At 46.4% G+C, this 57,671-nt stretch carries 54 protein-coding genes, 1 tRNA gene and 1 pseudogene (1 of these 56 running past the window's edge); 27 read left to right on the top strand and 29 right to left on the bottom strand.

Annotated features, from left to right (window positions below):
• Positions 1-618: the 3' end of a methionine synthase gene (gene metH, locus VIC_RS24815; RefSeq protein WP_039952677.1), read on the top strand. Its footprint begins 3,060 nt before the window's first position; the window shows 618 of its 3,678 coding nt (coding positions 3,061-3,678); its start codon lies beyond the left edge, outside the window; the stop codon is at positions 616-618.
• Between the two features lie 63 nt (positions 619-681).
• On the opposite strand, the gene mgtE is transcribed toward metH, so the two are convergent.
• From mgtE to VIC_RS24755, 12 genes are all read right to left on the bottom strand, one after another.
• Entirely contained in the window at positions 682-2,037 is a 1,356-nt protein-coding gene (gene mgtE, locus VIC_RS24810; RefSeq protein WP_006963175.1) for a magnesium transporter, read from the bottom strand.
• A gap of 110 nt (positions 2,038-2,147) precedes the next feature.
• On the bottom strand, positions 2,148-2,426 hold the full coding sequence (locus VIC_RS24805; RefSeq protein ID WP_006963174.1) for an HPr family phosphocarrier protein: 279 nt from the start codon (positions 2,424-2,426) through the stop codon (positions 2,148-2,150).
• A 3-nt stretch (positions 2,427-2,429) separates the two neighbouring features.
• A complete protein-coding gene (gene rapZ, locus VIC_RS24800; RefSeq protein WP_006963173.1) occupies positions 2,430-3,293 on the bottom strand; it encodes an RNase adapter RapZ in 864 nt (287 codons plus the stop codon).
• On the bottom strand, positions 3,293-3,739 hold the full coding sequence (ptsN, locus tag VIC_RS24795) for a PTS IIA-like nitrogen regulatory protein PtsN (RefSeq protein ID WP_006963172.1): 447 nt from the start codon (positions 3,737-3,739) through the stop codon (positions 3,293-3,295). Before ptsN ends, rapZ begins: the two co-directional genes overlap by 1 nt.
• A gap of 5 nt (positions 3,740-3,744) precedes the next feature.
• Positions 3,745-4,032: a ribosome hibernation promoting factor gene (gene hpf / locus VIC_RS24790; protein ID WP_006963171.1), complete on the bottom strand. Its 288-nt coding sequence runs from the start codon at positions 4,030-4,032 to the stop codon at positions 3,745-3,747.
• Positions 4,033-4,056: 24 nt separating this feature from the next.
• The gene (locus VIC_RS24785; RefSeq protein ID WP_006963170.1) at positions 4,057-5,517 is read right to left on the bottom strand and encodes an RNA polymerase factor sigma-54; all 1,461 of its coding nucleotides are present in this window, start codon (positions 5,515-5,517) and stop codon (positions 4,057-4,059) included.
• Positions 5,518-5,568: 51 nt separating this feature from the next.
• The gene (lptB, locus tag VIC_RS24780; protein ID WP_006963168.1) at positions 5,569-6,294 is read right to left on the bottom strand and encodes an LPS export ABC transporter ATP-binding protein; all 726 of its coding nucleotides are present in this window, start codon (positions 6,292-6,294) and stop codon (positions 5,569-5,571) included.
• Between the two features lie 2 nt (positions 6,295-6,296).
• On the bottom strand, positions 6,297-6,794 hold the full coding sequence (gene lptA / locus VIC_RS24775) for a lipopolysaccharide transport periplasmic protein LptA (RefSeq protein WP_006963166.1): 498 nt from the start codon (positions 6,792-6,794) through the stop codon (positions 6,297-6,299).
• The gene (gene lptC / locus VIC_RS24770; RefSeq protein WP_006963165.1) at positions 6,775-7,338 is read right to left on the bottom strand and encodes an LPS export ABC transporter periplasmic protein LptC; all 564 of its coding nucleotides are present in this window, start codon (positions 7,336-7,338) and stop codon (positions 6,775-6,777) included. Before lptC ends, lptA begins: the two co-directional genes overlap by 20 nt.
• Positions 7,335-7,892 (bottom strand): 3-deoxy-manno-octulosonate-8-phosphatase KdsC, encoded by a 558-nt coding sequence (gene kdsC / locus VIC_RS24765; protein ID WP_006963163.1) that lies wholly within the window; start codon positions 7,890-7,892, stop codon positions 7,335-7,337. The genes lptC and kdsC overlap by 4 nt, the downstream gene beginning before the upstream one ends.
• Positions 7,892-8,857, bottom strand: coding sequence for a KpsF/GutQ family sugar-phosphate isomerase (locus VIC_RS24760; protein WP_006963161.1), 966 nt, complete (start codon positions 8,855-8,857; stop codon positions 7,892-7,894). Before VIC_RS24760 ends, kdsC begins: the two co-directional genes overlap by 1 nt.
• A gap of 27 nt (positions 8,858-8,884) precedes the next feature.
• Complete coding sequence (locus VIC_RS24755) at positions 8,885-9,856, bottom strand: calcium/sodium antiporter (RefSeq protein ID WP_006963158.1); 972 nt, start codon at positions 9,854-9,856, stop codon at positions 8,885-8,887.
• Positions 9,857-10,091: 235 nt separating this feature from the next.
• On the opposite strand from VIC_RS24755, the gene mlaF reads away from it, so the two are divergent.
• From mlaF to VIC_RS24715, 8 genes are all read left to right on the top strand, one after another.
• On the top strand, positions 10,092-10,886 hold the full coding sequence (gene mlaF / locus VIC_RS24750; RefSeq protein ID WP_006963156.1) for a phospholipid ABC transporter ATP-binding protein MlaF: 795 nt from the start codon (positions 10,092-10,094) through the stop codon (positions 10,884-10,886).
• Positions 10,886-11,677 (top strand): lipid asymmetry maintenance ABC transporter permease subunit MlaE, encoded by a 792-nt coding sequence (mlaE, locus tag VIC_RS24745; protein WP_006963153.1) that lies wholly within the window; start codon positions 10,886-10,888, stop codon positions 11,675-11,677. The genes mlaF and mlaE overlap by 1 nt, the downstream gene beginning before the upstream one ends.
• Before the next feature lie 2 nt (positions 11,678-11,679).
• Entirely contained in the window at positions 11,680-12,171 is a 492-nt protein-coding gene (mlaD, locus tag VIC_RS24740) for an outer membrane lipid asymmetry maintenance protein MlaD (RefSeq protein WP_006963152.1), read from the top strand.
• 2 nt (positions 12,172-12,173) lie between these two features.
• On the top strand, positions 12,174-12,815 hold the full coding sequence (locus VIC_RS24735) for an MlaC/ttg2D family ABC transporter substrate-binding protein (RefSeq protein ID WP_006963151.1): 642 nt from the start codon (positions 12,174-12,176) through the stop codon (positions 12,813-12,815).
• A complete protein-coding gene (locus VIC_RS24730; protein WP_006963150.1) occupies positions 12,812-13,120 on the top strand; it encodes an STAS domain-containing protein in 309 nt (102 codons plus the stop codon). The genes VIC_RS24735 and VIC_RS24730 overlap by 4 nt, the downstream gene beginning before the upstream one ends.
• 13 nt (positions 13,121-13,133) lie before the next feature.
• The gene (gene ibaG, locus VIC_RS24725; protein ID WP_006963149.1) at positions 13,134-13,388 is read left to right on the top strand and encodes a BolA family iron metabolism protein IbaG; all 255 of its coding nucleotides are present in this window, start codon (positions 13,134-13,136) and stop codon (positions 13,386-13,388) included.
• A gap of 9 nt (positions 13,389-13,397) precedes the next feature.
• Positions 13,398-14,663 (top strand): UDP-N-acetylglucosamine 1-carboxyvinyltransferase, encoded by a 1,266-nt coding sequence (gene murA / locus VIC_RS24720; protein WP_006963148.1) that lies wholly within the window; start codon positions 13,398-13,400, stop codon positions 14,661-14,663.
• Positions 14,664-14,775: 112 nt separating this feature from the next.
• A complete protein-coding gene (locus VIC_RS24715; RefSeq protein WP_006963147.1) occupies positions 14,776-15,516 on the top strand; it encodes a 1-acylglycerol-3-phosphate O-acyltransferase in 741 nt (246 codons plus the stop codon).
• A gap of 133 nt (positions 15,517-15,649) precedes the next feature.
• Here VIC_RS24715 and arcA read toward each other — a convergent pair whose 3' ends face one another.
• On the bottom strand, positions 15,650-16,879 hold the full coding sequence (gene arcA, locus VIC_RS24710) for an arginine deiminase (protein WP_038513651.1): 1,230 nt from the start codon (positions 16,877-16,879) through the stop codon (positions 15,650-15,652).
• 565 nt (positions 16,880-17,444) lie between these two features.
• Here arcA and rraB point away from each other — a divergent pair.
• A complete protein-coding gene (gene rraB / locus VIC_RS24705; RefSeq protein WP_006963145.1) occupies positions 17,445-17,858 on the top strand; it encodes a ribonuclease E inhibitor RraB in 414 nt (137 codons plus the stop codon).
• 133 nt (positions 17,859-17,991) lie between these two features.
• Positions 17,992-18,792 carry a glycosyl hydrolase 2 galactose-binding domain-containing protein gene (locus tag VIC_RS24700; protein WP_006963144.1) on the top strand — a complete coding sequence of 267 codons (801 nt, stop codon included), beginning with the start codon at positions 17,992-17,994 and terminating at the stop codon, positions 18,790-18,792.
• A 6-nt stretch (positions 18,793-18,798) separates the two neighbouring features.
• Here the strand turns inward: VIC_RS24700 and VIC_RS24695 are convergent, their stop codons facing one another.
• The 5 genes from VIC_RS24695 to argR form a co-directional block, all read right to left on the bottom strand.
• Complete coding sequence (locus tag VIC_RS24695) at positions 18,799-19,191, bottom strand: DUF2061 domain-containing protein (RefSeq protein WP_006963143.1); 393 nt, start codon at positions 19,189-19,191, stop codon at positions 18,799-18,801.
• Between the two features lie 144 nt (positions 19,192-19,335).
• Positions 19,336-19,773 (bottom strand): universal stress protein, encoded by a 438-nt coding sequence (locus tag VIC_RS24690; RefSeq protein ID WP_006963142.1) that lies wholly within the window; start codon positions 19,771-19,773, stop codon positions 19,336-19,338.
• Positions 19,774-19,907: 134 nt separating this feature from the next.
• On the bottom strand, positions 19,908-22,487 hold the full coding sequence (locus VIC_RS24685; protein ID WP_039952674.1) for a TRAP transporter permease: 2,580 nt from the start codon (positions 22,485-22,487) through the stop codon (positions 19,908-19,910).
• A 228-nt stretch (positions 22,488-22,715) separates the two neighbouring features.
• Complete coding sequence (locus VIC_RS24680) at positions 22,716-23,684, bottom strand: TAXI family TRAP transporter solute-binding subunit (protein ID WP_006963140.1); 969 nt, start codon at positions 23,682-23,684, stop codon at positions 22,716-22,718.
• A 335-nt stretch (positions 23,685-24,019) separates the two neighbouring features.
• Positions 24,020-24,490, bottom strand: a complete 471-nt coding sequence (argR, locus tag VIC_RS24675) for a transcriptional regulator ArgR (RefSeq protein WP_006963138.1) — start codon at positions 24,488-24,490, stop codon at positions 24,020-24,022.
• A 330-nt stretch (positions 24,491-24,820) separates the two neighbouring features.
• On the opposite strand from argR, the gene mdh reads away from it, so the two are divergent.
• Positions 24,821-25,753 (top strand): malate dehydrogenase, encoded by a 933-nt coding sequence (gene mdh / locus VIC_RS24670; RefSeq protein ID WP_006963137.1) that lies wholly within the window; start codon positions 24,821-24,823, stop codon positions 25,751-25,753.
• Positions 25,754-25,852: 99 nt separating this feature from the next.
• Positions 25,853-26,044 carry a hypothetical protein gene (locus tag VIC_RS24665; RefSeq protein ID WP_006963136.1) on the top strand — a complete coding sequence of 64 codons (192 nt, stop codon included), beginning with the start codon at positions 25,853-25,855 and terminating at the stop codon, positions 26,042-26,044.
• A 56-nt stretch (positions 26,045-26,100) separates the two neighbouring features.
• On the opposite strand, the gene VIC_RS24660 is transcribed toward VIC_RS24665, so the two are convergent.
• The 5 genes from VIC_RS24660 to VIC_RS24640 form a co-directional block, all read right to left on the bottom strand.
• Entirely contained in the window at positions 26,101-26,490 is a 390-nt protein-coding gene (locus tag VIC_RS24660) for a RidA family protein (protein WP_004747250.1), read from the bottom strand.
• 127 nt (positions 26,491-26,617) lie between these two features.
• Positions 26,618-27,079 (bottom strand): aspartate carbamoyltransferase regulatory subunit, encoded by a 462-nt coding sequence (gene pyrI / locus VIC_RS24655; RefSeq protein ID WP_006963135.1) that lies wholly within the window; start codon positions 27,077-27,079, stop codon positions 26,618-26,620.
• Positions 27,080-27,093: 14 nt separating this feature from the next.
• Positions 27,094-28,023 (bottom strand): aspartate carbamoyltransferase, encoded by a 930-nt coding sequence (gene pyrB / locus VIC_RS24650; protein ID WP_006963134.1) that lies wholly within the window; start codon positions 28,021-28,023, stop codon positions 27,094-27,096.
• Between the two features lie 247 nt (positions 28,024-28,270).
• Entirely contained in the window at positions 28,271-29,275 is a 1,005-nt protein-coding gene (locus VIC_RS24645; protein ID WP_006963133.1) for an ornithine carbamoyltransferase, read from the bottom strand.
• A 118-nt stretch (positions 29,276-29,393) separates the two neighbouring features.
• On the bottom strand, positions 29,394-30,770 hold the full coding sequence (locus VIC_RS24640) for a PhoH family protein (RefSeq protein ID WP_006963132.1): 1,377 nt from the start codon (positions 30,768-30,770) through the stop codon (positions 29,394-29,396).
• Positions 30,771-31,243: 473 nt separating this feature from the next.
• Here VIC_RS24640 and rapA point away from each other — a divergent pair, with 473 nt between their 5' ends.
• Positions 31,244-34,153, top strand: a complete 2,910-nt coding sequence (gene rapA / locus VIC_RS24635; protein ID WP_006963131.1) for an RNA polymerase-associated protein RapA — start codon at positions 31,244-31,246, stop codon at positions 34,151-34,153.
• Positions 34,154-34,215: 62 nt separating this feature from the next.
• On the opposite strand, the gene VIC_RS24630 is transcribed toward rapA, so the two are convergent.
• Positions 34,216-35,487 (bottom strand): NRAMP family divalent metal transporter, encoded by a 1,272-nt coding sequence (locus VIC_RS24630; RefSeq protein ID WP_006963130.1) that lies wholly within the window; start codon positions 35,485-35,487, stop codon positions 34,216-34,218.
• A gap of 187 nt (positions 35,488-35,674) precedes the next feature.
• Between VIC_RS24630 and VIC_RS24625 the strand changes: the two genes are divergently transcribed.
• Together VIC_RS24625 and VIC_RS24620 are read left to right on the top strand one after the other, a co-directional pair.
• On the top strand, positions 35,675-36,412 hold the full coding sequence (locus VIC_RS24625; protein ID WP_006963129.1) for a pseudouridine synthase: 738 nt from the start codon (positions 35,675-35,677) through the stop codon (positions 36,410-36,412).
• Between the two features lie 29 nt (positions 36,413-36,441).
• On the top strand, positions 36,442-37,404 hold the full coding sequence (locus VIC_RS24620) for a D-2-hydroxyacid dehydrogenase (RefSeq protein WP_006963128.1): 963 nt from the start codon (positions 36,442-36,444) through the stop codon (positions 37,402-37,404).
• Here the strand turns inward: VIC_RS24620 and VIC_RS24615 are convergent.
• The gene (locus VIC_RS24615; protein ID WP_006963127.1) at positions 37,401-38,138 is read right to left on the bottom strand and encodes a substrate-binding periplasmic protein; all 738 of its coding nucleotides are present in this window, start codon (positions 38,136-38,138) and stop codon (positions 37,401-37,403) included. The two genes, VIC_RS24620 and VIC_RS24615, sit on opposite strands and share 4 nt — an antisense overlap.
• A gap of 297 nt (positions 38,139-38,435) precedes the next feature.
• On the opposite strand from VIC_RS24615, the gene VIC_RS24610 reads away from it, so the two are divergent.
• Together VIC_RS24610 and VIC_RS24605 are read left to right on the top strand one after the other, a co-directional pair.
• A complete protein-coding gene (locus tag VIC_RS24610; protein ID WP_006963126.1) occupies positions 38,436-39,611 on the top strand; it encodes a YjgN family protein in 1,176 nt (391 codons plus the stop codon).
• Positions 39,611-40,603, top strand: a complete 993-nt coding sequence (locus tag VIC_RS24605) for a M48 family metallopeptidase (protein ID WP_006963125.1) — start codon at positions 39,611-39,613, stop codon at positions 40,601-40,603. The genes VIC_RS24610 and VIC_RS24605 overlap by 1 nt, the downstream gene beginning before the upstream one ends.
• A 61-nt stretch (positions 40,604-40,664) precedes the next feature.
• On the opposite strand, the gene VIC_RS24600 is transcribed toward VIC_RS24605, so the two are convergent.
• The 3 genes from VIC_RS24600 to pepA all read right to left on the bottom strand — a co-directional run bounded on the left by VIC_RS24600 (position 40,665) and on the right by pepA (position 45,645).
• Positions 40,665-43,538 carry a valine--tRNA ligase gene (locus VIC_RS24600; protein ID WP_006963124.1) on the bottom strand — a complete coding sequence of 958 codons (2,874 nt, stop codon included), beginning with the start codon at positions 43,536-43,538 and terminating at the stop codon, positions 40,665-40,667.
• Between the two features lie 96 nt (positions 43,539-43,634).
• A complete protein-coding gene (locus tag VIC_RS24595) occupies positions 43,635-44,084 on the bottom strand; it encodes a DNA polymerase III subunit chi (protein WP_006963123.1) in 450 nt (149 codons plus the stop codon).
• 52 nt (positions 44,085-44,136) lie between these two features.
• A complete protein-coding gene (gene pepA, locus VIC_RS24590; RefSeq protein WP_006963122.1) occupies positions 44,137-45,645 on the bottom strand; it encodes a leucyl aminopeptidase in 1,509 nt (502 codons plus the stop codon).
• A 191-nt stretch (positions 45,646-45,836) separates the two neighbouring features.
• Here pepA and lptF point away from each other — a divergent pair, with 191 nt between their 5' ends.
• Positions 45,837-46,940 (top strand): LPS export ABC transporter permease LptF, encoded by a 1,104-nt coding sequence (gene lptF, locus VIC_RS24585; RefSeq protein ID WP_006963121.1) that lies wholly within the window; start codon positions 45,837-45,839, stop codon positions 46,938-46,940.
• A 3-nt stretch (positions 46,941-46,943) separates the two neighbouring features.
• On the top strand, positions 46,944-48,014 hold the full coding sequence (lptG, locus tag VIC_RS24580) for an LPS export ABC transporter permease LptG (RefSeq protein ID WP_006963120.1): 1,071 nt from the start codon (positions 46,944-46,946) through the stop codon (positions 48,012-48,014).
• A gap of 52 nt (positions 48,015-48,066) precedes the next feature.
• Here lptG and mutS read toward each other — a convergent pair whose 3' ends face one another.
• The gene (mutS, locus tag VIC_RS24575; protein WP_006963119.1) at positions 48,067-50,631 is read right to left on the bottom strand and encodes a DNA mismatch repair protein MutS; all 2,565 of its coding nucleotides are present in this window, start codon (positions 50,629-50,631) and stop codon (positions 48,067-48,069) included.
• Positions 50,632-50,715: 84 nt separating this feature from the next.
• Here mutS and pncC point away from each other — a divergent pair, with 84 nt between their 5' ends.
• The 7 genes and pseudogenes from pncC to VIC_RS24540 all read left to right on the top strand — a co-directional run bounded on the left by pncC (position 50,716) and on the right by VIC_RS24540 (position 57,669).
• On the top strand, positions 50,716-51,219 hold the full coding sequence (gene pncC / locus VIC_RS24570; protein WP_006963118.1) for a nicotinamide-nucleotide amidase: 504 nt from the start codon (positions 50,716-50,718) through the stop codon (positions 51,217-51,219).
• Positions 51,220-51,399: 180 nt separating this feature from the next.
• On the top strand, positions 51,400-52,446 hold the full coding sequence (recA, locus tag VIC_RS24565; RefSeq protein ID WP_031343405.1) for a recombinase RecA: 1,047 nt from the start codon (positions 51,400-51,402) through the stop codon (positions 52,444-52,446).
• 84 nt (positions 52,447-52,530) lie between these two features.
• Positions 52,531-52,995, top strand: a complete 465-nt coding sequence (gene recX / locus VIC_RS24560; protein ID WP_006963116.1) for a recombination regulator RecX — start codon at positions 52,531-52,533, stop codon at positions 52,993-52,995.
• Positions 52,996-53,137: 142 nt separating this feature from the next.
• Positions 53,138-55,721 (top strand): annotated as a pseudogene (gene alaS / locus VIC_RS24555) (alanine--tRNA ligase).
• 194 nt (positions 55,722-55,915) lie between these two features.
• A complete protein-coding gene (locus VIC_RS24550; RefSeq protein WP_006963115.1) occupies positions 55,916-57,103 on the top strand; it encodes an aspartate kinase in 1,188 nt (395 codons plus the stop codon).
• A gap of 92 nt (positions 57,104-57,195) precedes the next feature.
• Positions 57,196-57,393: a carbon storage regulator CsrA gene (gene csrA, locus VIC_RS24545; RefSeq protein WP_006963114.1), complete on the top strand. Its 198-nt coding sequence runs from the start codon at positions 57,196-57,198 to the stop codon at positions 57,391-57,393.
• Positions 57,394-57,576: 183 nt separating this feature from the next.
• Positions 57,577-57,669 (top strand) — tRNA-Ser (locus VIC_RS24540).
• Positions 57,670-57,671 lie beyond the last annotated feature (2 nt).

The following is a 57,671-nucleotide window of genomic DNA, read 5'->3' as shown; positions in this document are numbered from 1 at the left end:
CGCACTGAAGTGGCTAAAGTATTGCACAATCTGCGTCAACAGACTGAGAAGCCTAAAGGCTATAACTACTGTCTTTCCGATTACATCGCACCAAAGTCGTCAGGTAAGAAAGACTGGATTGGCGCATTTGCGGTAACCGGTGGTATTGGAGAGCGTGAACTCGCTGATGAATACAAAGCAGCGGGAGATGATTACAACGCGATTATGATTCAAGCTGTGGCGGATCGATTGGCTGAGGCTTTTGCTGAATACCTGCATGAAAAAGTGCGTAAGGAAATTTGGGGCTATTCGGCGGATGAAGATCTCTCTAACGATGATCTGATACGTGAAAAATATCAAGGTATTCGCCCAGCTCCAGGTTATCCAGCCTGTCCAGAGCATACTGAGAAAGGCTCACTTTGGGAGTTGCTCAAAGTGGAAGAGACGATTGAGATGTCTTTGACCAGCAGCTATGCAATGTGGCCAGGAGCCTCTGTATCAGGATGGTATTTCTCTCACCCAGATTCGCGTTACTTTGCGATCGCGCAGATTCAGCAGGATCAGGTCGAAAGTTACGCTGATCGTAAAGGTTGGGATATGTTAGAAGCTGAAAAATGGTTAGGGCCAAACATTAACTAATTCTCTGCAAGCTGGATCAAAAAAGCACAGCAAAAGCTGTGCTTTTTTATTGATGATTACCTGTCAGATCATGATGGTAGCAAGACCAAGGAATACTGAGAGGCCAATTACATCGGTGACTGTGGTTAATGCCATCCCTCCGGCCAAAGCAGGGTCAATGTTCATTTTCTTCAATAAGATCGGGATGGTTACGCCCGCGATTCCAGCGACCAAAAGGTTGGTTAGCATGGCTGCGGAAATAATGCCACCGAGCATCCAGTTACCTTTCCAAGCTATGACGATACCCCCAATGATCAGTGCCCACATGATACCGTTCAATAGGCCGATTGCTGCTTCTTTCATTAGCAGCTCTCGTTTGTTGGCGTCACCGATATGACCTAAGGCTAGGCCCCGGATCACCAGAGCGACAGTTTGATTACCCGCAACTCCGCCCATTGAAGGAACGATAGTCATCAAGACAGCAATCGCCGCCATCTGATCTAAGGTCGCTTCAAACATGTTTGAGACTGATGCCGCAGCAAGTGCCGCCAGTACGTTCGCCCCCAACCATATGCTGCGTTTACGGGCAGATTTGACCACCGGAGCGAAGGTGTCTTCGTCATCGTCCATACCCGCCATACTCATCATGGAGTGTTCGGCGTCTTCACGAATTACATCAACCACGTCATCAATGGTAATACGACCGACTAGGTGCTGGTTTTCATCAATGACGGGAGCAGACACCCAATTACGGCGCTCAAATAGGCTGGCAATATCGGAGTCGCTCATGGTGACTTCGATGGCTTCGTCTGCATCTTCCATCACTTCAGCGACTTTGATGTCAGGTTGAGTGGTGATCAAAGTTGTGATCGGTAACTGGCCAATCAGCTGGCTGTTTTCATCTATCACATACAGTGCGTCGGTCGCTTCGGGAAGCTCCCCTTTCATACGCAAATAACGCAAGACGACATCGACATCGACATCACCACGAATGGTGATTACGTCGGTGTTCATCAATCCGCCAGCGGTATCCTCGGGGTAAGAAAGCGCGGTTTCCACTCGCAAGCGATCGGCGGTGTCCATTTGTGACAGAACTTCACGTGAGACATCGTCTGGTAGACTACGTAAGACGTAAGCAACGTCATCTGTGTCCATGCCTTCGGTGGCTTCGGCCAGCATCTCGGGTTCCATTTTAGAAACCAGAGCATCTTTGACGTCTTCGTTCAGTTCGTCGAGGATCTCACCGTAATCTTCCGGATCGGTGAGTTGCCAAAGAACCTCGCGACTCTTTCTTGGTGAGGCTTCTAACAGATGGGCAATATCTTCTGGCTCCATGTCCTGTAATTGGCGACGGACATGGACAAAGCGGCCATTTTCTAGAGCATCTGTTACTTCTTGGAGGGCTTGGTGAGCTTGGTCGAATTCAATTTGCTCTGCCATTTATTCCTCCTGACTCTAAATACTTACAATGCGTTGAATAGTAACTTAATTTTAGTGTTTATTTAATAAGTTAATATGAAGGTAATGATTTTTCTTATATGGGAGGGAAATTATTCCGCCTCTTCGAATTTATCTTCAATGAGGTGACAGACGGCTTCCAGAGCGGGGCTTGCATCACTACCCTCAGCACTGATAGTGACATGCTCTCCCTGAGCAGACTCGAGCATGAGTAGTCCCATAACGCTGTCAGCGGTTGCTTCTTTACCTTCATGGTTTTGGATAGTGAGAATCGCATCAAAAGATTGAGCAAGTTCGACAAGTTTAACGGCAGCACGAGCATGAAGGCCCAATCGGTTTTGGATGAGGACGGTTCGACTCTGTTGCTGCATGCGTTATTCCTTATGATGTTTCTCGAGTGTCGCGTGGCGAATCTGAACCTGATGGCCCACTTGAGCGAAGTACTCGCCAATTTGTTGGGTAAGATAAACTGAACGGTGCTTACCGCCAGTACAACCTATTGCGACCGTTAGATAGCTGCGGTTGTTTTTTTCTAGTAATGGTAGCCAGTTTTCGATGAATTTCTGGATCTGCTGTTTAAGATCCAATACATCCTGATGACTTTCCAGAAAAGATTTGATCGGTGTATCGAGCCCCGTCATTGGACGCAATGTGGGTTCCCAATGTGGATTCGGCAGAAAGCGTACATCAAACACATAGTCAGCATCACTTGGCAAGCCATACTTAAAGCCAAATGACTGAAATACCATCACTAAGTCTTTACGCTCTCGACCTTCAACACGCATGCGAACGGTCTCACTTAAGTCATGCAATGATTGGTTGCTGCTATCGATGATCAGATCTGCGTGCTCTTTCAACGGAGAAAGAATACAGCGTTCTTTTTCAATGGCTTGTTCAAGAGAGGTGTTTTCGAGACTGAGTGAAAGAGGGTGTATGCGCCTCGTTTCGCTGTAGCGTTTGAGTAACGTGTCTTTCTTGGCATCCAGAAACAGAACACTGACGTCGGAAGATTTTTTTAGCTTCGTCAGCACATCGGTCACGAGATTCGGTTCGGTAGGCAGATTGCGGATATCAATACTGACCGCTACATTTTGCTTACTTGATTTGACCGATTTGACGAAATTATCGAGTAAATCCACCGGAAGGTTATCGACGCAGTAGTAGCCAAGGTCTTCAAGTACGCGAAGCGCGACGCTTTTACCTGCACCTGATTGGCCACTGACGACGATAAGGCGCATTACTGATTCACCATGATGTCGTAAAGCTCCTCATCAGATTGCGCTTTGCGCAGCTGTTTGAGGACTTGTTTGTTGTTTAATCGTTCTGCCATGCTGGAAAGCGTTTTAAGGTGCTCTTTACACTGCGCATCAGGCACAAGAAGAGCAAAAAGGAGATCGACAGGACGATTATCTATCGAGTCAAACTCGACAGGAGATTCACATTGTATGAGTACAGCAACGGCTTTGTCACTGGATTGCATACGAGCATGGGGAATGGCTATTCCATTTCCGATGCCAGTACTGCCCATTTTTTCGCGGCTGAGCATACACTCAAAAAGTTCAGTGGAGTTTTGACCAGTCTGCTCGGCGACGATCTCACTGATCATTTCTAGAGCGCGTTTTTTACTGGTGCATTGGACTGCACTTTTGGTACAGTCCAATGAAAGGATTTCGCTTAATTGCATGATGTTTAGTGCGTGTTTAGTTTTTCTTTATGCTTGTTGAGCTGTCTGACCAGTTTGTCAACAAGAGAGTCGATTGCGGCATACATACTTTCTTCGTCGGCAGATGCATGGATTTCGCCCTGATTGACGTGAAGGGTAGCTTCAGCGATTTGACGGAGTTTTTCAACTTTTAAAACAACATGAACGTTATTTATGTGGTCAAAGAAACGCTCAAGCTTTTGAAACTTTTCGTTTACGTAGTCTTGCATTGAATCGGTGAGATCAACGTGGTGGCCATTAATATTGATTTGCATAGACTTTCCTTCTCGGTTAGATGCCTAAAGCAGGCGTTTGCGCTGACTCGAAGGGGCAATGCCTAGTGATTCTCGGTATTTAGCTATTGTTCGTCTAGCGACCTGAATCCCTTGGTCAGCGAGTAGAGCTGCAATTTTGCTGTCACTCAGTGGTTTAGCACTGTTTTCAGCAGCAACGAGCTTTTTAATCAATGCTCGGATTGCAGTGGATGAACATTCTCCACCGTTGTCGGTACTGACATGGCTGGAGAAGAAATACTTCAGTTCGAAAATACCACGAGGGGTATGCATGTATTTTTGGGTTGTGACACGTGAAATCGTTGATTCGTGCATATCGACATCTAAGGCGACGTCATTGAGAACCATCGGCTTCATCGCTTCTTCACCATACTCAAAGAAATCGCGCTGATGTTCAACAATACACTTAGCAACTTTGAGTAGCGTCTCATTTCTACTTTCTAGGCTCTTAATCAGCCATTTTGCTTCCTGCAAGTTTGAGCGAATGTATTGGCTATCTGAACTGTTGCCTTTGCCAAGCGCTGCGTATTGTTGATTGACTTTAAGGCGTGGTACTGAGTCTGGATTGATAGTGACCACCCACTTACCATGATCTTTGAACACGGACACATCAGGTATGACATATTCTGCATGCTCTGCAGCGATTCGGCTTCCAGGTCGAGGGTCGAGCTGCTGAATGAGCTTGAGAGCTTCTTTGAGTTCTGCTTCTTTAAGCTTTGCTTCTTTGATGATCAGCTTGTAGTCTCGATTGCCCAGTTGGTCTATGTAGTCAGTCAGCACTAACTTCGCTTCTTTCAACCACGGTGTATCTTCTGGGAAGGTAGCCAATTGGAGCAGCAAGCAGTCTTGCAAGTTATTTGATGCGACACCCAATGGGTCAAATTGTTGAACGCGCTTACGTACGGCTTCGATTTCTTCGAGTTCTATTTCTTCATTATCAAAGCTTTCAAGAATATCTTCGGTTGAAATGGTCAGGTAACCATAGTCGTCTACAGCATCAATGATTGCCATAGCGATGGTGCGATCCGTTTCGCTAAAAGGAGTCAGATCTAACTGCCAAGTGAGGTAGTCGTGCAGAGATTGAGTGGTTTCGCCTTGATAGACTGGCGCATCATCATCTAACGCAATACCAGTACTGCCTGTATTGGCGCTATAGACATCTTCCCAAGTGGTATCAATCTCAAGCTCATTGCTGATTTCAGACTTCTCTATCAGTTCTGAGCTGTCTTTGACTTCTGGCTCAGCGATTTCAGCGTTCGGCTCTTTTTCATCACTCGCTGCTTTGTCTTCAACATTTGAAGTCTCTTCGCTGCCTTCTTCGACTTCTAGCAGAGGGTTAGAATCCAAGGCTTCCTGAATTTCCTGTTGAAGATCTAACGTTGACAACTGCAACAAGCGAATCGCTTGCTGAAGCTGTGGGGTCATCGCTAACTGCTGTCCTAGCTTGAGTTGTAATGAGGGTTTCATTCAGTATTACTTGCCTTAGATGCTATAGAATCTTACCGTTCTTCACTTTAATCATAGACGGAATTGTTCGCCGAGATAAACTTGTTTTACTTGTTCGTTGTTGAGTACTTGTTCTGGCGTACCTTCGGCGATCAAGTGCCCTTGACTCACAATGTAGGCTTTTTCACATACGTCTAATGTTTCACGTACGTTGTGGTCTGTGATCAAAACACCCAGCCCACGATCACGCAGATGTTCTATGATCTTCTTGATATCAATGACCGAAATCGGGTCAACACCAGCGAACGGTTCATCCAGCAAGATAAATTGAGGATTGGCAGCCAAAGCTCGGGCGATCTCTACACGACGACGCTCACCCCCTGATAGTGCCATACCTGCACTGTGGCGAATGTGCTGAATGTGGAATTCTTCCAATAAGTCTTCCAACTTATCTTGGCGCTGTTCACGAGTGAGCTCTTCACGAGTCTCCAGAACCGCCATAATGTTATGTTCTACAGATAGCTTACGGAAGATGGATGCTTCCTGTGGTAGATAGCCAATCCCCATACGAGAGCGGCTATGCATAGGCAAGATACTGATATCCTGCCCGTCAATCGTAATTGAGCCTTCATCGCGAGCGACTAAGCCGACAATCATATAAAACGACGTAGTTTTACCTGCACCGTTTGGGCCAAGTAAACCGACGATCTGCCCAGAAGTGACTTCCAAGCTAACATCGGTCACCACTTTACGGTTACCGTAAGTTTTCGCTAAATGCTCTGCTTTGAGATTTGCCATAATTATTCTTGTACTGCTTGTGGCTGGAGAACCGTAGAGACGCGGTCGCCTTTTTCTTTACCGTCAGCAATCAACTTCTGAGAAGAGATTTTGTAACGGATTTTGGTACCGCGAATGACACTATCATCTTGAGACAGCATGGCCTCATCTATCATGGTGAGTTGGTCATCAACCATAACGTAGTACAACTCTTTTGCTTCACCATAGAGGGTTTTACCGTCATCGGTGAGCTGAGAGAAAGTCGCCAAATCGCCGTATCCTTCGATTTCCTGAATGGAGCCGTCTTTTGGATCACGGGTTACAATGACTTTATCGGCGTTAATATTGATACTGCCTTGCTTGAGTTTTACGTCACCTAGGAAGGTTACTTTGTTGCTCTGCATATCAAGCTGCTGGCTGTCTGAATCAATATAAACAGGTTGATCCTGATCGGTAGACAGCGCCAGCGCTTGTCCTGAAATCAGCAAACAAGAAATTAGACTAAGGTGTGAGAGTTTCATATCTACCTTGTACATGTTTGTATAGGATGGCGTTGTTTTCAGCAAAGTTGCCTTTCATCGCCTGACCTACTGTTTCAAACTGAGGGCCAACCAAGGTGACTTGATTGTCCGCCCAAAAATCACGATTGTCCAACTGGATGCCAAGCACATCCGTCGACATGGTATCAAAGCCAGAATCTGGCAATAAGTTTTTCGCCAATACGTTGTCGTATAATGTCAGCACATGATCCTGGCCGAGAATGCCTCGGTCAGCAGTAACTTCCCATTCTTGGGTTGTGCCTTCTTTGTAAACTTTTAAGACTGGTTGATCAAAAAAGGTATCACCGCTTTTTGCGTAGTGATCGAGTTTTACGGACGTAATGACATAGCTGCGAATCCCTTCTTCGTTGTAAGAGGTATTCACTAAATATTCACCGCTAAACATAGGTAATTCGGTATCCGGTTCTACCTGAATGTCGAATGTCTTACCTTTATCAAACAGGTAATAAGCGGACCAACAAATAACAAATGCCAGTATCAGGTAACCGATACGGGATAAACTCATATACTTAGACCTTTGTGGACATCAAGTTCATTGCGCGCTTGTAAAATGAGGTCACACACTTCTCTGACTGCGCCGTGTCCGCCACGTATTGAAGTGACGTAATTTGCGCGTTGCGCCAGTAGTGGATGTCCGTCAGCGACGCAGACTTTTAAAGCTACTTTTTCCATGACAGGCCAGTCGATAAGATCATCACCGATATAACCGGTTTGTTCTGGCGCAATATTCAATTTGCTGCAAATGTCCTGATAAGCTTTTACTTTATCGTCTTGCCCTTGGTAAATCAGCGAGATTCCCAGAGCTTTCATGCGATTCTCAACAATGCGTGATTGTCGACCTGTGATGATAGCGATTTCGATGCCTGCATTCATCAAAGATTTTACGCCGTATCCATCTCGTGTATGGAATGTTTTCAGCTCTTCGCCATCATTACCCATATAGACTAGGCCGTCAGAAAAGACCCCATCAACGTCGCATATTAACAGTTTAATCTCTTTGGCAATGTTAAACGTGTTTTGTTCCACGGGTTTATACAGGGTTTCAATCAATTTTGACATCACATCACTCCCGCTTTTAATAAATCATGCATATTTAACGCACCGACAACTTTGCCGTCTAGGCATAGAATTAGGCCATTAATGCTTTTCTGCTGCATAAGGTTGAGACCTTCAGCTGCAAGAATATTAGGGCTGGCGGTCGTTGGATTGGTTGTCATGACTTCGCCAATTAAAGCACTGTGAATGTCGATTCTCTTGTCTAGGATACGGCGCAGGTCGCCGTCAGTGAAAATACCGACTAGGTGCTGGTGGCCATCAACGACGGCAGTCATGCCTAAGCCTTTCTGGCTGATTTCCAGCAACGCTTCTCGTACCACAGTATCTGGTGTTACTAGAGGAAGTTGCTCACCCGTGTGCATTATGTCCGATAGCTTAAGTAGCAATTTTCTACCCAATGCCCCACCCGGATGAGAGAGTGCAAAATCTTCAGCTGTGAAACCACGAGCTTGTAGTAAGGCTACCGCTAGTGCGTCGCCCATAGCTAATGTCGCAGTGGTACTGGCCGTTGGCGCTAAACCCAGTGGGCAAGCTTCTTTCGGAACCGTGATTTGTAAGTGATAGTCGGACAACTTAGCCATGTTAGATTCAGGCTTACCTGTCATGCTGATGATTTTGATATTGAGACGTTTAAGGACTGGGAATAGCCCCAAAATCTCAGAAGATTCGCCAGAGTTAGAAATCGCAAGGACAATGTCGCCAGGTTCGATCATCCCTAGGTCGCCGTGTGCGGCTTCACCGGGGTGAACGAAAAACGCTGAGGTTCCAGTGCTGGCTAGACTAGCAGCAATCTTGTTTCCAATATGTCCTGACTTTCCCATCCCCATGACGGCAACCTTGCCTTCTTTATTGGCAAGGATCAATTCACAGGCTTGGACAAAATCGTCGTTAATATACTGATCAAGCTGCTCAAGGGCTTCGATTTCTGTTTTTAATACATCAAGAGCAGCCGAGCGAAAATCAAACATGTCACTCTCCGGCAGGCAAAACTAAATTTAAGCTGTCATGTTAAGGATTAGGTATCCCTGATAAGCAATAAAGCAGCAGAATAATACAGCACCTTCTATTCGGTTGATACTACGAGATTTACCTAATGCCATTGCAACCAACAGCAACGAAATACCCAGCATGATCCAGAAATCACGCCCCATGGCATATTCGCTGAGGACGGAAGGGTTAAGGATGCCTGGAATCCCCATCACGGCAAGAATGTTGAAAACGTTAGAACCAATGATGTTACCGACAGCCATGTCGTCTTCGCCTTTCATTACGCCCGCAAGCGAAGCTGCAAGTTCAGGTAGGCTGGTGCCAACCGCAATAATGGTCAAACCGATAACCAGATCGCTCATTCCGAAGTACTGCGCAATATATACAGCATTATTTACCAGTGTATCTGCAGCGATAGGTAGGATAATCAAGCCAACCACAACCCACATCGCCGCTTTGCCATTACTAACGCCTTCAGGTACTTCTGACTCTTGGTCCTCTAATAATGGATCAGGGCTGCCGCTGTCTTTCTCTTTTTTACTGATTCTAAGCATGGCAAGGATAAAGGCTGCAAACAGGACAAACAGCAGAACACCTTCATAGAAGCCCAAGTGGCTATCCCAAAGTAAAACACCCGCAAGGATAGTGACGCCGATCATTAACGGTAGTTCACGACGCAAAACCGCAGAACTGATAGAAAGTGGCTTTATCATCGCGGTAATACCGAGAATTAAGGCAATATTAGCGATATTAGAGCCTAAAACGTTACCGACAGCGGTATCCGTTTTGCCGTCCAGCGCCGCAGTAGCTGACACCATCATTTCTGGCGCCGAAGAGCCCATCGCTAGGATGGTCATACCGATCACCAATGGAGAAATACCTATATTTCGGGCTAGAGCAGCGGCACCAAATACGAGCTTGTCTGCGCTCCAAACCAGAAAGATTAATCCAACGACGAGAAACGCTATGGCTTCAAACATGATGATCCTTAATTCAGTGTACAACGTGATAAATTTAACCGTTAATTTTGACGGTTTAGGTGCTAAAAGGGAAGCAATTAATTGTTAACCATTTAAATTGACGGACGTATTAGACTTTTAGAATGAAACAGACTTCATTTAAAAAAATGTCAGCCATAATTAATTGAACAGTGCTTTTAATTTTCACACAATGTGCTTATGATTGCCCATTCAATAAGCTATGGCAGGGTTTACCATGTCCTCATCCGATCTCGTAACCGTTAATAATCTGACGTTTTCTCGTGGAGAAAGAAAGATCTTCGACGATGTCAGCTTGCATGTGCCGAAAGGTAAGATCACCGCCATTATGGGGCCTTCGGGCATAGGTAAGACGACTTTGCTGCGCCTGATTGGTGGTCAGCTATACCCTGAGCGAGGGGAAGTATTGTTTGATGGCAAGAATATTCCGTCACTCAGCCGCAAGCAGCTATATAAAGAACGTAAAAAGATGAGTATGTTGTTCCAGTCTGGAGCGCTATTTACTGATCTTAACGTTTTTGACAACGTAGCTTTCCCTCTTCGTGAGCATACCGATTTAAACGAAGAGCTTATCCGAACCTTAGTGCTACTCAAATTAGAGGCGGTCGGGCTTCGTGGCGCTTCTCAGTTGATGCCAAGCGAATTGTCTGGCGGTATGGCTCGCCGAGCAGCATTAGCACGTGCTATCGCGCTTGATCCTGAACTCATTATGTACGATGAACCTTTTGTGGGGCAGGACCCGATTACCATGGGAGTGTTGGTGGAGCTTATACGTAACCTGAACCAAGCTCTCGATGTCACCTCTATTGTGGTCTCTCATGATGTCCCTGAAGTGATGAGTATCGCTGATTGGGTCTATATTCTGGCTAACGGTAAAATCATAGCCAAAGGCTCGCCACAAGAACTGAGTGATAACCCTGACCCGCAAGTTCAACAATTTCTTAAAGGAGATGCGGATGGCCCAGTACCATTTCGTTATCCTGCTCAACCTATTGCGAAGGAGCTATTCTGATGTTGTCTGACTTCGCGAATTTTGTCGCATCGACAGGACGCAGAGCTATGGGTGTCTGCGAGTCGTTTGGTCGTGCTAGTTTAATGCTGTTTGGTGCACTGGCTTCTCGTCCACGCCCAATCCAAAATTTACCTTTGCTGGTGAAGCAACTCTACAGCGTTGGAGTTCAGTCCCTGATCATTATTGTGCTGTCCGGCTTATTTATTGGCATGGTATTGAGCCTGCAAGGTTATGTCATTCTGGTCGACTTCGGGGCAGAAGGCGCATTGGGTCAAATGGTCGCCTTGTCACTTTTACGTGAACTTGGACCTGTGGTGACAGCTTTGCTATTTGCTGGTCGTGCAGGTTCTGCGTTGACGGCTGAAATCGGTCTGATGAAAGCGACAGAGCAGCTATCCAGTATGGAAATGATGGCTGTCGACCCACTAAAACGAGTTATTGCGCCACGTTTCTGGGCTGGTGTGATTTCCATGCCAATGCTGGCCATGATTTTTATGGCTGTCGGAATTTGGGGAGGCCAGTTGGTTGGTGTGGATTGGAAAGGCATTGACCACGGTAGCTTCTGGTCCGCGATGCAAGCCTCCGTCGAATTGGGCCAAGATATTGGCAACAGCATGATTAAGAGCTTGGTGTTTGCCATTACTGTAACTTGGATAGCACTGTTTAATGGCTATGATGCGATTCCGACCTCGGAAGGTATCAGCCGGGCAACGACACGTACAGTCGTACACTCTTCATTGGCGGTACTTGGTTTAGACTTTGTACTGACTGCATTGATGTTTGGGAACTAAGTATGCAACAAACAAGAAAAATTGAATTATGGGTCGGCAGTTTTGTCCTTGCTGGAATTTGCGCAATTCTGGTGATGATTTTTCAAGTCGCTGACGTAAAGGGCATTGGCTCAAATGATACTTACTCACTGAAAGCAGAGTTCGACAACATTGGCAGTCTTAAAGTTCGCTCGCCAGTGAAAGTAGGCGGTGTCGTTGTTGGGCGAGTGACGGATATTGGCTTGGATACAGAAAACTTGCTACCTGTCGTGACGATGGCAATTGGCAGTCAGTATGACCAATTTCCAGAAACCTCCAGTGTTAAGATCTTAACTTCTGGCCTTATTGGTGAGCAGTACATTGGCTTAACTCCGGGCTTTGTTTTTGATGATGAGCAAATGCTGGTGGAGGGTGACTATATTGAAGACACTAAATCCGCTCTCGTATTGGAAGATTTGATCGGCCAGGTGCTGTACAGCGTCGGCGGTTCTGATTCGGCTAAAGAAGAGGAATAATCATGTTGAAAAAGTTAGTACTCACTTTGGTGACATTTGCTCTGTCGTTTACCGCTTCTGCGGCTCAAATAGATAAAACCCAGCCTTACCAGATGATGAAGCAGGTGTCTGAACAGGCGTTTGCCAGATTGAAAGCTGAACAAGATAAAGTGCACCAGGACCCAGACTATCTCAAAGTGATTGTCGAAGAAGAGCTGATGCCATACGTCAATGAAAAATACGCTGCCCTTAAGCTATTAGGCCCTAACCTGAAAGGAGCAAAACGAGAGGATGTTGGTAAGTTCATTGAAGCGTTTCGTGCTTATTTGGTGAGTTCTTATGCTCAGGTATTGACTCAATACACCAATCAGGACATTAAATTTGGCCCAGAGCCAAAATCCAGACCTAAGAAAAGCATTACAGGCGTTAAGGTTGAAATCATCGATGCGCCACGCCCAAACATCAAACTCGAGTTCAAACTTCGTAAGGACAAAAAGAGTGGTGAGTGGAAGGCGTTTGATATGATTGCAGAGGGCATCAGCCTTTTATCAAGCAAACAGTCTGAATGGAGTGGCAAGTTACGTCAGGAAGGTATTCTTGCGGTAGCGAAAGATTTGGAAGATCTCGCTGCACAGCCAATTCGTTTTGAAGGTAAAGAGAAATGAGTGCCAAACAATGGCTAAGTGTGTCTGACGACCACTACCAAATTACTGGCGCGCTGGATAGAGAGTCGGTACCCGCCTTATGGCGCTCATTATGTAACTGGAAGGTGACCAGCTCTACGATTGAAATCAGCCTAGAACAGGTCGAAAGAGTCGATTCAGCAGGTATGGTTATGTTAATTCATCTATTAGAGCATGCAAAAAAGCAAAACTGTCATATAATGCTCAGCTTCGTGCCAAAACAACTGCTAACTTTATTTCAGTTGAGTAATGTCGAAGAGTTTATCGACGGGCATTTAAAGAATTAAACAGGGGTGAATTGTGGATAGCGCAAAAGTACAACAGATTTTAGAAGAAGCACTTAACCTGGAAGAGCTACACGTTAAAGGTGAAGGCAGCCATTATGAAGTGGTCGCTGTTGATGCTAGTTTCGAAGGAATGAGCCGCGTTAAGAAGCAACAACTGATTTACGCTCCATTGATGGAATATATCCAAAGAAATGACATCCATGCTGTGTCCATTAAAGCTTACTCTCCAGAAGAGTGGGCGCGTGATAAGAAGTTGATGTCACTGTAAGGGTTAATGATGGATAAGTTTCGAGTAAAAGGGTCAAAGCAACCTCTGGTTGGTGAAGTCACAATCTCTGGTGCGAAAAATGCAGCATTGCCAATTCTTTTCGCGTCTATTTTAGCGGAAGAGCCCGTTGAAGTAGCCAACGTGCCGCATCTGCGTGATATCGACACGACGATGGAATTGCTCAAGCGTCTAGGTGCCAAAGTAGAACGTAATGGTTCTGTACACGTTGACCCGAGCAGTATTAATGAATATTGCGCTCCTTATGATTTAGTTAAAACCATGCGTGCATCTATCTGGGCATTAGGTCCACTAGTAGCGCGTTTTGGTCAAGGTCAAGTCTCTTTACCTGGCGGTTGCGCCATCGGTGCGCGTCCTGTGGATCTACACATCCATGGCCTAGAACAGCTAGGTGCCACAATCACACTCGAAGATGGCTACGTTAAAGCTAACGTCGATGGTCGTCTGAAAGGTGCGCACATCGTAATGGATAAGGTCAGTGTAGGCGCAACGATTACAATTATGTGTGCTGCGACTTTGGCTGAAGGTAAGACAGTGCTGGATAACGCTGCGCGTGAGCCAGAAATTGTTGATACGGCGGAATTCCTGAATACGCTTGGTGCTAAGATTTCTGGTGCTGGGACGGACACTATCACCATCGAAGGCGTAGAGCGTCTTGGCGGTGGTCAACATGCTGTCGTTGCTGACCGCATTGAGACAGGGACTTTCCTTGTTGCTGCTGCTGTTTCTGGTGGTAAAGTTGTGTGTCGCAATACCAAGGCTCAACTCCTTGAAGCTGTGTTGGCTAAGCTGGAAGAAGCCGGTGCGAAAGTTGAGACAGGCGAAGACTGGATTTCTGTCGACATGACAGATCGCGAGCTGAAAGCGGTGACAGTGCGTACGGCGCCACACCCAGGATTCCCGACAGATATGCAGGCTCAGTTCACTCTGCTTAATCTGATGGCGAAAGGTGGTGGTGTGATCACCGAAACCATTTTCGAAAACCGTTTTATGCACGTGCCTGAATTAATGCGTATGGGCGCTAAAGCTGAAATCGAAGGCAACACTGTGATTTGTGGTGACGTAGAAGAACTCAGCGGTGCTCAGGTAATGGCGACGGACTTACGCGCTTCAGCGAGTTTAGTTATCGCAGGCTGCATTGCGAATGGTGAGACAATTGTTGATCGTATTTACCACATCGATCGTGGCTACGATAAAATTGAAGACAAACTGTCGGCTCTTGGGGCCAATATAGAGCGCTTCCGGGACTCTCATTAACCTCAGCTAACATTTGTAAGCCGAAACGAGAGTTTCGGCTTTTTTATGAGCGCTAGATCAGTTAGAGTCTTGGGCATATGTTATTGACTGTTTTGTTCTTGGAGAACAACCAATGATTGCACTACTACGTGTATTAGCTGTCGCGATTTTTGCAATTGTGATGTTTGTGTTTGGATGCGGCTATTGTTTACTTAGCCCGCGTAACCCAAAACACGTTTTTACCTTTGGTCGCCTGTTTGGCAAGATGTCACGAGTATTTGGCATCACATTAGAACTGCGTTTACCAGAGGACGCATACAAACGTGGCCAGCATATTTATATTGCTAACCACCAGAACAACTGGGATTTGTTTACCGTTTCTTCTGCTGTGACGCCAAAAGTTGTCACGGTCGGTAAAAAGAGCTTGGCGTGGATGCCGCTGTTTGGTCAGCTTTACTGGCTGACGGGCAACATTCTGATTGATCGTGCTAACCGTTCTAAAGCGAAAGGGACGATTGATCAGGTGGTCGACAGCATGAATCAAAGTGACGTTTCTGTGTGGATGTTCCCAGAAGGAACCCGTTCACGTGGCCGTGGCTTATTGCCGTTTAAGACGGGCGCGTTCCACGCTGCGATTGGCGCTAAGTTGCCTATCGTTCCTATTGTCTGTAGCTCTACCAGTGGGCTTAAACTCAACCGCTGGAATAATGGCCATGTGATTGTTGAAATGCTGCCACCTATCAGTACAGAAGAATACGGTAAGGAAAACATCCGAGAGTTGGCAAATTTATGTCGTGAACAGATGAAAGATAAGCTCGAATCTCTGGATAAAGAAGTAGCAATGCTCAATCAGCAAGCGGGCGTAAAAGCTTAACTTCTAGTTAATGAGATAACGAAATTGAGCCTCAGCATAGACTGGGGCTTTTTTATCTCTGGTGATCATCATATCTAAAACAAAAAAAGGTTGGCGCTTTCACGCCAACCCTTTCAGTATTTATTGCTTATCGCTAGATATCGTCACGCTCAATTGGACAGCTCATACAACGAGCACCACCGCGACCGCGACCCAGTTCATTACCTGGAATGGTCAGGACCTCAATACCGGCTTTGTCGTACTTCTCGTTAGTGTAGACGTTGCGTTCATAGCCAATCACTACGCCTGGCTTCACAGTGAGAACGTTGTTCGCGTCATTCCACTGCTCACGTTCCGCTTCATAGTTGTCACCACCTGTTGTGATGATCTTGAGGTAATCGACACCAAGTGCTTCTTCAATCGCGTGAGTGTAGCTTGGAACTTGCTCGACTTTCATTTCACCGTCTTCGCTGTCTCCCTTAGGAGTCAGGCGCCAAGTATCAAGGTCTTTACGCATGATCTCTGGGTAAACGGAGAAAGTGTCAATATCCATATGGGTCATGACCGTATCCAAGTGCATGCAAGAACGGTGTTTTGGCAAATCGATGGCAATCACTTCTTTTGCTTGACCATTCTTAAATAGGTTTGCCGCTAAGTTCTCAACACCTTGTGCCGTCGTACGTTCAGACATACCGACCAACACTGCACCTTTACCGATTACTAATACATCGCCACCTTCAATATTGGCATTGTCATAATGCAGGTCATCATCACCAAAGTATTTGATGAAATCTTGCCCTGCAAATACTGGGTGCCAGCGATAAATCGCTCGTAGATGGTTTGTCTCACGTTGACGTGCTGGTTTCATCATCGGGTTAAGAGAAACACCGCCGTAAACCCAACATGAAGTGTCACGAGTGAAGAGATGGTTTGGTAATGGCTCGATAACAAAGTCCAGCGGACGATGCATCTTAGGTAACATTGACGAAGACTGTATTGGCAGCTCTGAATAAGCTAGGCCACCGAGCAAGATTGTTGCTAAATGCTCATTATCCATATCCGATAAGTAATGACGTAGGTCGCGAGCAAACGTCGGTCCGTAGCGGAAGTCAGAAATCTGAGTATCCAGTAACCACTCCTTGGCTTCTTTCACTGCCAAGGTCTCTACTAGGAGGTCGTGAAGTAGTAATACTTCGACGCCCTGATTTGTCAGAGTTTGTGCAAACTGATCATGTTCTTCACCTGCTGCTTCCACAGCAAGAACATCGTCAAACAGTAGCTCATGGCAGTTCGAAGGGGTGAGGTGGGTTAACGCTCGCTCTGGGCGGGCTAACAATACACGTCTTAACTGGCCTACTTCTGAGCCTACGTACAACTTACTCATTTTGCGTCCTTACAATAATATCCAGTGCGTATTTATGACAAGGTTGTTATCAAGATGCAAGCAGTAATGTTGGGTTCAAAAACTAGTTTTTATTAAATTCGTGGTTTTTAATTCTTTTGTACTGGCTTTTTGTGAGCTTTTTAACTAAAAATTCAACTGTAAAATATGTGCGCTGACTTTGCGACTCTATTCGCCACGCTATAAGAAGAATTTTGACAAATTAAAATTGAATTCAGCATAGCTATTCATAACTTTGCTAGCTGGTGGCAGAAAGGTATATTTCTATGCAGATCTCATTTTTCCTAAGATATGCAGTGATGAAAAATAAAAACGCATAACTAAGGGTAGGAAACTGTGATCGACGACCACAGATAATTCTGAATCACACTGATGATAAAAAAATGTTAAGTTTCCGATGTTGTGAGCTGGATCCGGTGAGATCGTTAATGATTGCCTCAATAAAGATGACGATCCGAATGGATTGCGGGTAGTAATTTCGCTGGATCCATGCGATATTCCGTTGCGGTAAAAATCGATCAATGTTGTCACTATCTGGAGCCGACTTATGTCTCATGAAGACGAATATCTATCAGTTGAAGAATTAATTGAGATTCAAAAGGAAGAGACTCGCGAGATCATCCAAGCCTTACGAGAAGATGGCAGTGATCCAGATGCGTTGTATGAAATTGAACATCACCTGTTTGCAGAAGATTTTGATACGCTGGAAAAAGCCGTTGTTGAAGCGTTTAAAATGGGCTTTGAAGTATTGGAAGCTGAAGAAACAGAAGATGAAGATGGCAACAAACTGTTGTGTTGTGACGCCACAATGGAATCCGCTCTTGATGCAGAAGCGATTGATGCTCAAGTAGAGAAGCTGATTCACCTTGCAGAGAAATACGACATCATCTACGACGGATGGGGTACCTACTACGAAGGCGAAGATGCGCTGTACCCAGAAGAAGATGACGACGAAGAGTAAAGAGTTGTTGAAGAAACCAGCCCAAAGGCTGGTTTTTTTGTCGCTGTAATTCGTCGAGGGATAAGTATCTTTCATTCAGACGATTCTTTATAATCACCCAAACTTGATCTAGCGCAATTTTAATAAGGGAAACATGCAGCTATCACTCGCAGGCTTATGGCAGATCTCTCCGCTTACTGACCTTTCTGTTCCTCAGGATGACATTACTTTCCCTGCAGCGTTGAGCGCGCGCTTACCTGATACATTGTCCGAACAAGAGATTGCGGAGCAAGAGTGGCACTTGATGCACGATATTGAAGTTGACGAGGCTATGCTGGCGTTCCCAGCCGTTGACTTGGTGCTCGGTGGCGTAGATTACCATGCTGAAGTACGACTTAATGGTATCGCGTTGTTTGATTGTGATGGCTCACAGGTGGAATACAAAAAGGACATTCGCCCTTACATGCAGTTAGGTCGAAATCGTTTTGAGATCCTATTTCTTGAAGAGGAAGAAGAACTTCTATTTGAAGAAGACAGGCTGGATATTTGTCCTTTAGGTGAACAACCTCATCAGAAGTTTGACTCACGAGTGGGTATCTGGAAAGAGCCTTACTTACAGTTTATTCGCCATGTGCGTTTAGATCATGTTGTAACCGAGCAGATCTGGCATCACGGCGGTGGTTGTGAGTTTATGGTCGATCTTCACTACAAAACATACTCACCTGGGCTGATTTCTGCTTCAGTTAAGTTTAATGGAATGACGTATCACCTGCCTATTGATGTACGAAATGATCATGCGAGCGCTCTATTCCAGGTCGAAGCGCCGATCTATTTCGATGCTAGTCAGCCTGATCCTAATGATCTGTATCAGCTAGAAGTGATGTTGGATGGTCAAACGCAGAAATTTAATATCGGGCTGAGTGAAGATCTCTGCGTGACCCATTTCCCGGTGTAGTGGTTTTCAAACGTGAGCAGCTTGCTGTGGAAATAGCGGGCTTTGTTTACGCTGCCACACTCGCTCATGGAAATAGTAGGCGAGAGTATTGATACTTGGTTCAATCGCGGCCATAACGCCACCGACTAACCAGCTCCCTGTCAAAAGATAAGCCACACTGAACGCCACACTAAAGTGTACAACGGCAAAGCTAGTGGTTTTCAGTGCTGTAGCGTTCTCACGTTTTTTCAACTGGGGTGAGGCTTGCCACACTCGTTCATGAAAATAAAATGCAACGGTGTTCACCATAGGTTCGATCATGGCAATCAGACTGCCGATCAAGATATCACCCGTTAATAGATACGCGACCGTGAACGCGATTGTGAAGTGAATAGCAGCAAAGGTTAGTGTCTTTTTCATGATGTGATCCAGTCTTTGGTGTTAATAGGATCATTATTGATAATTATTATCATTAGTTAAATTCGATTGAAACTATAATATCAATCGTTAGTAACTATTAAAAAAGGCGCTCAATTGAGCGCCTTTTGTCTTTATTCAATCCACTTAACCTTGCGGTTTTACCACCAAGACATTGATGGGTGAGTTCTGAACCACTTTACTGGCGACGGAACCTAATACCACTTTATCCAGTTTAGAACGTTTATGGCTTGGCATCACAATCAGGTCGGCACCAAGCTTTTCCGCATAGTCGAGAATAGTCGCGTACGCTTTGCCTTCGGCTACGTGCGCTTTATATACGACTTCTTCAGGAATGTGCTGGACAGCGAACTGTTTCAGCTGATTCTCAACGTCATTTTTCATTTTTGCTGCGGCATCCTTTGGAAAGTAGGTCGCAACCATTGACATGTGAATACCTGGTAATACGTTTAGAAGATGAACTTGAGCATTGGAGTGCTTGGCGTGCCAGACAGCCAGCTCAAGTGCTTTATCAGAAAAGCCTTTGTCGTTCAGATCGACAGGAACAAGAATTTGCTTATACATCGATAGCTCTCTATTCAGTCACAACCATGGAAATGGCTGAGATGTGCATCCTTAGTTAATACCAAATCCACTAGGTTTAAGTGGTTTAGTATAAGTGTAGCCTCACTTCCTTCTATGGAGCGAGGCTAACTAAGTTACGCGCTCAGTTCATCCTTACGAGCTCGTCTTCTCTGGTTCATACCTAGACCGATGAGCAGTAGCAGTGCAGGAACGAAGACCCACTCTTTCATTGGTCGATCTGCATCCACTACAACCGAGCGAATTTCCCAGTCGAAATCAACACCAGCTGCTTCTGCTGGGCTACCGAACTCGACCATATCTACCAACATACGGCCATTGCTGTTATTTAACATCAGACCCATAGATGAGATACGATCTTCAGCGGACTTTGCGCTGTCCTCGAATGGCAGTCGGACGGTCTTCGAGATGAAATCGCCTTCAAGGTTCTCACCCGCAACAAGAAGCTCAATCTCTTGACCAACTGGTAGCTGTTCAGTGATTTGCGCGATCTCTGTACCTGGGTGAAGTACTTTGGCTGGGTAAATTTGATCCCACCAGAAACCAGGGCGGAAGAAAGTAAACGTCAGAACCAAGAGCAGAACCGTTTCCCACCACTTGTTCTTCGTAAACCACCAGCCTTGTGTTGCTGCAGAGAATATCAGCATTGCGATGACGGAAGATATGATCGTGAGCAACAAATGCCACCAACTATCAATACCCATCAAAAGAAGCTGAGTATTGAAGATGAACATAAATGGCAAGATGGCAGTACGAATATCGTAGGTGAAGCCTTGAATACCTGTTCGAATCGGATCCGACTTCGCGATCGCCGCTGCTGCAAAGGCAGCCAAACCAACCGGAGGTGTATCGTCTGCCAGAATACCGAAGTAGAACACAAACAAGTGAACGGCGATTAGAGGGATAATCAGGCCGCTTTGTGCACCTAGCGTTACAATAACGGGTGCCATCAGCGTAGATACCACGATGTAGTTTGCTGTTGTTGGCAGGCCCATACCCAAGATAAGACTGATGACTGCGGTAAACAGCAACATCAGGATGATGTTACCGCCAGAGATAAACTCAACAAAGTCCGTCATAACCAGACCGATACCCGTTAGAGTCACCACACCGACAACCGTCCCCGCGGCTGCAGTCGCAACACCGATACCGATCATATTACGAGCACCAGACACTAGGCTCTCAAGTAAGTCAATAAAGCCTTCTTTGGTTTGCTCAGCAATCGATCCTTGTTTAGAAAGTACGGCCATGAGAGGACGTTGAGTAATCAGGATAAAGATCATGAATACTGTTGCCCAGAACGCAGATAAACCAGGAGAAAAACGTTCGACGGTTAAACACCACACCAGCACAACGATTGGTAGCAGGTAGTGTAAGCCAGACTTAATTGTTGGGCCTGGATCTGGTACTTCAGTCAGTTCGGCATCAATCTCAATCGCCCCTTCTTTGGCATATTTGGCCGAGATATTGACTAAACCGACGTAAGATAGAAGTAGCGCAACGGTGACGATTGGTGTAGCAGCATCACCGAAGACGTCTTTCGTCCAACCAATACCGTAGTACACCGCGGCACTGATGACACACAAGCCGAGGATGGTGCCAGTAAATGACAGCAAGCTCGCGATTAGCGTCGGATTGTGACGACGCGGAAGGCCAGTCATACCCGCTTTACACGCTTCTAGGTGAACAATGTAGATCAAAGCGATGTATGAGATTAGAGCTGGAAGAATCGCGGCTTTAATCACTTCTACATATGAGATACCGACATATTCAACCATAAGGAAGGCTGCTGCGCCCATGATAGGTGGCGTTAACTGACCGTTGGTTGAAGCGGCAACTTCTACTGCACCTGCTTTTGTTCCTGGGAAACCGACACGTTTCATTAGTGGGATAGTGAAGGTACCAGTGGTCACAACGTTAGCAATTGAAGAGCCTGAAACTAGACCTGACAAACCTGATGCCACAACAGCCGCTTTCGCTGGGCCGCCTTTCATATGGCCGAGTAGAGAGAAAGCGACTTTAATGAAGTACGCGCCTGCACCAGCACGTTCTAGCATTGCACCAAACAGTACAAACAGGAATACGAATGATGTCGAAACGCCTAATGCAACACCAAATACACCTTCCGTTGTTAGCCATAGGTGCGACATGGCTTTGTTCAGACTTGCTCCTTTGTGCGCGATAACATCCGGCATGTACGGACCGCCAAAGGTGTACAGCAAGAAGACTGCAGCAACAACCATCAGTGGTGGACCCAGTGCACGACGTGTAGCTTCCAGTAGCAGCACCATTCCTATGACTGCAACCACAATGTCAAATGTTGTTGGAGCACCTGAGCGGCCAGCCAGCTCGGTGTAGAAAATATAGATATAAGCAGCGGAGAAACTGCCGGCTAACGCCAGTAGCCAATCCAGAGCAGGGATTCGATCACGAGGAGAAGTTTTCAGAGCAGGGTAAGCGGTAAACGCTAGGAACACGGCAAACATCAAATGTATCGAACGTGCTTCAGTGTCGTTGAGTACGCCAAAATTAAATATGAACGGCAGAGGGGATGCGTACCAAAGTTGGAATAATGACCAACATAGCGGCACAAACCATAAGATGCGGCCAGGAATCCCCAACGGGGCACGGGCACCTGTGTCGGCTTGAGCTACCATTTCTTGCACGTCTTGAGACGGAGATGTTGTCTTCGACATGTACTTAATCCTTATTATAAATGGCCTGTCTTTTTATGATTGTCAGAACCTGATTTTGCATCTTTCAGTTTAGTGAAAAGATGAAATATTGCTCGGTTGTAAGTTTTTGATAGATAGAAATAAAGAGGAGTTTCAAAAATGTGAAACTCCAAATAATACGATATTGCTCAATACCTTAGAGCTTGCTGCACCAAGGAGGTAGTGACCTCCCTGGTGAACAAAGAGAGGTTACTTAAGTAGACCTACTTCTTTGTAGTATTTCTCAGCACCTGGGTGTAGAGGGATAGAAAGACCAGCTTTCACCATGTCTTCTTTCTTAAGGTTTGCAAACGCAGGGTGCAGACGCTTAAAGGTATCGAAGTTCTCGAATACAGATTTTGCAACGTTGTAAGCAACTTCGTCAGAAACGTTTGTTGTAGTTACCATAGTAGCGGCAACACCAAAGCTGTTTACGTCTTTATCTGTACCACGGTACATGCCCGCTGGAACTGTACTGAATGCGTAGTATGGGTTGTCGGCAACGATTTCATCGATTTTCGCGCCAGTCGCTGATACTAGCTTCGCATCACATGAAGTGGTTGCTTCTTTGATTGATCCGTTTGGATGGCCAACAACATAAACGAACGCGTCGATTTTGTTGTCACACAAGGCTTGTGAACGCTCAGAACCTTTTAGCTCAGATGCAAGCTTGAAGCTGTCGTTAGTCCAGCCCATTGCTTCCATTACTACACCCATAGTCGCACGGTCACCAGAACCTGGGTTACCGATGTTTACGCGCTTGCCTTTCAGGTCTGCAACGTTTTCGATACCAGAGTCAGAACGAGCAATGATGTTGAATGGTTCTGTGTGTAGAGAGAACATTGCACGTAGCTCTTTGTACGGGCCTTGTTCAGCAAACTTACTTGTACCGTTGTAACCATGGTACTGCCAGTCAGACTGAACGATACCGAAGTCCAGCTCGCCCGCACGGATAGTGTTGACGTTGTAGATCGAACCACCTGTCGATTCTACAGAACAACGAATGTTGTGATCTTTACGGCCTTTGTTAACTAGCTTACAAATTGCACCACCAGTTGGGTAGTAAACACCAGTTACAGAACCTGTACCAATAGTGATGAATTCTTGAGCGTTAACCGCGCCAGCACCCATTACAGCAGCTGCAATAGCACCAACTTTAATAAGTTTGTTCAATGCCATGAATTTCCCTTCCTTTATTCATTATTAACCCCATAGCAAGTGTAGTCGCTACGGGAGTTTCCTATTATGGAAACGGCATCTTTTTCAATCCGTATGTTGAAAAAGTGGCTGAATAATACCAAAAAATTGGCACATAATTACACGATTGTTAAAAAATATAGCGAAATTGGCTGGTTTTTGCGCGAAAATTTAACCTGAATTAGCAGGTTAAACCACTGGTGAATCAAGGATTTAGCTTAGTGTGTATTTAGAAGAAGAGATTTATCTAAGATGTGATTTGAGTCACAAGAAGAATGCCATCGAGTGACTCAATAATAAGGGGTTATATCTGAAACTTATCCAGTATATTCAAATAGTTCGCAGACTGAATTGAATAATTGTTCCGTGGTCATATTCAGTGTCGGAGTGATGAAGATAGTATCGTCACCAGCCACTACACCTAAAATGCCTTCTGCTTTACCTAACGAGTCCAGCAAGCGAGCGATAAGCTGAGCAGCGCCCGGTCCAGTATGGATAACCACTAAAGCATTGTTTCGGTCAATATCCAGTACCAGTTCACGCAAAGAACTGGATACTGTTGGTACACCCAATTCTGCAGGTAAGCAGTAGACCATCTCCATCTTAGCGTTGCGAGTACGCACTGCCCCGAATTTAGTCAACATACGGGAAACTTTAGACTGGTTGATGTTTTCGAAGCCTTCATTTTTCAGAGCCTCAACAATATCCCCCTGGGAGCCAAAACGTTCCTCTTTCAATAGCGCTTTGAAGGCACGGACGAGGTTATCTTGTTTTTCTGAATGACGCATGGTTCTCTCTCAACCGTAGTTTTATAAAAATCAAGTGAATATTCTCGCATAGCTATGCAAATTGTGCCAATGCTATCCCTAAAATCTGTCTAACGTGTCACTGTAAACGGAGATGTAAGATTGCAATTTTTAATTACTTAACTCTTTGTCAATAAAGGTAAATGTAAGGATAATAAACACTTGTGTGTAGCACGTTGTTACTGAGTTGCGCAAGGTCGCAAAGCTGACGTTAATTGATTGTAATCAGTATGTGATTGCTATAGCTTTGGACAGCGTTGATTTCAAATCACCCCAAGACTTATAAAGAGATTCATCTCAAGGAGAACTACGATGAAAGTAGCCGTTATTGGTGCCGCTGGAGGCATCGGTCAAGCCCTAGCCCTTTTACTAAAAAACCGTCTTCCTGCTGGTTCAGATTTAGCACTTTACGACATCGCTCCGGTTACTCCGGGTGTTGCTGCTGATCTAAGCCACATCCCAACGCCTGTATCAATCAAAGGTTATGCGGGCGAAGATCCAACGCCAGCACTTGAAGGTGCGGATGTTGTTCTTATTTCAGCGGGTGTTGCACGTAAGCCTGGTATGGATCGTGCAGACCTATTTAACGTCAACGCTGGTATCGTTAAGTCTCTTGCTGAGAAAATCGCTCACGTTTGTCCTAAAGCGATGATCGGTATCATCACTAACCCAGTCAACACTACCGTGCCAATTGCGGCAGAAGTTCTTAAGAAAGCGGGCGTTTATGATAAGCGTCGCCTGTTTGGTGTAACAACTCTGGATGTTATCCGTTCTGAAACTTTCGTTGCGGATCTAAAAGATAAAGATCCAGGTGAAGTGCGTGTACCGGTTATCGGTGGTCACTCTGGCGTGACAATCCTTCCTCTGCTTTCTCAGGTAGAAGGTGTTGAGTTCACTGCAGAAGAAGTAGAAGCACTGACTAAGCGTATCCAGAATGCGGGTACTGAAGTGGTAGAGGCAAAAGCGGGTGGCGGTAGCGCAACTCTGTCTATGGGTCAGGCGGCTTGCCGATTCGGTCTTGCTCTAGTGAAAGCACTTCAAGGTGAAGATGTGGTTGAGTACGCTTACGTTGAAGGTAATGGTGAGCATGCACCGTTCTTCGCACAACCCGTGAAGCTGGGTAAAGATGGCGTTGAAGAGATCCTGAGCTACGGTGAACTGAGTGCATTCGAAAAATCAGCACTTGATGGCATGTTAGAAACACTGAACGGCGACATCCAAACGGGTGTGGATTTCGTTAAGTAAGCCATAAACTAATATTATAAAAAGCCGACTTTGAGTCGGCTTTTTTGATCCTTTTCATCCCCTAGGTTGTAAATAAATAAACAACAAGGGGAGAGGAATATGGATATTACTGAAATCGAAAAAGGTATGCTGGTGGAATGCAAACAGGGTGTTGGAAGAGTATTGGCCGTTGATAAGAAGAACCATGCGATTCTTATAGAGGAGCGTGATTCTCATCAGCAGTTTGCCGCTGACATCAGCGAATTAATGGATGACCCACAACTGCATATAGGTTGTGACAAGTACTATTGATTCCTGACCATAAAAAAAGCGAGCTCAATGCTCGCTTTTTTTATGGTATTTGCAAATTACTTACGAACAGCAATAGCTTCAATTTCGATACCCACATCTTTAGGTAGACGAGCTACTTCCACACATGAACGTGCAGGGTAGTTTGCTACGTTATGCTCATCGAAGAATTTACCGTACACTTCGTTAACTGTACCGAAGTCATTAAGGTCTTTTACGAAAACTGTCATTTTAACGATGTCAGTAACAGACAAGCCAGATGCTTCAACGACCGCTTTTACGTTATCCAGAGACTGGCGAGCTTGTTCAGCGATGTCTGCTGATACTTCACCTGTTGCAGGGTTTACTGGGATCTGACCTGAAGTCAGTACCATGTTACCTAGGTCTACACCTTGTACATATGGGCCAATAGCAGCAGGAGCGGATTCTGTATGAAGTACTTTAGTCATTATTATGTTCCATCTGTTGAGGGTTAACGTAATTAAGGGAAGTCAGTGTGCCGTGAAAGCAGAGCGGCGTAAAGAAAAATCCCTGCTATCAGAGAGCAGGGATTGATAATTTATGATTAAGCGACGATTAACGTTCAGTAACGATTTCCCGTGAGAAGACCTTCTCACAATACTTACATTTTAATCGCACGTTATCTTTTTTCTCGAACACTTTAAAGCTGGTTTCTACCGGTTCATCGTGGGTAATGCAGTTACTGTTTGGGCATTCAAAGACGTTGTTGATCTGTTCTGGTAAATCCAGTGCCAGTTTCTTCACAACCTCGTAGTTTTCAATTTGGTTAACCGTGGCATGCGGTGCGTATAAGGCCAGCTTGCTTGCCTGCTCCTCACTAATAAAAACATTTTCAATCTTAAGCAGGTCTTTATGGCCGAGGGCCGAAGACGGCAAATTGAGGCCAACAGTTACGCGCTGCTCTGACTTATCCATTGAAAAGAGCTTGAGAACTTTAATACCAATCTGAGCTGGGATGTGGTCAATAACGGTGCCGTTTTTGATTGCTTCAACCTGCAATTGAGTTTCTTTAGCCATGATTATTCTCCCGATTACAGTGATTGGTTTAAAACAAGGGCAAGTAGGGCTTCACGCGCATAGACGCCATTTTCAGCCTGTTCAAAGTAATAGGCGTGTGGCGTTTTATCGACATCAACAGTGATTTCATCCACACGAGGTAGTGGGTGTAGCACTTTTAGATTATCGCGCGCGCCTTCCAGCAGGGATGCAGTAAGGATGTAGGCGGATTTGATGTGTGCGTATTCCGACTCGTCAAAGCGCTCTTTCTGAACACGGGTCATATACAACACGTCTAGCTCAGGGATGACAGTTTCCATATCTGTGTGCATGCTGTATTCAATGCCAGCTTCATCCAACTCTTCACAAATGTAATCTGGCATCGCCAGTGCCTCTGGCGCGATGAAGTAGAAACGAACATTGTTAAACTTCGCTAGGGCCTGTGTTAGAGAGTGAACAGTACGGCCGTATTTCAGGTCACCAACAAAGGCAACATTGAGGTTATCGAGACGGCCTTGTGTTTCGGCAATAGAGAACAGGTCGAGCAGAGTTTGGGTTGGGTGTTGGTTCGCTCCGTCACCCGCGTTGATGACAGGTACACCATTGGAGAATTCAGAAGCTAATCGTGCAGCGCCTTCCTGTGGATGACGCATAACAAAGGCATCGACATAAGAAGAGATAACCTGAACCGAGTCCGATAAGGTTTCTCCTTTCTTGGCGAGCGAAGTGTTACCGCCATTATCAAAACCAATCACGCTGCCACCGACGCGCTGGATAGCGGTTTCAAAAGACAGACGAGTACGGGTAGAAGGCTCAAAGAAGCAGCTGGCGATCACCTTGTTCTTGATCAGCTCAGGATTAGGCTCTGCTTTGAGTTGACCTGCGGTTTTGACAATCAGTTCCAGCTCTTCACGAGAAAGCTCAGGAATTGAGATAATGTGCTTGTTATAAAGCGTGTTCGTCATAATCATCGTCCCATCTGCAATTTAGGCAATAAAAAAGCCTCCCAATAGGGAGGCTTTAAAAATCGGTGGAAATAGTAAAAAGACCAGCCAGTAAGCGTTTTGGCTTACCTAATGTAAATCGTTTTGTAGAACACGTTTTACGTGGCATTTGGTCACTACCTCCAGACAAATTGCCGAGCATTATACGCTGAAGATTTGTTAACGCAAGCGATTACATCGAAGCTTTATGGTGCAATTTTTGTTGGTGTTATGAACCGAGTGTTGCGACCATCACAGCTTTAATCGTGTGCATGCGGTTCTCTGCTTCATCAAACACAATCGAGTGGTCAGATTCGAACACTTCCTCGGTGACTTCAAGCCCATTCATACCGTATTTGTCTGCTACTTCCTTGCCTATGGTGGTTTCATCATTATGAAATGCCGGTAAGCAATGCATGAACTTGACTTGCGGGTTACCGGTTTTATCTAGGGTGTCCATATTGACTTGATAAGGCTTCATTTGTGCAACTCGCTCATCCCAAGCTTCTGGAGCTTCGCCCATCGAAACCCACACGTCAGTATAAAGGAAGTCGCAATCTTTAACGCCTTCATCAACGCTTTCAGTCAGCGTGATTTTTGCCCCGGTTTGCAGAGCAATCAGTTGGCAGTTTGCCACCAGTTCCTCTTCTGGCCAGAAAGCTTTAGGGGCGACTAAACGAATGTCCATGCCCATTTTGGCAGCCCCCACCAATAGAGAGTTACCCATGTTGTTGCGTGCATCGCCTAAGTAAGCAAACTTGATTTCATGGAGCAGCTTACCGCGACCATGTTCAAGCATGGTGAGAAAATCGGCCAGTATTTGAGTGGGGTGAAATTCGTCGGTCAAACCGTTCCACACGGGTACACCAGCGTATTGCCCCAGCTCTTCTACGATCTCTTGGCCGAACCCTCGATATTCAATGCCGTCATACATTCTGCCTAATACTCGCGCGGTGTCCTTCATCGACTCTTTATGACCGATCTGTGAACCGGATGGGCCGATGTAAGACACCTGTGCGCCTTGGTCGAAGGCTGCGACTTCAAACGCGCATCGGGTACGAGTCGAGGCTTTTTCAAAGATCAGGGCGATGTTTTTGCCTACGAGCTTTTTCTGTTCTGTGCCCGCGTATTTTGCCTTCTTAAGATCCGCAGATAGATCGAGTAAAAACTGGATCTCTTTTGGGGTGAAATCGAGAAGCTTAAGGAAATTTCGGTTACGTAGATTGAAAGCCATGCTTCAGTCCTTCATTGCTCATTATTTTAATAGGACTAGTTAAACATAGTTATGTGATGTTTGTGAATAATTATTTTAAAAATATGGCGGGATATAAATAATATCCCGCTTTTTATGACTATAAATTCTCTTCGGCAAACTCGGCCAGACGACTGCGCACGACGCCATTTAGGTGGACATTAGCGCTGCCTTCGAAGTTCTTGAAGCGTTCAACCATGTAGGTCAATCCTGATGTAACAGGGGTGAGGTAGTGTGAGTCAATCTGCGCCAGGTTACCCGAGCAGACTATCTTGGTACCTTCACCACAGCGTGTGATAATGGTTTTGATTTGCGAAGCGGTCAGGTTCTGACACTCATCCAGCAACACAAATGCGTTTTGGATTGAGCGGCCACGCATAAAGTTGATCGACTTAAACTGTATATTGGCTTTATCGCAGATGTACTTCAGTGAGCCTTCCGTACAGTGGTCGTGCTTATGCAGCGCTTCCAGTGTGTCCGTTACCGCCGCTAACCAAGGCAGCATTTTTTCCTCCTCACTGCCGGGCAAGAAGCCAATCGATTCGCCGATATCTGGCGTATTACGTGTGACGATGATCTTGTCAAACATACCGTGTTCAATGGTTTGCTCCAAAGCGGACGCCATAGCAAGTAGCGTTTTACCACTGCCCGCAGCCCCGGTGAGAATCACCAAATCAATATCAGGATCGAGTAAGGCATCTAACGCCATGCCTTGATAAATGTTCTTCGGCGTGATGTCCCACGCTCGGCGATGCATCATACGCTCGCGGCTGAGATCTTTGAGTGTCACTTTTTCCGGGGTTATTTCTTCCACTCGCCCTGCAAAGTCACTTTCTTCATCAATAACATACTGATTGATGTACGTCGGCTCAAAAGGTTCTCGGTCTAGAGTGTGGAACGTGTGACCGCCAAGGTTCTTACTTTCGACTTCTTCGATATTACTCCAGAAGTCGCCTTCGATTTGTTGGAAGCCTTTAGTTAGGTACTGAACGTCATCAATCAATTGGTCAGTTCGGTAATCTTCAACAAAGCGAACGCCAGCGCCTTTGGCACGCAAGCGCATATTAATATCTTTGGTGATCAGAACCACTTCACGTGGTGCACGTTTGTTTTGCAGATAAAGCACCGCATTAAGAATGCGATTATCACCTGCTTTGTCTGCAAAAGCCTTAACGGTTTCTTGCAGCTCAAAATCGGCGAGAATAGAGATATGTCCGGTGTTTTCTTTATCGCGGTTAATCGGAATGCCTTCAGAGATTTCATCTGGTGTGGCGTCTTTGAACATGGCTTCCATTGCGCGGATGGCCACTCGGGCATCGCGGGCAACGTCGCGTTTGCTGTCTTTGATTCGGTCGAGTTCTTCGAGGACGGTCATAGGAATGACCACGTCGTGTTCTTGAAAGGAATAGATGGCTAAAGGTTCATGAAGAAGGATGTTGGTGTCTAGGACAAAAAGTTTCCGATCCGTGTCACCCATAAGCGTCTCCTTGCCGTGATGCGGCTTGTTTGCCATTCACAATCGCTTGTGATGATGGCCTACCTGCGGTTGCTTGCAGCATGTCGCTAAGTCGCTCAGAGATCGCTGTCGGTTAGCTGATATGCTACAAACCCGTGTTGATCGTCATCCGAAATAATGCATCTCTCGTGCCAGTCGAAAAATTGACACCGTCGCCTGCATTCTCATTTGTGAGTATAAGTCAGATTTCCAACTCTCTTTTTTAGATTTGCCACTCTTTTCTTACACTTTGATGTCATGCAAAAGATAGAGAAAAATTTGTTGTTTTTTGAGGTGTTTGTGCGTGACCAATATCACAGCTTCGAGTAATATGAGCGACCTTTTTGGCGTGACTGCTGACCATTCACTTCCCCGTCAGTTGCCTTTCAAGTCACGCAAGAACAACTAAGATAAATAGACCCATTTTTGAATTAAACAGATGAGGTAGTCGATTCATGACATTTGCTTTGGGCCAGCGCTGGATTAGCGATACAGAAAGCGATTTAGGTTTAGGGACTGTAGTAGCACTGGATGCTCGCACTGTGACACTTATGTTTGCAGCTTCAGAAGAGAACCGAGTGTACGCTCGTAATGATGCGCCTGTTACCCGAGTAACCTTTAACGCTGGTGATGTCGTTGACAGTCAGCAAGGTTGGTCACTTAAGATTGAGCAAGTGGTCGAGGACCAAGGTCTATTTGCCTACATCGGTACCCGCGAAGACAGCGGAGAGCAAGAGGTGATGCTGCGCGAAATTATGCTCAGTAACCAAATCCGTTTTAACAAGCCGCAAGATAAATTGTTCGCCGGTCAGATTGATCGCATGGACAACTTTGTGCTCCGTTATCGTGCATTGATGAACCAATATGAACAGCATAAGAGCCCGATGCGCGGCCTTTGTGGTATGCGTGCTGGTTTGATTCCTCACCAGCTATACATTGCTCATGAAGTCGGTCGTCGTCATGCGCCTCGCGTTTTGTTAGCCGATGAAGTAGGTCTAGGCAAAACCATTGAAGCTGGGATGATCATCCACCAGCAGGTGTTAGCTGGCCGAGCGGAGCGTATCTTGATTGTGGTACCGGAAACGTTGCAGCATCAATGGTTAGTGGAGATGATGCGCCGCTTCAATCTGCATTTTTCGATTTTTGATGAAGAGCGCTGTATTGAGGCGTTTGCTGATTCAGATAACCCGTTTGATACCCAGCAATATGTACTGTGTTCACTGGATTTCTTACGTAAGAGTCGTAAGCGTTTCGAGCAAGCACTTGAAGGTGAGTGGGATCTGTTGGTTGTCGATGAAGCGCACCATCTAGAATGGAGCCCAGAGCAGCCAAGCCGTGAATATCAGGTGATTGAGGGGCTGGCAGAGCGCACTCCAGGGGTACTTCTTCTGACCGCAACCCCAGAGCAACTAGGACGTGAGAGTCACTTTGCCCGTCTGCGTTTGTTGGATTCAGACCGCTTCTATGACTACCAAGCGTTTGTTGAAGAAGAAGAGCAATACGCGCCAGTAGCGGACTCGGTGAGTGCGCTGTTCTCTGGTCAACAGCTTGAGAATAACGCTAAAAATCAGATTACTGAGTTGTTGTCCGAGCAGGATGTTGAGCCTCTGTTCCGCATTATTGAAAGCGATAGCGAAGAAGATGCCAAAGCCGCAGCTCGTCAGGAACTGATCGACAACCTGATGGACCGTCATGGTACAGGACGCGTGCTGTTCCGTAACACTCGTGCAGCGATCAAAGGCTTCCCGGTTCGCAACGTGAACCTATTGCCAATGCCGATCCCTCAGCAGTACACGACGTCTATGCGTGTATCGGGCATGATTGGTGGCAAAATCAGCCCTGAAGCACGTGCGCTGAAAAATCTATATCCAGAAGAAATCTTCCAAGAGTTTGAAGGGGATGATGCTAGCTGGTGGCAGTTTGATTCACGTGTCAATTGGCTGATTGAGAAGATTAAACAAAAGCGCAGTGACAAGATCCTGGTTATTGCTTCTCGTGCTAGCACAGCGCTACAGCTAGAGCAGGCGCTGCGTGAGCGTGAAGGTATCCGTGCCACCGTGTTCCACGAAGGTATGTCGATACTGGAGCGTGATAAAGCGGCCGCTTACTTTGCGCAGGAAGAGGGTGGCGCTCAGGTCCTTATCTGTAGTGAAATAGGTTCAGAAGGTCGTAACTTCCAGTTTGCAAACCAACTGGTGATGTTCGATTTGCCGTTCAACCCTGACTTACTTGAGCAGCGTATTGGTCGTCTGGACCGTATTGGTCAGAGTCGTGATATTGATATTCACGTTCCTTATCTGGAGCAAACTTCACAGGCGATTCTGGCGCGTTGGTTCGATGAAGGTCTAAATGCTTTTGCTGAAACTTGCCCGACAGGTCGCGCGGTGTATGACAAGTTCTCTGATCGTTTGATTGAAATGCTGGCTTCAGGTGACGTGACCGAACTCGATGATGTTATCAGCGAGTCTGCTGCGATGAACAAAGAGCTTAAGTCTCAACTTGAGCAAGGGCGTGACCGTTTACTGGAAATGCATTCCAATGGTGGCGAAAAAGCGCAGCAGATAGTCGATAAGATTGCGGCAACCGATGGTGATACCAATCTGGTGACCTTTGCGTTGAGTCTGTTTGATACCATTGGCCTTAATCAGGACGACAAAGGGGAAAATGCCTTGGTAGTGACGCCATCTGAACACATGATGGTGCCAAGTTATCCTGGTCTGCCTTATGAAGGCGCGACGATTACTTTTGATCGTGAAACGGCGTTGTCTCGCGAAGACATGAACTTCATTAGTTGGGAGCACCCGATGATTCAGGGTGGTATTGACTTACTGATGAGTGAAGGCGTCGGTGCAACCGCGGTTTCTTTACTGAAGAACAAAGCATTGCCAGTAGGTACCATGCTGCTTGAGCTAGTGTATAAAGTCGATGCTCAGGCGCCAAAACGCAGTGGCATCAGCCGTTTCCTGCCGACAACACCAATCCGTCTGATGCTGGATAGCAAAGGCAGTGACTTATCTCAGCAGGTTGAGTTTGAAAGTTTTAACCGCCAGCTTAGCCCGGTAGGCCGTCATATGGCGACCAAACTGGTGTCGTCAGTTCAGGCTCAGGTCCATCAAATGATCACCGCAGGTGAAGCGCTGATTGTCGAAAAAGTCGAAGCTGTACGTGCTGAAGCACAACAAGAAATGCAGGCGAGCTTGAATGCGGAGCTGGAACGACTGCAAGCATTGAAAGCGGTTAACCCAAACATCCGTGATGAAGAGCTTGCAGCGATTGAAGCGCAGATTAAAGAGCTGAATGGCTACATTGCTCAAGCTCAGTACCAGTTGGACTCGCTGCGTATGATTGTTGTGTCCCACAACTGATTTTACGCAACTTGCAGTAAAAGGCCTTCATTTGAAGGCCTTTTTTGTTGGTCGCTATTTGACTACATCAGCCACTTCCACCACACAAATACCGCCAAGAAACCAAACAGGTAGACAAGGCCAGTGATAGAAAGCCATTTCAGTTTATTACTGAGCGCCAAAGGTTCTGGCAACTTAGATTTTGAAACCAGAATATAGTTAAGCAGTGCAAAAAACGGTGTGGTCATAAAGGCCAAAATCATCGCAAAATCAAGCATCGGCAGTAGTGCCGCTGCCCAGAATACGATGATCGACAGTGCTGCTGCGGAGATAAGTAACATCCAACCCTGAGTCACTTTAGGCTTCATTTCTTTTTGCTTACGCAGTAGGCGTTGAGATTCTGAAATCACTCGAGCGTAGCCATCAATCACCGTAATCGTACTGCCAAAAATACAGAAGAACGCAACGGCTGCAATTAGGTAACGTGACCATTCGCCAATAGTTGACGCGTAGAGCCCAACCAGCTGATGCGAAAAGCCCACACCCGATTGAGATAATTCAATATTGCTGCCGTGTAAGACCAAAGTGCCTAATGCAAGGAAGACAATCGCCAGAATCGCCGTACCGATGTAGCCCACATTGAAATCAAACAAAGCAGAACGAGCCGTTACCTTCTGGTGGCGTTGCTGACTTTTAAGCCACATTGATGTCAGGCTGGAAATTTCAATCGGTGCTGGCATCCAACCCATGGTTACAACAATAAAGCCGATAGCGGCAATGGACCAAGGTGAGGGCGCTTCAAAAGCAGGAACCGCTTCGACAGGGTTACCTGCGGCAATAGCGACCGCAGTCAGGGTTGCAATGGTCAGTACCGCCATAATGATTTTGGATAAGGAGTCGAGGGCTTTGTAGTGACCTGCAAATAGAATTGTTAAACAGGTGGCTAAGATGATTAAGCACAAGCTTGTGGTCGAGAGGTCGAAGGGAATGAAGTAACCCAGCAAGCTAGCACTGAAGAGCAGTAAGGCGGCTGTATTGACGATACCGGAAATAACGCTGAGTGCGACAAACAGCCATAGGTAAGGTCGGCCAAGCTTTGCATAACCTTCGACCAGACTTTCTCCGGTTCCCATTGTGTATTGGATACTGGCGCGGAAAAATGGATATTTAAAAAAGTTAACTAACAAAATGAGTGCGGCTAGCTGCCATCCGTAAATCGCCCCGGCTTTTGTTGAAGCCACCAGATGGGAGCCCCCTACCGCGGCAGCGGCCATCATGATCCCTGGGCCTAGCGAACGGACGAGTTGTGACAGAGAGTATTTGGGTTGGCTCTCTGAAGCGGAGATCGTTTCCATTTGTGTTCCTTGATGTTTTTGTTGTTAGTGATTGTGTCTTGTCAATGGCGGGTATGAATATCATATGCAACCAAGGCGTTAAATATTATTTACATGAAAAAAGCTAAAACATACTAGGATGTGGAAACGCTGTCACAGGCATGACTCTGATATACTGGCTGAGTTATAAATCTGATTGAGATGTTTTATGGCTATGCAGCAATACCATCCTCCCACCGAGCCATGGATTGAGCGAGTATTTGAAGATGAAGGCATCCTTGTGGTGAATAAGCCGTCGGGTCTTTTGTCTGTGCCAGGCAGGGCTGAAGAGCATTACGACAGCATGTGGAGCCGCTTGAAAGACATCTATCCTGACATCCAACCGGTTCATCGTCTTGATATGTCAACTTCAGGTTTGATGCTGTTTGCCAAGAACAAGCCCACAGAATCGGCGTTAAAAAAACAGTTTCAGTTTCGCCTCACGCATAAGGTCTACTATGCTCGTGTATGGGGACGCGTTGAACAACAAGAGGGAGAAGTGGATCTTCCACTGATTTGTGATTGGCCAAATCGGCCGAAGCAGAAAGTCTGTTTTGAACAGGGTAAGCCATCAAAAACCTTATTTGAGGTGGCGAAGCGGGAAGAGCAGACCACCATCGTCAGGCTACTGCCTATAACTGGGCGTTCACATCAGCTACGTGTGCATATGCAGGCTTTAGGACATCCGATTGTCGGAGATGAGTTCTATTCACAGGGAGAAGCCTTTGAATTCTCAAGCCGTCTTGAACTGCATGCGGCTGAATTGAGTTTTTACCATCCTCAAGATGAACGTCTACGCAGTATTTTTGTTCCTTGTGATTTCTATCCTGAAGCGGAGGCGTTGATCTTTAACTATTTCGATCCTGTGCGAGAATTGCCGGACTATAAAACGCTGCCGCGTCCATGATTTCATTATAGGCAGCGAAAGGAGAAACCATGTCGCTGCCTAATGTTGTGTTCTTGGATCGTGCGACGATCCCAACTCATATCGAATTACCTCACCTTCCTTTTGATCACCAATGGATTGAATATGATTTCACCAGCCCTGAGCTGGTGGTAGAACGGCTGAAAAACGCTCATATCGTCATCACGAATAAAGTCGTATTAGATGCGGCAGTGTTGCGCCAACTACCGGATCTCAAGCTGATCGCTGTCTCGGCTACTGGCTTCAACAACATCGACATTGATTACTGCCGTGAGCAAAACATAGCTGTCACAAACGTGCAGGGCTACGCCACTCAATCGGTGCCTGAGCATGTGATTGGGATGATATTTGCTCTTAAGCGCAATTTGATGGGCTACCACAATGATATTGCCAAAGGGGAATGGCAACGCAATAAACAGTTTTGTTTCTTTACTCACCCAATTGGTGACGTAGCAGGCTCGACGCTGGGCGTTGTCGGCTCTGGAGCTTTGGGTCAGGCTACTGCCGCGCTGGCGAAGGCGATTGGTATGCAAGTCATTTATGCAGAACATAAAGGTGCGCATCATTGCCGAAAAGGTTACCTGCCATTTGAGCAGGTGTTGATGATGGCTGATGTCTTGACGCTACATTGTCCGTTGAATGAACAGACTCATAACTTGATTGGGCGTCATGAACTGGCTCAAATGAAGCCTGGCAGTGTGCTGATCAATACTGGTCGAGGTGGGTTGGTTGATGAAGCGGCTCTGGTTGAGGCCTTAAAACGAGGCACGATTGCTGGTGCTGGTGTCGATGTATTTAGCCAAGAGCCAGCGGACGACAGCAACCCGTTGCTCGCTAATATGAATCTGCCTAATTTGCTCCTGACTCCACATGTTGCGTGGGGCAGTGACTCATCGATTCAGAAATTAGCGAACATCCTGATGGATAACATCACTGCCTTTCATCAAGGGCAGGAACAAAACCGTGTCGTTTAGTGGCCTTTAGATTGTTGTTGGTGCCACTTGATAAGCCCTTGGTTAAAGATCTCTAATAGCTCTTTTCCTCTAGGGCTTTGTTTGGAGAACATCACGAAACCGTCGTTATTAAGAAAGGGTTTCGGGTGATAGGTAATGTTATTTCGAATCTCTTCTGGTTGCTGGCTCAGATGATACATGCCGATTTGACGTTCTTCTGGATAGATTTGGATACGTTTATGATTAAGGCGCAGCAGATTCTGGCTAGGGTTGTTGACTCGGCTTATGCTGACCTCTTTTGCATCGATTAAGGCATCCAAAGCTTCCCCATAGCTGTAACCTAACCCTCCACCCATCTTGTATCCCTTGAGATCGTCTATCTTAGACCAATCAAACGCTAAGTCTTTGTGATGAAAGAAGACAAATTGCTCTTGCGAGACTGGTTCACTGTAATAGAAATGCTCCGTCCGATCTTCATCAAACATCCATACCGCAGTGGCATCATACTCTCCACTTTGAGCTTTCTCATAAGCTCTAGCCCAAGGATAAAAAGCGAAAGTCACCTCATAGCCTTGCAACGCAAAAACCTGTTCAATGGTTTGTGCGACGACACCATAGCCCTCAAGGTTCTGACCAATAAACGGTGGCCAATCTCCGGCTGTGATCTTGACGGTTTGATGTGTGCTTTCGGCGTAGGCTGACAAGACAAACAAGCATTGAAGCAGGGGAATAACTAACAAGGATTTCTTCAACATCTTGGCTCCTTATTTGGTGGCCTCTAAGTAATTCTAGAAGAGACAGGCTCAATTGGATCATTACTGCTCAAAAGCGAAGTGAAACAAGGTCAGATTCAATCAATAAGCAATTGATATTTCATGGGCAAATGTTTTTGATGTCCACTATATGTAAAATTATTGTGTTAATACTCCATATTATTTGTGATGTACATCAACTGGTTGCATTTTCTTGTTATTAAGACATAGACGCTGGAAATGAAATGTAAGAAATTATTTGTCTTGTGTTTTAGTCAACTACGTCAGGAAATGTAATAAATGGAACAAAAACATATAACAAATCCCGTTGAGTTTAAGGGAAAGGGAGGCGAATTCTTTGGTATTTGGATAGTCAATGTTCTGCTGACCATCATCACTTTTGGTATCTATTCAGCATGGGCGAAGGTCAGAACCAAACGTTATTTCTACGGTAATACCTATGTCGATAATGATAATTTTGAGTACCATGCTGAGCCGATGCAAATCCTCAAAGGACGTTTAGTTGCTGTTGCAGTACTAGTGATTTGGGCCGTGGCGAACGCCTTTTTCCCAGCAGCGAGCGCGGCTCTATTACTGGTTTTTTACATTGCTTTACCTTGGTTGTTATGGAGCAATGCCCGCTTTGATGCCGCAAAGACGAGTTACCGCAATGTTCATTTCTCTTTTGACTCTTCATTGAAAGATGCCTATGTAGCGCTTATGGGGCGCGGTTTAGGTGCTTTGCTAGCGATGGCTATCTATATTGGTGTGGTCGTGGCGGTATCCAGTGTTTCTGCAGTCGCTGCAACGGTATTAGGTATTGCGTCTTTGGTGTTCATGGCTGTGTTGTATGCATGGGTTGTGGCTGGCGCGCATAAGTATTTTTCTAATGGCTATCGATACGGAGATTGGAAGTTCAGTGCGGAACTTGAAACGGGCTTCTTTTTCAAAACTTATCTAAAAGCGATAGGCTTAGGTATTGTCGCGTCGATTGTTCTTTTGATTGCAATGTCTTTGACGGTATTTAGCGGTTTCGATTTTACCGCGCTTCAGAATGGGGACTTCAGCTCGTTGATGGGCGTATCTCAGGTTACGGTGTTTATTGTGGCTTACCTAGCCATCATTACACTGACTATCGGCCTGACAGCCTACACCACAACGCGATTGCGTAATTACATCTTTGATCAACTGCGGGCGAAGTTGGATCAAGAGTCAGACAGTCAATACACCTTTAAGTCGTCACTGACTGCGAGAGGGTACACTTGGTTGGTGATCTCTAACTTCTTACTACAGGTGGTGACGCTAAGTATTGCCAGACCTTGGGTTATGGTCAGAACATCCCGTTATGTTGCTGATAACACCGTGGTGTTTGGCGATATGAGTGCGCTGAAGGCGACAGACCAAGATTCAAATGTCAAATCTGCAGTATCGGATGAAGTGGCACAGGCCTTTGATCTAGGTATCGGAATCAGCTAATGCTATTTGACGGGGTGGCGTTTCCGCCACGCAGCTCGGAGCGTCATCCTGCCAAGTTGGATGTCACTCAAGCCAATGCATTAAGTTTGCGTGTTGACGGGAAAATCATCAGTTGTGATCAGCAATACGCCGATATTAGTGTCCCTGTTGGTAATCTACCCGTGCGTTTTAAGTTCCCCGATGGCTGGGTATTTGTGGTTGAAAGAACGGCAGAAGTCAGCCACTGGCTGGAACGAAATCGCAAAAGCAGTACCATTGATAAGATGGAAACCAACTGGTTAGCGTGGTTGTTGTCAGCGGTAGTGTGTATTGGAGTGGTATTAGGTAGCTACTTTTATGTCTTGCCATGGACCAGTGAGAAGGTCGCTAATGCTATCCCTGATTACGTTGCTGTGGCGCTGGGCGATAAAGTGCTCGAAAGCTTTGATAACAGCTGGCAAGAGAGCGAGTTGAGTTCGCAAGAGCAGCAAGCGATCCGCCAACGTGTGGCTCAGCATGTCACACAGTTGGAAGCGTTACCTTATCCCATTGAGGTGGAGTTTCGCTCCTCAGAGCTTGGCGCCAATGCATTTGCATTGCCTGGTGGGAAAATCGTATTACTCGACGATTTGGTTACTCTGGCTGAGAATGAACAACAGCTCGATAGCATTATCCTTCACGAGCTAGGTCATGTTCATCATCGCCATATGATCAAAAGGTTAGTCCATTCGAGTTTACTTTCAGTTGGAGTTGCAGTGTTAACCGGTGAAAGCTCGGGAGTGGTGGATAACTTGGCCGGGCTAGGGGTTTTCTTCCTTTCCAATGGTCACTCTCGTGACGCTGAACTGGAAGCTGACGCTTATGCTCGACAAGCGATGGTGGATATATACGGCAGTAGTGAACCGATGGCAGAGATGTTTGAGTTGTTCAGACAACAAGAAAGGTTGGAAATGCCAGAATGGATGAGTAGTCACCCTGGTTTTGAGCTGCGCATCCAGGCCGCACGCGAATAACGAATCACAGAGATAAAAAAGGCAGCGAATTCGCTGCCTTTTCTTTATCTATGGTACTGGTTTACAGTGCCGCGATGGTTGTCTTCTGCTCTTCAAGCTTGATTAAGGTTTCTTGGTAACCTTCTAGCTTTTCACGCTCTTTCGCAACAACCGCTTCAGGCGCTTTAGCAACGAAACCTTCATTACCTAGCTTACCTTCGATACGTTTGATTTCGCCGTGCGTTTTCTTGATTTCGCCATCAAGACGAGCAAGCTCAGCATCTTTGTCGATCAGACCTGCCATTGGGATCATCAGCTCAGACTTCTCAACCAGTTTAGTTGCACAAGCTGGCGTCTCTTCACCTTCAGCCAGTACTTTGATTTCATCTAGTTTAGCCAGTGAGCTGAGTACTGTCTTGTTTGCTTCGATACGAGCCGCATCTTTCTCATCAGCGACCTTAACCATTACCGACAGACCTTTGCTAGGTGCGATGTCGTATTCTGCACGTAGGTTACGGATTGCGGTGATGAAGGTCTTAACCCATTCGATGTCTTCTACGATTTCAGCGTTGAAGTTCTCTTGGTTAAACTGAGGTAGTGCTTGAGTCATGATGGTGTCGCCTTCAACACCGTCTACTAGCGGCTTAACGCTCTGCCAGATAGATTCAGTGATGTAAGGTAGCACTGGGTGAGCAAGACGTAGTGTCTTCTCTAACACAGTGATCAGCATGTAGCGAGTCGCTTGTTGCTGAGCTTCTGTACCTTTCCAAAGAACTGGTTTAGTTAGCTCTAGGTACCAGTCACAGAATTGGTTCCAGATGAATTCGTAAAGCGTGTTTGCTGCCATGTCTAGACGGAAGTTGTCTAGGTGAGCGTTAAACTCTTTTGCAGCCAGCTCAAACTGAGATTCAATCCATTTGTCCGCTAGAGAGAACTCTAGGCTCGCGCGCTCTTCAGCAGACAGTGACATGCCACAATCGTGCTCTTCTGTATTCATTAGTACGTAACGGCTTGCGTTCCATAGTTTGTTACAGAAGTTACGGTAACCTTCAAGACGCTTCATATCCCAGTTGATGTCACGGCCAGTAGAAGCCATAGCAGCAAGAGTGAAACGCAGTGCGTCAGTACCGTATGGTTCGATACCGTTTTCGAAAGTCTTACGTGTGTTCTTCTCGATCTTCTTCGCTAGCTGAGGCTGCATCATGTTGCCACAACGCTTCTCTACTAGAGACTCAAGGTCGATACCATCGATCATGTCGATAGGGTCAAGAACGTTACCTTTAGACTTAGACATCTTGTCGCCGTTTTCGTCACGGATTAGACCCGTTACGTAAACTGTCTTGAACGGTACTTGTGACTTACCGTTTTCATCTTTGTTGAAGTGCATGGTCATCATGATCATACGCGCAACCCAGAAGAAGATGATGTCGAAGCCCGTTACTAGCACATCTGAAGGGTGGAAGGTCTTCAGGTCTTCAGTTTGCTCTGGCCAGCCTTGAGTACCGAACGTCCATAGCGCAGAAGAGAACCATGTATCAAGTACGTCGTCGTCTTGGCGAAGAACTACAACAGGTGCAAGGTTGTTGTTTGTACGTACTTCTTCTTCAGTACGACCTACATAGACGTTGCCGTCGTTGTCGTACCAAGCTGGGATACGGTGACCCCACCAAAGCTGACGAGAGATACACCAGTCTTGAATGTCACGCATCCAAGAGAAGTACATGTTTTCGTACTGCTTAGGCACGAACTGGATTTCACCATCTTCAACCGCTTTAACAGCAGGCTCAGCAAGAGGTGCAGCACGTACGTACCACTGGTCAGTTAGCATTGGTTCGATAACCACGCCACCACGGTCGCCGTAAGGAACGGTTAGGTCGTGATCTTTGATTTCGTCTAGAAGGCCTAGCTCTTCAAATTCTGCAACGATAGCTTTACGCGCAGCAAAGCGCTCCATGCCGTGGTATTTCGCTGGTAGCTCAGTTGAGTACACATCACTTGCTTCACCGTTAGTGGTGAATACTTCCGCAGCATCACGAATGTCAGCGTTGAAAGTTAGGATGTTGATCATTGGTAGCTGGTGACGTTTACCGACTTCATAGTCATTGAAGTCGTGTGCAGGAGTGATCTTCACACAACCAGTACCTTTCTCCATATCAGCGTGCTCGTCACCCACAATAGGGATGCGACGATCAACTACAGGAAGAAGAATTTCTTTGCCGATCAGATCTTTGTAACGTGGATCTTCTGGGTTTACAGCAACACCCGTATCACCAAGCATGGTTTCCGGACGAGTTGTCGCAACAACAATGTAGTCTTTACCTTCAGCTGTTTTAACGCCATCCGCTAGCGGGTAGCGGAAGTGCCACATGTGGCCTTTTTTGTCTTTGTTTTCAACTTCAAGATCAGAAATTGCAGTGTGCAGTTTAGGATCCCAGTTTACTAGACGCTTACCACGGTAGATCAGGTCTTCTTCATACAGGCGAACGAATACTTCTTGAACCGCGTTAGATAGGCCATCGTCCATCGTGAAGCGCTCACGGTCCCAGTCTACTGATGCACCAAGGCGACGAAGCTGCTTAGTGATTGTGCCACCAGATTCGTTTTTCCATTCCCAGATCTTGTCGATGAAGGCATCACGACCGTAGTCATGTTTGGTTTTGCCTTCTTCTGCTGCGATTTTACGCTCAACAACCATCTGAGTAGCGATACCAGCGTGGTCAGTACCTACCTGCCAAAGGGTGTTTTTGCCCTTCATACGTTCAGCACGGATCAGAGTATCCATGATTGTATCTTGGAACGCGTGGCCCATGTGTAGGCTACCAGTGACGTTCGGTGGCGGGATCATGATGCTGTATGATTCTTTCGTCGTGTCACCGTGTGGCTTAAAGTAGCCTTTCTCTTCCCAAGCTTGGTATAACGCTTGTTCAATTGAAGTTGGGTTGTATGTCTTTTCCATAGCTATAGATATTCTGCAGATAGGTCTGGTTTAATTCTAAGTCAATCTTTATAAGTGAACTCTCTAGAAGGAGAGCTTAGCTATAAGGATTGACCATTAGTTGTGTGCGATGTCGATCGTTTGTAGCTGATAACCCGCTTGGCGATAGATTTTATATCGTTCTCGCGCCAGTTGCTTGGCTTTTTCTTCGCAAGGGACGAAGTCTACCACCTCTGCAAACTTGTTCGCAAAGGTTGTCTCATTTTCAGCCAAATTTATTACCAATTGTCGGTTCCATGAGGGCTTAACACCTTGGTATCCGATTTCAATGCCTGTGCCATATTTAGGCCCTTCACCAGTGAGGTTATGAGCCAGATATTGTTCGGCATCGACTTGCCAGAAACATTCCGCTAACTGCTCAGCATGCTGCTTATCATGGCAATGGAGATACACCTTAGCGCCCTGTTTGGCAAAGTGACCAGCAAGAAACAAAACGTATTGTTCAAAGCCTTGTCGGTTGGCTTGCGGTGAATCGGGCTTAATGATGTAAAACGTTGCGTTTGGCATAATCATTCCGAATAAAAAAGGGCCTTTCGGCCCTTTAGAATTTGTTCAGAAATTACTCTTCTGTCTCTTGGCCACTGCGGTTCAGTAAGAACTGGACAAGCATTGAGACTGGGCGGCCTGTTGAGCCTTTTGCTGCGCCTGACTTCCACGCAGTACCTGCGATGTCGACGTGTGCCCAGTTGTATTTCTTAGCAAATTTAGACAGGAAGCAACCTGCTGTAATTGTACCGCCAGGGCGACCACCGATGTTTGCCATGTCAGCAAATGGGCTCTTCAGCTGCTCATGGTATTCGTCTGCCATTGGTAGACGCCATGCACGATCGCTTGCTTGTTCAGAAGCGTTCACTAGCTCGTGAGACAGTGGGTTGTGGTTTGAGATAACACCGCTGATGTGGTGGCCCAGTGCAATTACACAAGCGCCTGTTAGCGTTGCTACGTCTACCACACAATCTGGTTCGAAGCGCTCAACATAAGTCAGTGCATCACAAAGAACCAAACGGCCTTCAGCGTCAGTATTAAGTACTTCAACAGTTTGGCCTGACATCGTTGTCAGAATGTCACCTGGACGGTAAGCATTGCTGCCTGGCATGTTTTCACATCCAGCAAGAACACCAATGACGTTGATTGGTAGGTTAAGTTTCGCCAGAGATTTCATGGTACCGAAAACAGATGCCGCACCACACATGTCGTACTTCATCTCATCCATACCTTCACCTGGTTTAAGTGAGATACCGCCTGAATCAAAAGTCAGACCTTTACCAACCAACACGATTGGTTTCGCTTCTGGATCTGGGTTGCCATTGTATTCCATGATAGACATCATAGATTCATTCTTAGAGCCGCGGCCTACTGCAAGGTATGAAGTCATACCCAGTTTTTCCATCTCTTGCTCACCAATAATCTTGGTTGTGATGGTGTCATAGTCATCAGCCAGACGACGAGCCTGAGAAGCAAGGTAAGCAGGGTTTGCGATGTTTGGCGGCATGTTGCCGAGATCTTTCGATGCTTTTACCCCTGAAGCAATGGCAAGACCATGAGTGATCGCTTTTTCACCTAGGTTAAGTTCACGGCGAGTTGGTACGTTGAATACCAGCTTGCGCAGTGGACGGCGAGTCTCTGGCTTGACGCTCTTGAACTGATCAAAAGTGTACAGGCCATCTTTGGTTGCTTCGACTGCTTGACGAACCTTCCAGTAAGTATCGCGGCCTTTAACGTGTAGCTCAGTCAGGAAACATACCGCTTCCATTGAACCTGTTTCATTCAGAGTGTTAATCGTTTTCTGAATAATTTCTTTGTACTGACGCTCGCCCAATTCGCGTTCTTTGCCACAACCGACAAGTAAAACACGTTCAGACAAAACACCTGGTACTTGATGCAGAAGTAGCATCTGCCCTGGTTTACCTTCCAGATCACCACGGCGAAGTAGTGAACTGATATAGCCGTCGCTGATTTTATCGAGCTGTTCAGCAACTGGAGAAAGGCGACGTGGTTCGAATACACCCACAACGATACATGCACTACGTTGCTTTTCCGGGCTACCACTCTTTACACTGAACTCCATGCGTACTCCTACATCCTGAAGACAAATAGAACTAAATGTTAGATAATGGCGTCTTACTTGTTGATTCCTTAATCGGAACTACTTTTAAATAAGCGCGTTAACAGTTAGCCAAAAAATTTAAAAATAAAAGGTTCAACGGGAAATTATAGTGATTCAATTAAAAAAACAAGTTTTGTATAGGTAATTTCAGCGTGATTATTGTTAGATATTTGATCCGCGAGACACTCAAGAGCCAGTTAGCGATATTTTTTATCCTGTTTTTAGTGTTTTTAAGCCAAAAATTGATCAAAGTTTTAGCGGATGCTTCGGATGGAGATATTCCTGCCAGTCTGGTTATGCACTATGTGAGTTTGAGCATGCCGTCAATGGGGCTTTTGATGCTGCCATTGAGTCTTTTCCTCGGTATTTTGCTGACTTTTGGCCGACTGTATGCAGAAAGTGAAATAACTGTCATGAATGCGACCGGAATAGGAAATAAGTTTCTAATCCGCGCCGCACTCTATCTTGCGGTGATCACTGGCGTGATTGCTGCAGCCAATGCATTCGTATTTTCGCCAATGAGTCAGGAAAAGCTGATTCAGTTACAAGAAGAAGTCGAAGCGGAGAACAGTGTTGACCTATTGCAGAAAGGCCAGTTCCAGGGTACTCCGGACGGTTCCTCTGTGGTCTTTATCGACGATATTGAAGGCAAGCAGCTCAAGCATGTGTTTGTAGCTCAGATGCGCCCACGTGATTCAATTCTACCAAGTGTGTCCTTCTCGCAATCTGGTGAGGTGAAAGAACTGAGTGACGGACGTCAGGTTATTCGCATGTACGATGGTACGCGTTATGAAGGTGTGCCAACGCGCGTTGATTACATGGTGACCGATTTTGACCAGTATGAAGGCCTAATTGGCCAGCGTGACGTGAAGCCGAAAGGGCGTGACTGGGAAGCTATCCCGACGATGCAGTTGGTATCTAACCCAGATCCGCGTGCTCAGGCCGAATTGCAATGGCGTATTTCTCTGGTTGTCTGTATTCCGCTTCTGACTATGTTGGTCGTTCCGTTGTCAGCAGTTAACCCACGTCAGGGACGCTTCGCTAAAATGGGCCCAGCGATTCTCATCTATTTGGCGTACTTCCTTTCGATTAGTGCCACTAAGTCGGCGCTAGAAGATGGTTCTATCCCGTCGTTTATCGGTATGTGGCCGATTAACGCGGCCTTGCTGCTGACCGCAATAGGGATCAATTCGATGGACAGCATTCCAATGCGACGCTTTAAAGACAAACTAAGACAAAGAAAGAAGGCAGCATAAGCCGTGTTTAAAATTCTCGACCTTTATATTGGCAGAACCATTATCGCCACGACGTCGCTCGTATTGGCGACCTTTGTTGGCCTGTCTGCCATCATTAAATACGTTGAACAGCTACGTAAAGTGGGGCAGGGCAGTTATGATTTGCTGCAAGCCTTGTTTTACGTGCTACTGAGTATTCCTCGTGATATCGAAATGTTCTTCCCAATGGCCGCTTTGCTGGGTGCATTGATTGGGTTAGGTATGCTGGCGTCAAGTTCAGAGCTGGTGGTAATGCAGGCCGCTGGCTATTCCAAGTTGGATATCGGCCTGTCGGTTCTGAAAACGGCGGTTCCTCTGATGGTTCTGGTGACTTTACTTGGTCAGTGGGGTGCACCTCAGGCACAGAAAATGGCGCGTGATCTGCGTGCGTTCACCACATCTGGTGGTGCGATCATGTCAGTGCGGACTGGTGTGTGGGCCCGGGATGCCAACGACTTTATCTTCATCGGTAAAGTTGAAGACGACAAGCTATACGGTTTGAGCATGTGGCGCTACAACGACGACAAACAGTTGGAAAGTGTGGTGCATGCGGCCGAAGTAGATTATTTATCTGACAACACTTGGGTGATGAAAGATGTGCAGTTGACTGAAATGGCGGATGAAGTGGAAATCACCAAAACCAGTTTGCCTGAGTATCGTTGGACGACCTCTTTAGCGCCTGACAAGCTCGCTGTCGTGACAGTGAAACCCGAAGAGTTATCACTCAGTGGTCTTTATGATTACGTGACGTATTTGAAAGCTTCAGAGCAGGATGCTTCGCGTTATGAGCTGGCTCTCTGGCGCAAAGTGACTCAGCCGTTTTCTATTGCCGTGATGATGTTGATGGCGCTGTCGTTTATTTTTGGGCCGCTGCGTAGTGTTACCATGGGGGCACGTATTCTATCTGGTGTGGTGGCGGGTTTTACCTTCTATATCTCCAGTGAGTTCTTTGGTCCACTCAGTCTGGTTTACAGTATCCCACCAGTTTTTGGTGCTGTGATGCCAAGTATCGTCTTTCTGACAGTGGCTTTAGCCCTCTTGAGAAGAAAGCTCTAAACACTAAATCTGAAATAAAAACGGCTGCCAATGGCAGCCGTTTTACTGTTTATCACAGCAACTTTTTCAATCGATACAGTTCTTCCAGTGCCTGACGTGGCGTTAAATCGTCAGGGTCGATGCCTGAGAGAGCTTCTTCCACTTCGCTTGGCTCCGGAATAAGACTCAGTTGATTAGCAATGTCGACCGCACTGCTGGTAACGCTGCTACTTTCTCCCTGACTGAGTTGTTCAAGCTGCGTCAGCTTCGCTCGGGCATTTTTAATGACACTCTTTGGCACACCAGCCAGCCCAGCTACAGCAAGACCATACGATTTGCTCGCTGCACCTTCTTGAACGGCGTGCATGAAGGCTATGGTATCGCCGTGTTCCACTGCATCTAAGTGAACGTTCGCTAAATGAGGAATCTGGTTTGGCAGTTCGGTCAGCTCAAAGTAGTGGGTGGCAAACAAGGTCATTGAACCAAGCTCTTTTGCCAACCATTCGGCACTCGCCCAAGCAAGTGAGAGACCATCATAAGTACTGGTGCCTCGACCGATTTCATCCATCAGCACTAGGCTATTGGTGGTCGCATTATGGAGAATGTTGGCTGTTTCCGTCATCTCTACCATGAAGGTAGAACGGCCAGAGGCGAGATCATCGGATGCCCCAATACGGGTAAAGATGCGATCGATGGAGCCAATTTGAGCCGATTCAGCCGGTACGTAAGAACCGATATGGGCCATTAGCGCAATCAAGGCAGTTTGGCGCATGTAGGTCGATTTACCGCCCATGTTCGGGCCGGTGATGATCAGCATCTTACGCTGTGGGTTGAGCTCTATCGGATTGGCAATAAAAGGCTCATCCATTACTTGTTCGACGACAGGGTGGCGTCCTGACTGAATGTGAATACCAGGTTCCTGACTCATCACTGGTCGGCAGTAATCTAAGCTGTCCGCCCGCTCTGCAAGGTTTTGCAGCACATCTATTTGGGAAATAGCTGAAGCCAAATTTTGCAGCTTTTCTAGGTGGGGCATTAAAAGGTCAAACAGCTCTTCCCACAATTGCTTTTCAAGCGCCAGTGCCTTCGATTTGGAATTAAGAACCTTGTCTTCATGCTCCTTCAGCTCAGGAATGATGTAGCGTTCTGCATTTTTCAACGTTTGACGGCGTACATAGTGCGGAGGTACTAGGTGGCTTTGTCCGCGGCTGACTTGGATGAAGAATCCGTGAACATTGTTGTAGCCGACCTTGAGCGTATCGATGCCGTGTCGCTCACGCTCATCCTGTTCCATCTTTTCCAGATACTCAGTCGCACCATCGGCCAACTTTCGCCATTCGTCGAGCTCGGCATTGTACCCTTCAGCAATCACACCACCATCTCGGATCACCACCGGTGGGTTCTCTTTAATGGCACGTTCAAGCAGTTCACAAACGGCCTCTTGTGGCGCCGCATATTGCCCTAGCTTGGTGAGATAAGGATGAGCTAGCGTACCCATTGTCTCTGCCAACTCAGGTAGTTGCTGCATAGCATGGCGTAAGCGCGCCATGTCACGAGGGCGGGCGCTGCGCAAAGCAAGACGCGCCAAGATACGTTCGATGTCGCCAATTTGTTTGAGAATCGGGTGTAAGTCAGCAAACAGAGTCAGTTCTTTCAGCTCACTGATTGCGTCTAGGCGATGGTTGAGCGTATTGATGTCACGCATTGGCTGATGAAGCCAACGTTTCAACATTCGGCTACCCATAGGCGTCGCAGTATGATCAATGACCTCGGCGAGTGTATTGTCAGTCCCGCCCGCTAAGTTCTGAGTGATCTCCAGATTACGACGAGTGGCCGCGTCGAGAATGACGGAGTGATCTTGACGATCATAAGTTAGGGAGCGGATATGAGGCAGAGCGGTACGTTGAGTGTCTTTCACGTACTGAATCAGACAGCCAGCGGCGCATAGCCCGAGGTGTGCTTGTTCCACGCCGAAACCAACCAAATCACGAGTGCCAAACTGCTGGTTTAACTGTTGTTTAGCGGTGTCCAGTTCGAACTCCCACACCGGGCGACGACGATTACCGTTACGCGCAGCCATTAATTCTACGGGTTCGAAGTCTTCTGGAAAGAGCAGTTCACGAGGGGCAGTTCGTTGCAGTTCTGCCGCCATCGCTTCTTCGGTTTCCGGTTCCATCAGTTGGAAGCGGCCAGAGGTCACATCCAGTGTGGCGTAACCAAATTTACCATCGTGGTGATAAATCGCCGCGATGAGGTTATCAATCCGTTCTGAAAGCAGCGCTTCGTCAGTGACTGTACCCGGCGTCACGATACGAACGACTTGGCGTTCCACCGGTCCTTTACTGGTGGCCGGGTCGCCAATCTGCTCACAGATAGCCACTGATTCACCGAGCTGAACGAGCTTAGCCAGATACCCTTCTACCGCATGAAACGGAACACCAGCCATAGGAATGGGTTCACCAGCGGAGGCACCACGTTTGGTCAGCGAGATATCAAGTAACTGAGATGCGCGTTTGGCATCGTCATAAAAAAGCTCATAGAAATCTCCCATTCGATAGAACAGCAATATATCCGGATTCTCAGCCTTCAATTTGAGGTACTGCTGCATCATGGGAGTGTGTTTTTGTTCAGCTTTCACGGTTAAGATCTTTTGTTTATTTCTATTGCGGCTTAGGATACGTGAATCACTGATTGGCGAAAAGTCACAATGAGAGTTTTAGATATGAAGGCATTGCAAAAACTATCTCAAAAACTAGGTGAACACCTAAATCATCATAATTTAATCCTTACCACAGCAGAGTCTTGCACAGGTGGTGGTGTATCAGCCGCAATTACCGATATTGCGGGCAGTTCGGCCTGGTTTGACCGCGCTTTTATTACATACAGTAATGAAGCGAAAATGGAGATGCTAGGAGTAGCGGAGCCGACGCTTGTTTCTCATGGTGCTGTCAGCGAAGAGACGGTGATTGAAATGGTGCAAGGTGCGATTAAACATTCCAGTGCCAATATTGGTGTTTCAATCAGTGGTATTGCGGGGCCAGGAGGTGGTAGCACTGAAAAGCCAGTAGGAACGGTTTGTTTTGCTTGGGCCGATGAAAACAGTTGGCTGAAAGTCGCCACTTATCACTTTGATGGTGATCGAGCTGAGGTTCGCCATCAGGCCGTTGAAGTGGCGATGAAAGTACTGTACGAAGAGTTGGAACAACGCAGCACATATTCTGGCTGATAATTTAAAAGTGAATAAAATTAAAGAGATATGATCTAAATCTAAAAAAAATTCACACAGCTATAGACACTGTATGAATCAACAGTATAATGATTTTCATTGATTGCCTCAGAGGACTCTGGGGAAGAAGAGAAGAATTCAAAGATCATCAATGCGTTGATGAACAAATCGGAGAAAGTGATGGACGATAACAAACAGAAAGCGCTCGCCGCTGCGCTCGGTCAGATTGAAAAGCAATTCGGTAAAGGCTCTATTATGCGTCTTGGTGATAACCGCGCTATGGATGTTGAAACCATCTCAACAGGTTCACTTTCTCTTGATATCGCATTGGGTGCTGGTGGTCTGCCAATGGGTCGTATCGTTGAAGTGTATGGCCCAGAGTCATCAGGTAAGACGACACTAACTCTTGAGCTGATTGCTGCTGCACAACGTGAAGGTAAAACATGTGCCTTTATTGATGCAGAACACGCTCTTGATCCTGTCTACGCTAAGAAGCTAGGTGTAGATATTGATGCACTATTGGTTTCTCAGCCGGATACGGGTGAGCAAGCGTTAGAAATCTGTGACGCTCTGGCGCGCTCAGGTGCGATTGACGTTATGGTTGTCGACTCTGTGGCTGCATTGACACCGAAAGCGGAAATCGAAGGCGAAATGGGCGATAGCCACATGGGTCTTCAGGCGCGTATGCTTTCTCAGGCAATGCGTAAGCTGACAGGTAACCTGAAGCAGTCAAACTGTATGTGTATCTTCATCAACCAGATCCGTATGAAGATCGGTGTGATGTTTGGTAACCCTGAAACGACCACAGGTGGTAATGCACTAAAATTCTACGCTTCTGTTCGTCTTGATATCCGCCGCACAGGCTCTATCAAGGAAGGCGACGAAGTGGTGGGTAACGAAACTCGCATTAAAGTGGTTAAGAACAAGATCGCAGCACCGTTTAAACAAGCTGAAACGCAAATCATGTACGGCGCGGGCTTTAACCGTGAAGGTGAGCTGATTGACCTGGGCGTGAAGAATAAGTTGGTTGAAAAAGCGGGCGCTTGGTATAGCTACAATGGCGATAAGATTGGCCAAGGTAAAGCAAATGCATGCAAGTACCTACGTGAAAACCCAGCGGCGGCTCAGCAAATCGATACGAAATTGCGTGAGTTGTTGCTAACACCGGCAGAAATCCAGCCAGACGACGCTGAGCTAGGTGAAATGCCAGAGCAAGAAGAGCTATAAGCACTTATAGCTCAGAGTTTTGAAGCCCTGCAATTTTGCGGGGCTTTGTTGTATTTAGCGTAACCGAATAATCTTTAAGTGCTTATGTTTCAACGCAAACCTCCCACTTTATCCAGTAAAGAAGCTGCCATTCAACTGCTTAGTCGGCGTGATCATGGTGAGTATGAGCTTTATCATAAGCTTGCGATGAAAGGCTATGAAGAAGAGGCGATTCAAGAAGCGGTTAACTTCTGTCTTGAACACAATTACTTAGACGATCTTCGTTACACCAAAAGCCAGATCCGACAGCATGTATACAAAGGTCATGGTGAACGACGTATTCGTCAGGAGCTCAATCAGAAACGTGTCAGTGAGTCCGTTATTGAAAAGGCATTTGAAGAGGAGCCTCAAGACTGGTTTGAGTTGGCGAAACAGGCTGCCGAAAAAAAGTTCAAAGGCGTCAAAGCGAAAGATCAGAAAGAGTATGCAAAACAGGTGCGATTTCTTCAATATCGCGGCTACAGCTTTGAACAAATCAGCTATGCCCTGAGTAATGAAGACGGATCATAAACAGTGTTTATGCGCTCATTTTTTTGATTTGTTGCGAAATTCGCGTTGAAAAGGCTCTTTTCTACAAGAAAGCTAGTCGTGGCTGATTGCTTGATCTACAATACGGCAAAATTCTAACTCGACTATTTTCAGGAAGAGCTGCATGTACATGAGCACTGATGAGGTTCGTAATTCGTTCCTCAAGTTCTTTGAAAGCAAAGGACACCAAATCGTAGACAGTTCATCGTTGATTCCACATAACGATCCAACCCTGCTATTTACTAACGCAGGTATGAACCAATTCAAAGATTGCTTCTTAGGCGCCGAAAAGCGAGCCTACACGCGAGCAACTACGGCTCAGCGTTGTGTACGTGCAGGTGGTAAACACAATGACCTTGAAAATGTTGGCTTTACCGCTCGTCACCATACATTTCTTCGAAATGTTGGGTAACTTCAGTTTTGGTGACTATTTCAAAGAAGATGCAATCGCATTCGCTTGGGAATTCCTGACAGAAACACTACAACTGCCAAAAGATCGCCTACTGGTCACGGTTTACGAGACAGATGACGAAGCATTCGATATCTGGAACAAAAAAGTCGGTATTCCAGCAGACAAAATTGTCCGCATCGGTGATAAAGAAGGCGGCAAGAAGTTCGAGTCTGACAACTTCTGGACAATGGGTGACACAGGTCCTTGTGGTCCATGTACTGAGATTTTCTATGATCACGGTGAACACATTTGGGGTGGCCGTCCGGGCACACCTGAAGAAGACGGTGACCGTTTCATCGAGATCTGGAACAACGTATTCATGCAGTTCAACCGTCATGCCGACGGCACAATGGAACCGCTCCCTAAACCTGCTGTTGATACAGGTATGGGTATTGAGCGCATCTCTGCAATCATGCAAGGTGTTCATTCAAACTACGAAATCGACGTATTCCAAAAGCTAATCAAAGCAGCGGCAGATACCATCGGTTACGAAGACCTATCAAATCAATCGCTACGCGTTATTGCTGACCACATCCGTTCATGTTCATTCCTGATCGTTGACGGCGTTATGCCTTCAAACGAAGGTCGTGGTTACGTACTGCGTCGTATTATCCGTCGAGCGGTTCGCCACGGTAATAAGCTAGGTGCGAAGGGCGTATTCTTCCACAAACTGGTTGGTGTACTTGCTGAAGTGATGGGCACTGCGGGCGAAGAGCTTAAAAAGCAACAAGCGGTTGTTGAAAAAGTGCTACGTATCGAAGAAGAGAACTTCGGACGTACGCTTGAACGTGGTATGACAATTTTGTCTGAAGCGCTCGATAATCTAGACGGTAAAGTGCTAGATGGCGAAACCGTCTTCAAGCTGTACGATACTTATGGTTTCCCAGCAGACCTTACTAACGATGTGGCTCGTGAACGTGAGTTCACTATCGATGAGGCGGGTTTTGAGAAGGCGATGGATGAGCAGCGTCAACGCGCTCGTGAAGCAGGCCAGTTCGGCACTGACTACAACGCGACCATCAAGTCTGATGTAGATTCTGAGTTCTGTGGCTACACGGGTACTGAAGGCAAGAGTAAAGTTGTGGAAATCTTCGTTGAAGGTGAAGCAGCGGAGTCTTTATCAGCAGGCGATCAAGCCATTCTTATCCTAGGTGAAACGCCATTCTACGCCGAGTCAGGTGGTCAGTGTGGTGACGCAGGTGTATTGAAGACTGAATCTGGAGTGTTCAACGTACAAGATACCCAGAAACTTGGTAACGCCATCGCACACCATGGTGTTCTTGCTGAAGGTGTTTTAGCGAAAGGTGATGATGTAGAAGCGGTTGTGGACGCTGAGCGTCGCGCAGCTATCTCACTAAACCACTCTGCTACGCACTTACTGCACGCCGCATTGCGTAAGGTACTAGGTGAGCACGTAACGCAGAAAGGTTCGCTTGTTAAGCCTGAAAATTTACGTTTTGATTTCTCTCATCTAGAAGCGGTAACACCAGCTGAATTGAAAGAAGTTGAGCGTCTGGTTAACGCACAAGTGCGTCGCAACCACAGCATCGAAACCAACATCATGGACATTGAATCTGCCAAGCAGAAAGGCGCAATGGCACTGTTCGGTGAGAAGTACGACGACGAAGTTCGCGTATTGTCTATGGGGGAGTTCTCAACGGAGCTTTGTGGTGGCATCCACGCAGAGAACACCGGCGACATCGGTCTATTCAAAATCACATCTGAAGGTGGTATCGCCGCAGGTATTCGTCGTATTGAAGCTGTCACTGGCGAAGCTGCGCTAGACGCAATCGAGCAGCAAGAAGCTAAGTATGAAGAGAAGCTTGCAGAGTCGGCATCTAAAGCGAAAGCTCTTGAGAAAGAGATCCAAAAGCTGAAAGACAAGATGGCGGCTGCGGAAAGTGCAAACATCATGGGCAAAGCTCAAGAAATCAACGGCGTTAAAGTCCTTATCGCTGCGATGCAAGATGCTGATCCTAAGAACCTGCGTACTATGGTTGATGACATCAAGAACCAAATGGGCAGTGGTGTCGTCATGCTGGCGAACATCAATGGTGAGAAGATTGGTTTGATTGCGGGTGTCACAAAAGATCTTATCGGCAAAGTTAAAGCGGGCGACTTAGTGAAAATGGTTGCTGAGCAAGTCGGCGGTAAAGGTGGTGGTCGACCTGACATGGCTCAGGCTGGCGGCACAGACGTTGAAGCGCTTCCTGACGCAATTAAGTCCGTACAGCCATGGCTTGAAGAGCGCCTGTAAAATCTGATTTGTATATAAATACGCTCAATCAATTGTTTGATTGGGCGTAATTTTTTTCTACTAACCAAGTGGTTTAATAGCTCAGTTACTCTGTGCTGATTAAGCAGCTTGGTTTTTGTTATTAATGCTGCAAACAATATTCAATTGATTGAATGTGGCCTAATGAGACTTTGGTCTTGGGAAGGTGAAGACTGGTGAAAAAGCCCCTTATCGTGCAAAAGTTTGGCGGAACCTCTGTGGGTTCAATTGAAAGGATCCACAAAGTCGCTGAGCACATCATTAAGGCGAAAAATGATGGTAATCAAGTTGTAGTCGTTGTGTCTGCTATGTCTGGAGAGACAAACCGACTATTGGATTTGGCAAAGCAGGTTGACAGCGTGCCAACTGCCCGAGAACTTGATGTTTTGCTCTCTGCTGGTGAGCAGGTGTCGATGGCACTGCTGGCAATGACTTTGAATAAATTAGGTTATGCCGCACGCTCACTTACCGGAGCACAAGCGAACATTGTGACGGACAATCAACACAATGACGCGACGATTAAACACATTGATACCTCAACTATTGAATCATGGCTGGCGCAAGACAACATTGTCATTGTCGCGGGTTTTCAGGGTATGAATGAGAATGGGGACATCACCACGTTAGGCCGAGGGGGCTCTGATACCAGTGCCGTCACTTTAGCGGGCTCTCTGCAAGCAGAAGAGTGCCAAATTTTTACTGACGTCGACGGTATCTATACTTGCGATCCTCGCACGGTTCCTAGTGCCAAGAAGCTGGATGTGATTGATTTTCCTTCCATGGAGGAAATGGCACGTAAAGGAGCGAAAGTGCTCCACCTTCCTTCGGTTCAGTACGCTTGGCGACATAATGTGCCACTGCGTGTTCTCTCCACGTTTGATAGCAATACAGGCAGTCTGGTCAAGGGCAGTGAATGCCAAAAGGCGATCTGTGGGGTCGCAATCCAGCGTGAATTGACAATGCTGAAGGTTGACCGTGATGCATTCTGCGGCTTAGAGAAACAGTGTCAGATGCTGGGTGTCACGATTTGGAATGTGATCGACCATGCAGAATGGGTAGGTGCGGTGATAAAACACGATGCTTATGCCAAGCTGGAACTGGTGTTCGGTGACAAAATCCGTAATAGTGAAGAGGTTAGCCTGCTCACAGCAGTAGGTCTTCAGGTCGAAGGATTGGTTGAACAGTCTTATGCCTTGTTGTCTGAACAGGGGATAGATGTGATGCATTATGCAGTGAATTCACAGTCGTTGATGTTGGTGTTGTCTCCAGAATACGTCGACAAAGCGGCAAACATACTGCATGATGCTTACATTACTTCTGCAGAGGCGCTCGACTGCCAACAAAAACATGCCTTTTTAGGTTAATTAGGCTCGAGAATAGAGTTTACGAAAATATAACTTTTGTTGGATAATAGCCTCGTAGCAAGAAAAATCAGAGATTACTCAAGGAGCACAGAATGCTAATTTTAACTCGCCGCGTTGGCGAAACTCTAATGATCGGTGATGAAGTCACAGTCACAGTACTGGGCGTGAAAGGTAACCAAGTACGTATCGGTGTTAATGCACCGAAAGAAGTGTCTGTTCACCGTGAAGAAATCTACATGCGCATTCAGGCAGAAAAAGGTAATGGTAACACTGCATCAGGCAACTACTAATTACACGAGAAGGCTGACATTATGTCAGCCTTTTTTGTATTGTTGATAGGCATATTTATAGCAAAAAGAGCGAATTAGCATCGCTTTGATTAAATAGCCAACGGTTGGCCAACTTTTTGCTGATTTTGCCAAGAAAATGTTTGACATATTTTCGGTAAATCGTAATATGTGCCTCCGCAAGACGGTGAGGTGGCCGAGAGGCTGAAGGCGCTCCCCTGCTAAGGGAGTATGCGGTTTGTAGCCGCATCGAGGGTTCGAATCCCTCCCTCACCGCCATT

Source organism: Vibrio coralliilyticus ATCC BAA-450, from assembly GCF_000176135.1.
In the GTDB taxonomy this organism is placed as follows: Bacteria; Pseudomonadota; Gammaproteobacteria; order Enterobacterales; family Vibrionaceae; genus Vibrio; species Vibrio coralliilyticus.
Note: the sequence above shows the minus strand (reverse complement) of the source record. Positions and strands in the feature narration are given on the sequence as shown.

Bases quoted from the DNA above. Each gene is read 5' to 3' on its own strand.
- mgtE (WP_006963175.1), bottom strand. From the start codon at position 2,037: ATGGCAGAGCAAATTGAATTCGACCAAGCTCACCAAGCCCTCCAAGAA.
- VIC_RS24805 (WP_006963174.1), bottom strand. From the start codon at position 2,426: ATGCAGCAACAGAGTCGAACCGTCCTCATCCAAAACCGATTGGGCCTT.
- rapZ (WP_006963173.1), bottom strand. From the start codon at position 3,293: ATGCGCCTTATCGTCGTCAGTGGCCAATCAGGTGCAGGTAAAAGCGTC.
- ptsN (WP_006963172.1), bottom strand. From the start codon at position 3,739: ATGCAATTAAGCGAAATCCTTTCATTGGACTGTACCAAAAGTGCAGTC.
- hpf (WP_006963171.1), bottom strand. From the start codon at position 4,032: ATGCAAATCAATATTAATGGCCACCACGTTGATCTCACCGATTCAATG.
- VIC_RS24785 (WP_006963170.1), bottom strand. From the start codon at position 5,517: ATGAAACCCTCATTACAACTCAAGCTAGGACAGCAGTTAGCGATGACC.
- lptB (WP_006963168.1), bottom strand. From the start codon at position 6,294: ATGGCAAATCTCAAAGCAGAGCATTTAGCGAAAACTTACGGTAACCGT.
- lptA (WP_006963166.1), bottom strand. From the start codon at position 6,794: ATGAAACTCTCACACCTTAGTCTAATTTCTTGTTTGCTGATTTCAGGA.
- lptC (WP_006963165.1), bottom strand. From the start codon at position 7,338: ATGAGTTTATCCCGTATCGGTTACCTGATACTGGCATTTGTTATTTGT.
- kdsC (WP_006963163.1), bottom strand. From the start codon at position 7,892: ATGTCAAAATTGATTGAAACCCTGTATAAACCCGTGGAACAAAACACG.
- VIC_RS24760 (WP_006963161.1), bottom strand. From the start codon at position 8,857: ATGTTTGATTTTCGCTCGGCTGCTCTTGATGTATTAAAAACAGAAATC.
- VIC_RS24755 (WP_006963158.1), bottom strand. From the start codon at position 9,856: ATGTTTGAAGCCATAGCGTTTCTCGTCGTTGGATTAATCTTTCTGGTT.
- mlaF (WP_006963156.1), top strand. From the start codon at position 10,092: ATGTCCTCATCCGATCTCGTAACCGTTAATAATCTGACGTTTTCTCGT.
- mlaE (WP_006963153.1), top strand. From the start codon at position 10,886: ATGTTGTCTGACTTCGCGAATTTTGTCGCATCGACAGGACGCAGAGCT.
- mlaD (WP_006963152.1), top strand. From the start codon at position 11,680: ATGCAACAAACAAGAAAAATTGAATTATGGGTCGGCAGTTTTGTCCTT.
- VIC_RS24735 (WP_006963151.1), top strand. From the start codon at position 12,174: ATGTTGAAAAAGTTAGTACTCACTTTGGTGACATTTGCTCTGTCGTTT.
- VIC_RS24730 (WP_006963150.1), top strand. From the start codon at position 12,812: ATGAGTGCCAAACAATGGCTAAGTGTGTCTGACGACCACTACCAAATT.
- murA (WP_006963148.1), top strand. From the start codon at position 13,398: ATGGATAAGTTTCGAGTAAAAGGGTCAAAGCAACCTCTGGTTGGTGAA.
- VIC_RS24715 (WP_006963147.1), top strand. From the start codon at position 14,776: ATGATTGCACTACTACGTGTATTAGCTGTCGCGATTTTTGCAATTGTG.
- arcA (WP_038513651.1), bottom strand. From the start codon at position 16,879: ATGAGTAAGTTGTACGTAGGCTCAGAAGTAGGCCAGTTAAGACGTGTA.
- rraB (WP_006963145.1), top strand. From the start codon at position 17,445: ATGTCTCATGAAGACGAATATCTATCAGTTGAAGAATTAATTGAGATT.
- VIC_RS24700 (WP_006963144.1), top strand. From the start codon at position 17,992: ATGCAGCTATCACTCGCAGGCTTATGGCAGATCTCTCCGCTTACTGAC.
- VIC_RS24695 (WP_006963143.1), bottom strand. From the start codon at position 19,191: ATGAAAAAGACACTAACCTTTGCTGCTATTCACTTCACAATCGCGTTC.
- VIC_RS24690 (WP_006963142.1), bottom strand. From the start codon at position 19,773: ATGTATAAGCAAATTCTTGTTCCTGTCGATCTGAACGACAAAGGCTTT.
- VIC_RS24685 (WP_039952674.1), bottom strand. From the start codon at position 22,487: ATGTCGAAGACAACATCTCCGTCTCAAGACGTGCAAGAAATGGTAGCT.
- VIC_RS24680 (WP_006963140.1), bottom strand. From the start codon at position 23,684: ATGGCATTGAACAAACTTATTAAAGTTGGTGCTATTGCAGCTGCTGTA.
- argR (WP_006963138.1), bottom strand. From the start codon at position 24,490: ATGCGTCATTCAGAAAAACAAGATAACCTCGTCCGTGCCTTCAAAGCG.
- mdh (WP_006963137.1), top strand. From the start codon at position 24,821: ATGAAAGTAGCCGTTATTGGTGCCGCTGGAGGCATCGGTCAAGCCCTA.
- VIC_RS24665 (WP_006963136.1), top strand. From the start codon at position 25,853: ATGGATATTACTGAAATCGAAAAAGGTATGCTGGTGGAATGCAAACAG.
- VIC_RS24660 (WP_004747250.1), bottom strand. From the start codon at position 26,490: ATGACTAAAGTACTTCATACAGAATCCGCTCCTGCTGCTATTGGCCCA.
- pyrI (WP_006963135.1), bottom strand. From the start codon at position 27,079: ATGGCTAAAGAAACTCAATTGCAGGTTGAAGCAATCAAAAACGGCACC.
- pyrB (WP_006963134.1), bottom strand. From the start codon at position 28,023: ATGACGAACACGCTTTATAACAAGCACATTATCTCAATTCCTGAGCTT.
- VIC_RS24645 (WP_006963133.1), bottom strand. From the start codon at position 29,275: ATGGCTTTCAATCTACGTAACCGAAATTTCCTTAAGCTTCTCGATTTC.
- VIC_RS24640 (WP_006963132.1), bottom strand. From the start codon at position 30,770: ATGGGTGACACGGATCGGAAACTTTTTGTCCTAGACACCAACATCCTT.
- rapA (WP_006963131.1), top strand. From the start codon at position 31,244: ATGACATTTGCTTTGGGCCAGCGCTGGATTAGCGATACAGAAAGCGAT.
- VIC_RS24630 (WP_006963130.1), bottom strand. From the start codon at position 35,487: ATGGAAACGATCTCCGCTTCAGAGAGCCAACCCAAATACTCTCTGTCA.
- VIC_RS24625 (WP_006963129.1), top strand. From the start codon at position 35,675: ATGGCTATGCAGCAATACCATCCTCCCACCGAGCCATGGATTGAGCGA.
- VIC_RS24620 (WP_006963128.1), top strand. From the start codon at position 36,442: ATGTCGCTGCCTAATGTTGTGTTCTTGGATCGTGCGACGATCCCAACT.
- VIC_RS24615 (WP_006963127.1), bottom strand. From the start codon at position 38,138: ATGTTGAAGAAATCCTTGTTAGTTATTCCCCTGCTTCAATGCTTGTTT.
- VIC_RS24610 (WP_006963126.1), top strand. From the start codon at position 38,436: ATGGAACAAAAACATATAACAAATCCCGTTGAGTTTAAGGGAAAGGGA.
- VIC_RS24605 (WP_006963125.1), top strand. From the start codon at position 39,611: ATGCTATTTGACGGGGTGGCGTTTCCGCCACGCAGCTCGGAGCGTCAT.
- VIC_RS24600 (WP_006963124.1), bottom strand. From the start codon at position 43,538: ATGGAAAAGACATACAACCCAACTTCAATTGAACAAGCGTTATACCAA.
- VIC_RS24595 (WP_006963123.1), bottom strand. From the start codon at position 44,084: ATGCCAAACGCAACGTTTTACATCATTAAGCCCGATTCACCGCAAGCC.
- pepA (WP_006963122.1), bottom strand. From the start codon at position 45,645: ATGGAGTTCAGTGTAAAGAGTGGTAGCCCGGAAAAGCAACGTAGTGCA.
- pncC (WP_006963118.1), top strand. From the start codon at position 50,716: ATGAAGGCATTGCAAAAACTATCTCAAAAACTAGGTGAACACCTAAAT.
- recA (WP_031343405.1), top strand. From the start codon at position 51,400: ATGGACGATAACAAACAGAAAGCGCTCGCCGCTGCGCTCGGTCAGATT.
- recX (WP_006963116.1), top strand. From the start codon at position 52,531: ATGTTTCAACGCAAACCTCCCACTTTATCCAGTAAAGAAGCTGCCATT.
- csrA (WP_006963114.1), top strand. From the start codon at position 57,196: ATGCTAATTTTAACTCGCCGCGTTGGCGAAACTCTAATGATCGGTGAT.